The sequence below is a fragment of the Nonomuraea sp. NPDC050783 genome (genome assembly GCF_040802095.1).
In the GTDB taxonomy this organism is placed as follows: domain Bacteria; phylum Actinomycetota; class Actinomycetes; order Streptosporangiales; family Streptosporangiaceae; genus Nonomuraea.
Map to the genome: position 1 here is coordinate 227,520 of NZ_JBFAHK010000011.1, position 55,502 is coordinate 283,021.

52 protein-coding genes and 1 pseudogene (2 of these 53 cut by a window edge) are annotated in these 55,502 nt (G+C 74.1%); 15 read left to right on the plus strand and 38 right to left on the minus strand.

The window, feature by feature from the left end; all coding sequences use genetic code 11:
• From AB0H75_RS28215 to AB0H75_RS28250, 8 genes are all read right to left on the minus strand, one after another.
• A protein-coding gene (locus tag AB0H75_RS28215) for an MFS transporter (RefSeq protein WP_367801204.1) crosses the window boundary here: on the minus strand, positions 1–1,214 show its 5' portion. Its footprint begins 19 nt before the window's first position; only the first 1,214 of its 1,233 coding nucleotides appear in the window; its start codon is at positions 1,212–1,214; its stop codon lies beyond the left edge, outside the window.
• Positions 1,211–2,479, minus strand: a complete 1,269-nt coding sequence (locus AB0H75_RS28220) for an ATP-grasp domain-containing protein (protein WP_367801206.1) — start codon at positions 2,477–2,479, stop codon at positions 1,211–1,213. The genes AB0H75_RS28215 and AB0H75_RS28220 overlap by 4 nt, the downstream gene beginning before the upstream one ends.
• A gap of 11 nt (positions 2,480–2,490) precedes the next feature.
• The gene (locus tag AB0H75_RS28225; RefSeq protein ID WP_367801208.1) at positions 2,491–4,011 is read right to left on the minus strand and encodes an amino acid adenylation domain-containing protein; all 1,521 of its coding nucleotides are present in this window, start codon (positions 4,009–4,011) and stop codon (positions 2,491–2,493) included.
• Positions 4,012–4,013: 2 nt separating this feature from the next.
• Positions 4,014–4,214 carry an MbtH family protein gene (locus AB0H75_RS28230; RefSeq protein ID WP_367801210.1) on the minus strand — a complete coding sequence of 67 codons (201 nt, stop codon included), beginning with the start codon at positions 4,212–4,214 and terminating at the stop codon, positions 4,014–4,016.
• Entirely contained in the window at positions 4,204–8,178 is a 3,975-nt protein-coding gene (locus AB0H75_RS28235) for an amino acid adenylation domain-containing protein (RefSeq protein ID WP_367801212.1), read from the minus strand. Before AB0H75_RS28235 ends, AB0H75_RS28230 begins: the two co-directional genes overlap by 11 nt.
• Positions 8,179–8,184: 6 nt before the next feature.
• Entirely contained in the window at positions 8,185–8,460 is a 276-nt protein-coding gene (locus tag AB0H75_RS28240) for a phosphopantetheine-binding protein (RefSeq protein ID WP_367801214.1), read from the minus strand.
• A 2-nt stretch (positions 8,461–8,462) separates the two neighbouring features.
• Entirely contained in the window at positions 8,463–9,968 is a 1,506-nt protein-coding gene (locus AB0H75_RS28245; protein WP_367801216.1) for an NAD(P)/FAD-dependent oxidoreductase, read from the minus strand.
• 520 nt (positions 9,969–10,488) lie between these two features.
• Positions 10,489–12,153 (minus strand): DUF885 domain-containing protein, encoded by a 1,665-nt coding sequence (locus tag AB0H75_RS28250; protein WP_367801218.1) that lies wholly within the window; start codon positions 12,151–12,153, stop codon positions 10,489–10,491.
• A 289-nt stretch (positions 12,154–12,442) separates the two neighbouring features.
• On the opposite strand from AB0H75_RS28250, the gene AB0H75_RS28255 reads away from it, so the two are divergent.
• From AB0H75_RS28255 to AB0H75_RS28265, 3 genes are read left to right on the plus strand one after another with little or no spacing between them, the layout of a single operon-like run.
• Positions 12,443–12,943, plus strand: coding sequence for a hypothetical protein (locus AB0H75_RS28255; RefSeq protein ID WP_367801220.1), 501 nt, complete (start codon positions 12,443–12,445; stop codon positions 12,941–12,943).
• Positions 12,940–13,422 carry an SLATT domain-containing protein gene (locus AB0H75_RS28260; protein WP_367801222.1) on the plus strand — a complete coding sequence of 161 codons (483 nt, stop codon included), beginning with the start codon at positions 12,940–12,942 and terminating at the stop codon, positions 13,420–13,422. Before AB0H75_RS28255 ends, AB0H75_RS28260 begins: the two co-directional genes overlap by 4 nt.
• On the plus strand, positions 13,419–13,982 hold the full coding sequence (locus AB0H75_RS28265; protein ID WP_367801224.1) for a hypothetical protein: 564 nt from the start codon (positions 13,419–13,421) through the stop codon (positions 13,980–13,982). Before AB0H75_RS28260 ends, AB0H75_RS28265 begins: the two co-directional genes overlap by 4 nt.
• A 67-nt stretch (positions 13,983–14,049) precedes the next feature.
• Here AB0H75_RS28265 and AB0H75_RS28270 read toward each other — a convergent pair whose 3' ends face one another.
• Both AB0H75_RS28270 and AB0H75_RS28275 read right to left on the minus strand, forming a co-directional pair.
• Positions 14,050–14,460 (minus strand): hypothetical protein, encoded by a 411-nt coding sequence (locus tag AB0H75_RS28270; RefSeq protein WP_367801226.1) that lies wholly within the window; start codon positions 14,458–14,460, stop codon positions 14,050–14,052.
• Complete coding sequence (locus tag AB0H75_RS28275) at positions 14,457–14,807, minus strand: DUF1330 domain-containing protein (protein WP_367801228.1); 351 nt, start codon at positions 14,805–14,807, stop codon at positions 14,457–14,459. Before AB0H75_RS28275 ends, AB0H75_RS28270 begins: the two co-directional genes overlap by 4 nt.
• A gap of 134 nt (positions 14,808–14,941) precedes the next feature.
• On the opposite strand from AB0H75_RS28275, the gene AB0H75_RS28280 reads away from it, so the two are divergent.
• Positions 14,942–15,829 carry a LysR substrate-binding domain-containing protein gene (locus AB0H75_RS28280; protein ID WP_367801230.1) on the plus strand — a complete coding sequence of 296 codons (888 nt, stop codon included), beginning with the start codon at positions 14,942–14,944 and terminating at the stop codon, positions 15,827–15,829.
• 7 nt (positions 15,830–15,836) lie between these two features.
• On the opposite strand, the gene AB0H75_RS28285 is transcribed toward AB0H75_RS28280, so the two are convergent.
• Entirely contained in the window at positions 15,837–16,238 is a 402-nt protein-coding gene (locus tag AB0H75_RS28285; protein ID WP_367801232.1) for a heme-binding protein, read from the minus strand.
• A gap of 153 nt (positions 16,239–16,391) precedes the next feature.
• Here AB0H75_RS28285 and AB0H75_RS28290 point away from each other — a divergent pair, with 153 nt between their 5' ends.
• Entirely contained in the window at positions 16,392–17,255 is an 864-nt protein-coding gene (locus tag AB0H75_RS28290) for a helix-turn-helix transcriptional regulator (RefSeq protein ID WP_367801234.1), read from the plus strand.
• Positions 17,256–17,270: 15 nt separating this feature from the next.
• Here AB0H75_RS28290 and AB0H75_RS28295 read toward each other — a convergent pair whose 3' ends face one another.
• Positions 17,271–17,990, minus strand: coding sequence for a TetR/AcrR family transcriptional regulator C-terminal domain-containing protein (locus AB0H75_RS28295; RefSeq protein ID WP_367801236.1), 720 nt, complete (start codon positions 17,988–17,990; stop codon positions 17,271–17,273).
• A 69-nt stretch (positions 17,991–18,059) separates the two neighbouring features.
• Between AB0H75_RS28295 and AB0H75_RS28300 the strand changes: the two genes are divergently transcribed.
• Complete coding sequence (locus tag AB0H75_RS28300) at positions 18,060–19,019, plus strand: hypothetical protein (RefSeq protein WP_367801237.1); 960 nt, start codon at positions 18,060–18,062, stop codon at positions 19,017–19,019.
• A 14-nt stretch (positions 19,020–19,033) separates the two neighbouring features.
• Positions 19,034–20,218, plus strand: coding sequence for an FAD-dependent monooxygenase (locus AB0H75_RS28305; protein WP_367801239.1), 1,185 nt, complete (start codon positions 19,034–19,036; stop codon positions 20,216–20,218).
• Positions 20,219–20,224: 6 nt separating this feature from the next.
• Here the strand turns inward: AB0H75_RS28305 and AB0H75_RS28310 are convergent, their stop codons facing one another.
• The 11 genes from AB0H75_RS28310 to AB0H75_RS28360 form a co-directional block, all read right to left on the minus strand.
• A complete protein-coding gene (locus AB0H75_RS28310; RefSeq protein WP_367801241.1) occupies positions 20,225–21,481 on the minus strand; it encodes a phenylacetate--CoA ligase family protein in 1,257 nt (418 codons plus the stop codon).
• Between the two features lie 98 nt (positions 21,482–21,579).
• Entirely contained in the window at positions 21,580–21,981 is a 402-nt protein-coding gene (gene paaI / locus AB0H75_RS28315) for a hydroxyphenylacetyl-CoA thioesterase PaaI (RefSeq protein ID WP_367801370.1), read from the minus strand.
• A gap of 5 nt (positions 21,982–21,986) precedes the next feature.
• Positions 21,987–22,835 (minus strand): SDR family NAD(P)-dependent oxidoreductase, encoded by an 849-nt coding sequence (locus AB0H75_RS28320; RefSeq protein WP_367801243.1) that lies wholly within the window; start codon positions 22,833–22,835, stop codon positions 21,987–21,989.
• Complete coding sequence (locus AB0H75_RS28325; protein ID WP_367801245.1) at positions 22,832–24,085, minus strand: MFS transporter; 1,254 nt, start codon at positions 24,083–24,085, stop codon at positions 22,832–22,834. The genes AB0H75_RS28320 and AB0H75_RS28325 overlap by 4 nt, the downstream gene beginning before the upstream one ends.
• A complete protein-coding gene (locus AB0H75_RS28330; protein ID WP_367801247.1) occupies positions 24,082–25,311 on the minus strand; it encodes an AMP-binding protein in 1,230 nt (409 codons plus the stop codon). Before AB0H75_RS28330 ends, AB0H75_RS28325 begins: the two co-directional genes overlap by 4 nt.
• Positions 25,308–26,300: a RimK family alpha-L-glutamate ligase gene (locus AB0H75_RS28335; RefSeq protein WP_367801249.1), complete on the minus strand. Its 993-nt coding sequence runs from the start codon at positions 26,298–26,300 to the stop codon at positions 25,308–25,310. The genes AB0H75_RS28330 and AB0H75_RS28335 overlap by 4 nt, the downstream gene beginning before the upstream one ends.
• Positions 26,297–27,658, minus strand: a complete 1,362-nt coding sequence (locus AB0H75_RS28340; RefSeq protein WP_367801251.1) for a KamA family radical SAM protein — start codon at positions 27,656–27,658, stop codon at positions 26,297–26,299. Before AB0H75_RS28340 ends, AB0H75_RS28335 begins: the two co-directional genes overlap by 4 nt.
• An 8-nt stretch (positions 27,659–27,666) precedes the next feature.
• The gene (locus tag AB0H75_RS28345; RefSeq protein ID WP_367801253.1) at positions 27,667–29,370 is read right to left on the minus strand and encodes a class I adenylate-forming enzyme family protein; all 1,704 of its coding nucleotides are present in this window, start codon (positions 29,368–29,370) and stop codon (positions 27,667–27,669) included.
• Positions 29,363–30,703, minus strand: coding sequence for a flavin monoamine oxidase family protein (locus AB0H75_RS28350; RefSeq protein ID WP_367801254.1), 1,341 nt, complete (start codon positions 30,701–30,703; stop codon positions 29,363–29,365). The genes AB0H75_RS28345 and AB0H75_RS28350 overlap by 8 nt, the downstream gene beginning before the upstream one ends.
• On the minus strand, positions 30,700–30,972 hold the full coding sequence (locus tag AB0H75_RS28355; protein WP_367801256.1) for a phosphopantetheine-binding protein: 273 nt from the start codon (positions 30,970–30,972) through the stop codon (positions 30,700–30,702). Before AB0H75_RS28355 ends, AB0H75_RS28350 begins: the two co-directional genes overlap by 4 nt.
• Before the next feature lie 13 nt (positions 30,973–30,985).
• Positions 30,986–32,440: an amino acid adenylation domain-containing protein gene (locus tag AB0H75_RS28360; RefSeq protein ID WP_367801258.1), complete on the minus strand. Its 1,455-nt coding sequence runs from the start codon at positions 32,438–32,440 to the stop codon at positions 30,986–30,988.
• Between the two features lie 288 nt (positions 32,441–32,728).
• Here AB0H75_RS28360 and AB0H75_RS28365 point away from each other — a divergent pair, with 288 nt between their 5' ends.
• Entirely contained in the window at positions 32,729–34,684 is a 1,956-nt protein-coding gene (locus AB0H75_RS28365; protein ID WP_367801260.1) for a BTAD domain-containing putative transcriptional regulator, read from the plus strand.
• A gap of 39 nt (positions 34,685–34,723) precedes the next feature.
• Here AB0H75_RS28365 and AB0H75_RS28370 read toward each other — a convergent pair whose 3' ends face one another.
• Positions 34,724–34,990, minus strand: a complete 267-nt coding sequence (locus tag AB0H75_RS28370) for a hypothetical protein (protein WP_367801262.1) — start codon at positions 34,988–34,990, stop codon at positions 34,724–34,726.
• 13 nt (positions 34,991–35,003) lie between these two features.
• Entirely contained in the window at positions 35,004–35,246 is a 243-nt protein-coding gene (locus tag AB0H75_RS28375; protein WP_367801264.1) for a hypothetical protein, read from the minus strand.
• A gap of 244 nt (positions 35,247–35,490) precedes the next feature.
• Here AB0H75_RS28375 and AB0H75_RS28380 point away from each other — a divergent pair, with 244 nt between their 5' ends.
• Both AB0H75_RS28380 and AB0H75_RS28385 read left to right on the plus strand, forming a co-directional pair.
• Positions 35,491–35,802, plus strand: coding sequence for a DUF6355 family natural product biosynthesis protein (locus tag AB0H75_RS28380; protein ID WP_367801266.1), 312 nt, complete (start codon positions 35,491–35,493; stop codon positions 35,800–35,802).
• A gap of 88 nt (positions 35,803–35,890) precedes the next feature.
• Positions 35,891–36,304, plus strand: a complete 414-nt coding sequence (locus AB0H75_RS28385; RefSeq protein WP_367801268.1) for a VOC family protein — start codon at positions 35,891–35,893, stop codon at positions 36,302–36,304.
• A 38-nt stretch (positions 36,305–36,342) separates the two neighbouring features.
• On the opposite strand, the gene AB0H75_RS28390 is transcribed toward AB0H75_RS28385, so the two are convergent.
• Positions 36,343–36,594, minus strand: a complete 252-nt coding sequence (locus tag AB0H75_RS28390; RefSeq protein WP_367801270.1) for a hypothetical protein — start codon at positions 36,592–36,594, stop codon at positions 36,343–36,345.
• A gap of 157 nt (positions 36,595–36,751) precedes the next feature.
• Here AB0H75_RS28390 and AB0H75_RS28395 point away from each other — a divergent pair, with 157 nt between their 5' ends.
• Positions 36,752–37,081: a hypothetical protein gene (locus AB0H75_RS28395; RefSeq protein WP_367801272.1), complete on the plus strand. Its 330-nt coding sequence runs from the start codon at positions 36,752–36,754 to the stop codon at positions 37,079–37,081.
• Positions 37,082–37,126: 45 nt separating this feature from the next.
• On the plus strand, positions 37,127–37,438 hold the full coding sequence (locus AB0H75_RS28400; protein ID WP_367801274.1) for a hypothetical protein: 312 nt from the start codon (positions 37,127–37,129) through the stop codon (positions 37,436–37,438).
• Between the two features lie 31 nt (positions 37,439–37,469).
• Here the strand turns inward: AB0H75_RS28400 and AB0H75_RS28405 are convergent, their stop codons facing one another.
• Entirely contained in the window at positions 37,470–37,904 is a 435-nt protein-coding gene (locus AB0H75_RS28405; RefSeq protein ID WP_367801276.1) for a DUF6463 family protein, read from the minus strand.
• Between the two features lie 235 nt (positions 37,905–38,139).
• On the opposite strand from AB0H75_RS28405, the gene AB0H75_RS28410 reads away from it, so the two are divergent.
• Positions 38,140–38,739 (plus strand): TetR/AcrR family transcriptional regulator, encoded by a 600-nt coding sequence (locus AB0H75_RS28410; protein WP_367801278.1) that lies wholly within the window; start codon positions 38,140–38,142, stop codon positions 38,737–38,739.
• Between the two features lie 6 nt (positions 38,740–38,745).
• Here AB0H75_RS28410 and AB0H75_RS28415 read toward each other — a convergent pair.
• From AB0H75_RS28415 to AB0H75_RS28465, 11 genes and pseudogenes are all read right to left on the minus strand, one after another.
• Positions 38,746–39,123 (minus strand): annotated as a pseudogene (locus tag AB0H75_RS28415) (DUF6461 domain-containing protein); the annotation flags it as partial.
• Between the two features lie 371 nt (positions 39,124–39,494).
• Positions 39,495–42,200, minus strand: a complete 2,706-nt coding sequence (locus AB0H75_RS28420) for a fumarate reductase/succinate dehydrogenase flavoprotein subunit (RefSeq protein WP_367801280.1) — start codon at positions 42,198–42,200, stop codon at positions 39,495–39,497.
• Positions 42,201–42,947 carry an ABC transporter ATP-binding protein gene (locus tag AB0H75_RS28425; protein WP_367801282.1) on the minus strand — a complete coding sequence of 249 codons (747 nt, stop codon included), beginning with the start codon at positions 42,945–42,947 and terminating at the stop codon, positions 42,201–42,203.
• On the minus strand, positions 42,944–43,720 hold the full coding sequence (locus AB0H75_RS28430; RefSeq protein ID WP_367801284.1) for an ABC transporter permease: 777 nt from the start codon (positions 43,718–43,720) through the stop codon (positions 42,944–42,946). Before AB0H75_RS28430 ends, AB0H75_RS28425 begins: the two co-directional genes overlap by 4 nt.
• Positions 43,717–45,102, minus strand: coding sequence for an ABC transporter substrate-binding protein (locus AB0H75_RS28435; RefSeq protein WP_367801286.1), 1,386 nt, complete (start codon positions 45,100–45,102; stop codon positions 43,717–43,719). Before AB0H75_RS28435 ends, AB0H75_RS28430 begins: the two co-directional genes overlap by 4 nt.
• A gap of 11 nt (positions 45,103–45,113) precedes the next feature.
• Positions 45,114–45,341 carry a ferredoxin family protein gene (locus tag AB0H75_RS28440; RefSeq protein WP_367801288.1) on the minus strand — a complete coding sequence of 76 codons (228 nt, stop codon included), beginning with the start codon at positions 45,339–45,341 and terminating at the stop codon, positions 45,114–45,116.
• Complete coding sequence (locus AB0H75_RS28445; protein ID WP_367801289.1) at positions 45,332–46,087, minus strand: GntR family transcriptional regulator; 756 nt, start codon at positions 46,085–46,087, stop codon at positions 45,332–45,334. Before AB0H75_RS28445 ends, AB0H75_RS28440 begins: the two co-directional genes overlap by 10 nt.
• A 226-nt stretch (positions 46,088–46,313) precedes the next feature.
• A complete protein-coding gene (locus AB0H75_RS28450; protein WP_367801291.1) occupies positions 46,314–48,425 on the minus strand; it encodes an FtsX-like permease family protein in 2,112 nt (703 codons plus the stop codon).
• On the minus strand, positions 48,422–51,547 hold the full coding sequence (locus AB0H75_RS28455) for an FtsX-like permease family protein (protein ID WP_367801293.1): 3,126 nt from the start codon (positions 51,545–51,547) through the stop codon (positions 48,422–48,424). Before AB0H75_RS28455 ends, AB0H75_RS28450 begins: the two co-directional genes overlap by 4 nt.
• Positions 51,548–51,598: 51 nt before the next feature.
• Positions 51,599–52,333 carry an ABC transporter ATP-binding protein gene (locus AB0H75_RS28460; protein WP_367801295.1) on the minus strand — a complete coding sequence of 245 codons (735 nt, stop codon included), beginning with the start codon at positions 52,331–52,333 and terminating at the stop codon, positions 51,599–51,601.
• A complete protein-coding gene (locus AB0H75_RS28465; protein WP_367801296.1) occupies positions 52,330–53,265 on the minus strand; it encodes an ABC transporter ATP-binding protein in 936 nt (311 codons plus the stop codon). Before AB0H75_RS28465 ends, AB0H75_RS28460 begins: the two co-directional genes overlap by 4 nt.
• Before the next feature lie 512 nt (positions 53,266–53,777).
• Here AB0H75_RS28465 and AB0H75_RS28470 point away from each other — a divergent pair.
• Positions 53,778–54,098: an SDR family oxidoreductase gene (locus AB0H75_RS28470; protein ID WP_367801298.1), complete on the plus strand. Its 321-nt coding sequence runs from the start codon at positions 53,778–53,780 to the stop codon at positions 54,096–54,098.
• Between the two features lie 579 nt (positions 54,099–54,677).
• Positions 54,678–55,502 carry the 5' portion of a rifampin monooxygenase gene (gene rox / locus AB0H75_RS28475; RefSeq protein ID WP_367801372.1) on the plus strand. It continues 603 nt past the right edge of the window, so only the first 825 of its 1,428 coding nucleotides appear in the window; the start codon lies at positions 54,678–54,680; its stop codon lies beyond the right edge, outside the window.

Here is a 55,502-nt window from a genome sequence, read left to right on the forward strand (position 1 = left end):
ACCTTCGCCTTCCTGGCCGGCAGGCAGAGCCACCCGGACACGACGCCGCCGACGGCGCACACGCCCCACAGCGCCCACTCGTTGAGCGCGTACACCGCGCCGCCGATGATCGGGCCGACGCCGGTGCCCGCCGTGATGGCGGCCCCGTACAGGCCCTGGTAGCGGCCGCCCATGTCCGGCGGGGCCAGGCCGCCCAGGTAGGCGCTGGCCATGGAGGCGTACAACATCTCCCCCAGCGTCCACAGGACCACGGTGGCCGCCAGCCAGCCCATGTCGGCGAACAGGCCGGTCATGGCCAGCCCGACGCCGGTCAGGACGTTGCCGAGGCCGAGCACGGGCCCGGGTGGCCGGTTGGAGACCAGGCCGGTGATCGGGAGTTCGAGCGCCAGGACCAGCACGCCGTTGAGCCCCATGAGCAGGCCGAAGTCGGCCGGGGACATCCCGTGCGCGTCGGTGTGCAGCGGCAGGCCGACCGTGGACTGGATGTAGACGAACTCGGCGATCAGCGTCATGACCAGGAACCGCCGCAGGCGGCGGTCGGCGAGCGCCTGGCGGTAGCTCGGCTGCGGCACCGCGGCGTCCTCCGTGCCTTCTCCCGTGTCCTCCCCCGCCCTGGCGGGGGCCACGTCCCGCACCATGACGGCCGCGATCAGCGCGAGCAGCAGGCAGGCGATCGCGTTGCCGAGGAACAGCGCCATGTACGAGACCGTGGCGAGGAACCCGCCGAGCACGCCGCCGGCCGCGGCGCCGATGTTCATCGCGAACCGGTGCACCGCGAACGCGGCCAGCCGCTGCCGGTCGGTCGAGGTGGCGTCCACCAGCAGCGCCGCGGCGGCGGGACGGTAGATCTGGGAGGCCGCGCCGGCCAGGAACGCCAGCGCGACGAGCACGGCCAGCTCGTCGAACAGCGGGATGAGCGCCGTCGGCACCGCCGTCGTGACCATCGACACCACGATGGTCCAGCGCCGCCCGATCCGGTCGGCCAGGTAGCCGCCGACCGCGTTGCCGAGCACGTTGCCCAGCCCCGCCGCGCCGAGCACCAGGCCGGCGGCGACCGGGGCGATGCCCCGGTCGGTCAGGTAGAGGACCATGAAGACCGGCAGGAAGTTGCCGACCCGCACCACCAGGATGCCGAAGCTGACGATCCACACCATCGGCGGCAGCCGCCGCACGGTGTCCCGGAAGCGCGGCTCGTTCCCCTGGGCCACGCTCACGAAGCCGCCTCGGTGTGGATGCGGACCGCCGCCGCCAGCCGTTCGGCGTTGGCGGCGGCCTCCTCGGCCGTGTCGCCGCGCGCCAGGACGTGCGCCACGCGCTCCTCGCTCCAGGTGAGCGGCGGCACCTCGTCGCCGGGCTCGACGGAGATGTCCAGCTCGACCAGCGCGGGGTCGTCCCTGATCTCGTCGGCGCCGGTGATCCGCACGACCCTGCCCGGCGGCGGGGTGAGGAACCGGATCGCGGCGCCGGCCCGCGGCCGCGGCGACTCGCGCAGCGGCTCCAGCAGGCCGAACCGCGAGCCCAGCGCGTACCGGTCCATGTCCACGCCGTAGGCGATCTCGGTGAGCTCGTTGATGCGGTCGCCCCCGATGCGGGCGTGGGACTCGACGACCCGCGGGCCGCGGCTGGTGAGCTTGACCTCGGTGTGGCCGGGGCCGTGCCGCAGGCCGACCGCGTCGAGCACGCGCCCGACCAGCTCCCCGACCTCGCACAGCACCGCCTCGGGGAGCCGACTCGGCGAGGAGTGCGCGACCTCCACGAACCCGGGGCCGCCCAGCACCTTGTCGGTGACGCCGACGACGACGTGGTGGCCGTCGAAGCTCAGCGTCTCGACGCTGATCTCGGGCCCGTCCAGGAACTCCTCCATGAGGAACTGGTCGAGGGGGCCGGCCAGGTCCTCCTTGGGGAAGGTGGCCGCGAGCTCGCGGAAGCGGCGCGGGACGCCGGCCAGGTCGGCCTCGTCGCGGACGGCGAACACGCCGATGCTGCCGGCCTCGCGGATCGGCTTCACGAAGACCGGCAGGCCGTGGGCCTCGGCGAACGCGCGCAGGTCCCGCTCGTTCTCGCCGATCGCGGAGGCGACCGGGCTGACGCCCAGCGCGTTGAGGCGCCGGCGCATCTCCCACTTGTCCAGCAGCAGGTCCACCGTCTCCAGGGAGTAGCAGTTCAGCCCCAGCAGCTCGTCCACCTGCGCGGCGGGCCGGACACCGAGCTCGTACAGCGACAACACGCCGTCGAGCGGCTGGGCCTGGTGGACGGCCCACATCAGCGGCAGCAGCCGATCGGTGTCGGTGTAGTCCATGAGCAGCGCCTGGTCCACGTAGGGCCAGTGGCCCCGGTCGTACTGGTTGGGCTGCTGGACGTAGACGACGCTCATGCCGAGCTCGTGGGCCTTGCGCAGGAGCTTGGGCTTGCCACCGATCACGGCTATCCGCGGGCGTCCCGTACGCTGCGACGGGGCATGCGTGACCTCACGTGACATGATCGCTCTCCTCAGGTGGCCGGTGCGTTCACGAACGGGACCTTCGCGAGCGCCCGGCGATCGATTTTTCCTGGACGATTCAGGGGAAGGCGCTCCAACCACACATAGAAACGCGGGACCATGTGGTTGGGCAAGCGATCTCTGAGCCGCTCGGCGACCTCCTCGCCGTCGTGCCCGTCGCCCACCAGGAACGCCACGAGGGCCGCGCCGCCCGGTGCGTCCTCGCGCAGCAGCGCCGCCGCGTCGAGCACCCCGGGGAGCTCCTTGAGCGCGTGCTCCACCTCGCCGATCTCGACGCGGTAGCCGTTGAGCTTGACCTGGTCGTCGATGCGGCCGACGAAGACGTAGGTGCCGTCGGGGGCGCGGCGCACCCGGTCGCCGGTGGCGTACATGCGCTCGCCTGGGGTGCCGGCGAACGGGTCGGGCAGGAACACCGACGCCGTACGGCCGGGCAGCCCGAGGTACCCCCTGGCCACCCCGGCGCCGCCCACGTAGAGCTGGCCCTCCGCGCCGTCGGGGACGGGAGCGAGTTTCTCGTCGAGGACGTACACCCGCACGCCCCGGTGCGGCCGGCCGATCGGCACCCAGGGCGGCGTGTCGCGGTCGCACCGGTGCCACAGCGGCGCGACCGTGGTCTCGGTGGGCCCGTAGCCGTTGAACACGACGACGCGGTCCATCATCTCGCCGAGCCCGGGGGCGTCGAGCTGGGAGCCGCCGGTGATCACCGCCCGCACCCCGGCCTCGGCCAGCCGCGGCAGCAGGACCCGGTGGTACGGCCCGAGCACGGCGGACGGGATCTCCAGCACGGTCGCGCCCAGCGTCCGCACGGCGCGCACCATCCGGTTCGCGGGCAGCTCGCCGCCGTCGGGGACGGCGACGGTGCCGCCGACGCACAGCGGCATCAGCACGTCGTGCATCGTGCTGTCCACGGTGGGGGCCAGCGACCACAACATCACGTCGTCCGGCCTGATCAGGTCCAGCTCCTCGATCGAGGCCGCCATCAGGTTGAGGAGCGCCCGGTGCGGCACGCCCACGGCCTTGGGCCGGCCGGTCGAGCCGGAGGTGGTGATCGCGTACGCCAGGTCGAGCGGATGCGGCACCGGCAGCGGCCCGACCGGCTCGTCGTCCAGCGTGGGGTCGCCGACGAGCTGGGCGTCCGGCAGCCAGTCCGCGGGAGCGGCGGCGAGCACCTGCTCGCAGCCGGCGTCGCCGAGGATCTCCCGGATGCGCTGCGGCGGGTCGGCGGGGTCCACCGGCAGGACCGCCGCGCCGGCGCGCATGACGGCGAGGAAGCCGATGAGCGCCTGCGGGCCGCGCGGGGCGACCACCCCGACGACGGCCCCCGGCCGCACGCCGCGCCGCCCGAGCCGGGCGGCCAGCCGGGCGGTGGCCTGGCCGAGCTCGGCGTAGGTCCACGACCGGTCGGCGGTCCTGATCGCGGTGGCCTCGGGCCGGGTCAGCGTCTGCCGGACGAACAGGTCGCACACCGTGCGGGCGGCGGGATCGACGCGCTGGACGGGAGGGGGTGCCACCGTCACCTCTCCTCGTGGACGTGCCGCCGCAGGCTCAGCGGCCGCAGGTCGGTCCAGGTCGCGTCGATGGAGGCCAGGCAGCGCTCCTTCGGCCCCGCGGGGCCCACGGCGCGCCAGCCCGCCGGCACGTCCAGGCCGACCGGCCAGATCGCGTACTGCTCCTCGTGGTTGATCACGACGTGGAACTCGCCGTCATCCGACATCGCTCGTCCTGTCCTTTCTCAACGCCCATGAGAGGGCTTCGGGAAGCACCGCCTCCCAGGCGGCGTAGGTGTGACCGCCGTCCCCGTACGCGCACCGCACCGCGTGACCGCGGGCGGCCAGCTCCTCCCCGGTGCGCTTCACCGCCTCGACCAGGTTGAGGCCGTCGTCGAGCACGATGTCGGCCTCCTCGCGGCTGGCGTACAGGAACAGCCGGGACGGGGCGGCGCCGTCCGGGCCGAGCCGGTGCTCGCTCAGCGGTCCCGACAGGGCGACCGCGCCGGCGAAGCGGTCCGGGCGGGACAGCGCGGCGCGGACGGCCGCCACCGCGCCGAGGCTCGACCCGACCACCGTGGCCCTGCCCGGCCGCGACCGCGGCCCCAGCCAGTCCCACAGGTACGGGACCAGCTCGTCGGCGAGCAGGTCCGGGTACGTGTCCGCCAGCAGCTCCGCCCGCCGGGCCGACCAGCCGGCCGGGCTGAGGAGGACCGCGGCGGTGGGGCCGATCCCGCCCTCGTGGACGAGCCGGTCCACGACGGCCGGGAGCCGCATGATGTCGGCGAACTCCGAGCCGTCCAGGACCACCAGCACGTTCCCGACCGCGCCCGGCTCCGTCGCGCCCGCCCCGTCCGCGCCCGCCCCCTCCGACAGGTACAGGTCCACCCGCCGCTCGCCGCCCAGGGTGCGGCTGTGCCAGCTCCGCCGCTCCAGGCGGGAGCCGGCGGCGAGGGCGGGCAGGCTCTCGGCCAGCAGGGCGGCGGCGTACCCGGCGGGGGTGCGGTGCCGCGTCATGAGGCGGAGCGGGACCTCGCGGCCGAGCAGGTGCCGGACCGCCGCGGTCGCCCTGGGCACCAGCAGGGAGTGGCCGCCGTGGTCGAAGAAGTCCGCCGTGACCGGCAGCTCGGCGCCCAGCACCGCCGACCAGGTCTCCGCGATCCGGGCCTCCAGGCCGGTCGCGGGCAGCGCCCCGGACGGCTCGGCCCGCGGCGCCGCGGTGACCGGCGGCAGGGCGGCCCGGTCCACCTTGTTGTTGGCCGTCAGCGGGAAGCTCTCGACCACGACGAGGTGGCCGGGCACCATGTACGCGGGCAGCGCCGCGTGCAGGGCCGCGTGCAGGGCGGCCCGCAGCTCCGCCTCGTCCACCGGCCCGCCCGCCGTGACGTACGCGGCCAGGGCCGGCCCGGTCGGCAGCTCGACGCGGAGCACGACCGCCCCGGTGACGGCCGGTTGGCGGAGCAGGACGTGCTCGATCTCGCTGGTCTCGATGCGGTAGCCGCGGATCTTCACCTGGCGGTCGGCGCGGCCCAGGAAGTCGATCACGCCGCCGGGCAGGAGGCGGCCGACGTCGCCGGTGCGGTACATGCGCGTGCCCGGCGGCCCGTAGGGGTCGGGCAGGAACGCCTGCGCGGTCAGCCCGGGGCGCCCGTGGTAGCCGCGGGCCAGCCCGTCCCCGGCCAGGTAGATCTCGCCGCGCATGCCGGGCGGGGCGGGGTTGAGGTCGCGGTCCAGGAGATAGGCGCGGGTGTACGGGATGGCCGCGCCGATGGGCACCCGGCCCTCGCCCGGCACGCCGTCGAAGACGGTGGCCAGCACGGTGGACTCGGTGGGCCCGTACGAGGCCGTGACCCGGCAGCCCGGCAGCCGCTCGCGGGCGGTCCTGAAGCTCCTGGGGTTGACCACGTCGCCGCCCACGATGAGCCGGCGCAGCCCGGCCAGCGCGCCGAGGTCCCGCTCGACGAGCAGGTCGAGCTGCGGCGAGACCAGCTTGAGCGTGGTCACGCCGTGCTCGCGGACGACGGCGCCCAGGTCCTCCAGGAGCGCGCCGGTGCCGGTCACCACCACCCGTCCGCCGTGGCACAGCGGCGCCCACTCCAGCACCGACACGTCGAAGGTCAGCGGCCCCGCCTGCATGAACGTGGTGCCCGGCCCCACGTCCATGTACGCGGGCGCGCCGGCGACGAGCCTGCTCAGCGCCCGGTGCGGGACGGCGACGGCCTTCGGCGTCCCGGTGGAGCCGGACGTCGAGATCAGGTAGGCCAGGTCGTCCGGCCGCGCCGCCAGGGGCGGGTCGCCGCATTCCTGCGGGCCCGGCTCGCCGGGCGGGTGCGGGCTGCCGGACGGGTGCGGGCTGCCGGACGGGTGCGGGGTGCCGGACGGGTGCGGGCTGCCGGGCGGGTCGGGCTCGCCGGGCACCAGCAGCGGTGTCGCGTCCCGCGGCAGGCGGTCGCGCAGGGCCGGGTCGGCGATCGTGAGGGCCGCGCCGGCGTCCGCGAGCATGAAACGTAACCTGTCAGGCGGAAAATCTGGATCAATCGGAAAATAGGCGGCACCACACTTGGCGACTGCCAGGAGGACCACGAACCGCTCGACCGTGGTCTCCAGGCAGACGGCCACCACGCTCTCCCGGCCCACCCCGCGGGCGGCCAGGCGGCGCGCGAGCCGGTTCGCCCGCTCGTTCAGCTCGCCGTACGAGAGCGCGCCCCCGGCCCCGACCACGGCCTCCGCCCCGGGACGGAGCGCGGCCTGCGCCTGGACCAGCTCCACCACCGTGGCCTCCGGCGCCGGATCGGCGGCCCGCGCCGGAACCGCGGCCTCCCCGGCCAGGTCCAGCTCGCGCAGCGGCCTGCCCGGGTCCGCGGCCCCCTGGCCGAGCAGCCTGACGTACCGCTCGGCCAGCGCGGCCACCGTCCGCTCGTCGAACAACGCGGGCCGGTACACGAACGTGGCCCGCAGCCGCCCGTCGATCACCTGGGTGGTGAGCGACAGGTCGAACCGGGCGGTGACCGGCAGCTCCGGGTACCACCACTCCGGCGCCCCCTCGGCCTCCGCCAGCGCGGTACGGTCCCCCGCGTGGTTGACGACGACGTCGAAGATCGGGTTCCGCCCGTCCTCGGTTCCCGCCCGCACCGCCCCCACGATCTGCTCGAACGGCACGTCCTGGTGGGCGTCGGCCGCCATCCACGCGTCGCGGGTGCGTACCACCACGTCGCGGAAGGTCAGCCCGTCGCCGGACAGGTCGGCCCTGAGCACCACGGTGTTGATGAAGAACCCGATCAGGTCCTGGAGCTCGAGCCGCGGCCGGTCGGAGACGACGGCGCCCATGACGACGTCGTCCTGCCCGCTGAACGCGCTCAGCGTGGCCGCCAGCGCGGCGGTCACCACCACGCCCTGGCTCGCCCTGGCCCGCCAGCCGACGGCGGTCATCGCGGCGGTGTCCCGCTCCGACAGCTCCACGACGACGCTCGCGCCCGCGCCGTCGCCGCCGCCGTCGCTCGTGCTCGTGCTCGTGCTCGTGCGCGGCCTGTCGGTGGGCAGCTCCAGGCGCTCGTGGCCGGCCAGCGCGCCTTTCCAGTACTCCAGTTGCGGCCGGAGCCGGCCGGAGTCCAGCAGGGCGCGCTGCCAGCGGGCGAAGTCGCCGTACTGGACCGCCAGCTCGGGCAGGTCCGGCGCCCGGCCCGCCGTCGCGGCGCCGTACAGCTCGAACAGGTCGCGGGCGAACACGTCCATCGACCACCGGTCGGTGACGATGTGGTGCATCGCGACGAAGAGCGCCGGCCCGTCCTCCAGCTCGGCCACGACCGCCCGCAGCAGGGGCGGCCGCGACAGGTCGAACGGCTCGGACGCGGCCCGCTCGACGGCCGCCCGCCACGCGCGGCCCGCCCACAGGACGGGCACCTCCACCTCGTCCACGACCTCCTGCGCGGTGGTCCCGTCCGGTAACAGGACGAAACCGGTGCGCAGGACGTGGTGGCGCCGCGTCAGCCCGGCCAGGGCGGTGGCCAGCGCCGAGGGTTCGAGCCCCGGGGGAAACCGCCAGCCTCCGGTGATGTGGTACTGGTCGTGCGACGAATCGAGCTGGCGCAACCACCACAGCCGCTCCTGCCCCGCCGACAGCGGGAAGACGCGGGCCGCGGGGTCGTGCCGCAGTGGGAACGGATTCGTCGGTCGTGGCTCGAACCTCGGCATCTGCCCTTACGCCTTCGTCCCGGACCCGGCCTGCGCGGCGTCGATGGCCGCGGTGATCGTGCTGACCGAGCGGAAGGTGGCCTCCTGCAGCGCCTCCTCCGGCAGCTCGATCTGGAAGGTGTCCTCGATGGCGAGCATGAGGCCCATGCACGACAGCGAGGTCATGCCCAGCGACCACAGGTCGTCGTCGGGGCCGAAGTCGAAGCCGTGGGCGGACAGGTTGAGCTGCTTGTCCACCAGGCGCCGTACCGTCTCCACCACGGAGTCCTGAGAGATGGTCATGATCACGCCTCCTTCGCGCCCGCGCCCACCGGCTGCGAGCCGTTCCGCGAGGTCAGACTGTTGAAGTAGCGGGCGACCCGGCGCGCGCCGAGCAGGCTGCCCTGCGCGTACCAGAGGATGTCGGGGCCGAGGCCGTAGTCGAGGCCCAGCGTCTCGTAGAACTTCACGGCCATGTTGCGGTAGTAGTCGGCGATCTGGGCCGTGGTCATCTGCGGCGCCGCCTCCGCGCCCGGCTCGAACCAGGCGGCGAGGTTGTGCTCGACGTACTCGTTGATCGACCACTCGACCGTCCTGGTCGCGATCGGCGCCCGGGTCGGCTTGAACATCGGGTCGATCGTGCCCTCCTTGCCCTGCAACTCGTTGGCGACGTGCTCGGCCAGCAGCGGCGCGCAGTGGAAGCCGTCCCGGTAGGTGCCGGTCATCAGGTAGAGGCCGGACACCGGCAGCCAGCCGATCAGCGGGAAGCCGTCGAGCGTGACCGGGCGGTTGCCGGCCAGCCACCTGACGACCTCGTGCGAGGCGACCCGCTCGTCGAGCTGCTGCATCGAGTACTGGGCCAGGAAGCGCACGTCGGCCATCCACGTCACGCTGGAGACCTTGTCCACCAAGCGGTTGGTGGCGCCGTAGTACTCCAGGTCACCGGGCCCGGGGACGACGTGCAGGCCGCAGGCGAAGCCCCGGTTGGGCGTGCGCACCACGCTGCGGAACTTCTCCCCGCCGGTCCGCCTGGCCAGCATCGCGAAGCCGAGGCCGGGGAACATCGGCACCATGTCGAGGTCGGCGATCGCCGTCTTCACCAGCGCCTCGCTGCGGGCGCCTGCCGCGACGACCACGGAGCCCGCCTCGATGAAGTGGCCGTTGTCCAGCTCGACGCCGGTCACCTCGCCGTTGTTCCTGACCAGCGTGCGCACCGTCTGGTCCACCAGGACGGTGTCGGTGGCGCGCAGCCGGTTCTCCAGCGCGCCCAGCACGCCGCGCGCGTCCACGGCGCCCTCCGCCGGCAGGTGGACGGCACGCAGGGCGCGGGTGTCCGGGCGGGGCCGGAAGGCGGGGATGTCGTGGGGGTCGATCTCCGCCCACGGCTTGCCGTACTCGTCCAGCGCCTTGATCATGGCGTGGAAGTTGACCGTGTCCAGCTCGGCGCCGATGGAGTTGAGCACCACGTGGCTCTCGGGGGTCACGAGCAGCGGCGAGCCGGTCGTCGAGTACGGCTCCAGCCGCTCGATCACGCCCGGCCAGCGGTCGTGGGCGGTGACGCCCAGCTCGAACCGCTTGCGCGAGGCCTCGGTCCGCAGGGACTCCGAGGTGGTCTCGCCGAAGCAGCCGAGCATGGCCCCGGCGGCCTGGCTCGCGCCGGCCTCGCGGTCGCGCGGGCCCACCACGACGACGGACCCGGCGCCGCGCTCGGCCAGCTCATCGGCGAGGAAGAGGCCGAGGGCCCCGTTGCCGACGATGACGATGTCGGCCCGGGCGGGCAGTGCTACACCATTCGCGTGCTCGTTCGCCATTTAAGGAACCCTTTCAGGGAATAGGCATGACGGAACTACGGATTCACCGGGATTTTTTTGGACGGCACAGATCCCTGGCGCGGCACGAGGATTTCCGCGCTTTCAGGGCAGCCTGAAGAGGCCACGGAGAACTCGCCGCGGACCGGCCAACTCAGGGCAGCGTCAGAAAACCGCGCGACCGATGGACGGCGCAGTGCGAGAGCTCGTGGTATCTACGTTCGTCCGATCTCCATTCCCCCCAGATCGGCCACCCGCCCGCGCATCACCCCGGCGAAACAGCGAATGGCCTTAGATGGACTTTGTAGGAACAGGTCACACTCTAAGCACGCGCCGTCGGAACACGCAAGCTTCTATTTCGGCCGCCACCTAACAGCCGCCATTCCGGGGTGGTGAATAGAAATCGAATAAACTCATGACCAAAACTTAAAAGCGCAGCCCGGAACGTCTGTCAAGCCCGGAGCGGGGCCACGCCGCGGGCGGTCCCGGGGCGGTCCCGGGGCGGTCCCGGGGGCGCGAGGCGTCAGAGACCGGAGCCGGCCATCAGGTCCCGCATGGTGTCGAGCCCCGCGGGCCCGCTGCGGAGCGCGCGGGTGTGGAAGTCCTTCAGGTCGAACGCCGCCCCCTGCCGCGCCCTGGCCTCCTCGCGCAGCTCCAGCCAGAGTTTCTCGCCGACCTTGTACGAGGCCGCCTGCCCCGGCCAGCCGAGATACCGGTTCACCTCGTCGGCCGCCCGTGCCGGGTCCGTCAGCGTCCTGGTGCTCAGGAACTCGATCCCCAGCTCGGGCGTCCACCGCTCCCCCTCGTGGAACCCGGAGCCGTCCGGAATCCCCAACCTGAGATGCAGGCCGATGTCAAGGACCACTCTGGCCGCCCGGAAAAGACTCTTGTTCAGCATCCCCAGCGAAGTGGCGTCGTCGAGATAACCGAACTCGCGCATCAGCCGCTCGGCGTAGAGCGCCCATCCCTCGCCGTGGCCGTCCACGAAGCACGCCAGCCGCTGGAACCGGTTGAGCCCGGGCGTCGCCACCGCCGTGCCGATCTGCAGGTGATGGCCGGGCACGCCCTCGTGGTAGACGGTGCTGGCCTCCCGCCAGGTCGAGAACTCCTCCTTTCCCTCCGGCAGCGACCACCACATCGTCCCCGGCCTGCTGAAGTCCTCGGCGGGATTGGTGTAGTAGGCCCCCGACCCGCCGCCGGGCGGCGCGATCCGGCAGTCCAGCCGCATCAGCTCGTCGGGGATGTCGAAGTGCCGGCCGCGCAGGTCGGCCAGCGCCCGCCCGGACAGCTCGCGCATCCACGCCTGGAAGCCGTCCTGCCCGCGGACGAGATGGCGCGGGTCGGCGTCCAGTGCCGCCGCGGCCTCGGCGGGGCCGGCTCCTGGCCGGATTCGGCCCGAAATTTCGGTCATCTCCTCCTCGACGCGCCGGAACTCCTCCCAGCCCCACGCGTACACCTCGCGCAGGTCCAGCCTGGCGCCGAGGAACGTGCGCGACCACAGCGCGTACAGCTCCTCGCCGACCGCGTCCCCGGCCGCCGCCCGGGGCGCCAGCTCGTCCCGCAGGAACGCCCCCAGCTCGGCGTAGGCGCCGGCCGCCGCCCGGGCCGCCGCTTCGAGCTCGGCCCGCAGCGCCTCGTCCACCCGGGCGGACCCGGGCAGGGCGGCGAAGAACCCGCCGGGCGCCGACCACGCCTCGCACTGGGCGACGACCTCGCGCACCTGCCGTACGGCGGCCACGCGCCCCCGCCCGGCCGCGGCCCGCAACGCCTGCCGGTACCCGCCGAGCGCGGCCGGCACCGCGCGCAGCCGCCTGGCGATGCGCGCCCAGTCCTCGGCGGTCTCCGTGGCCATGAGGTCGAACACCCACCGGATGCTCTGCACCGGGCTGGCGATCACGTTGAGCTCCGCCTCCGGCAGCCCGGCCTCGTGCAGCTCCACCTGCAGCCCGACCCGCTCGGCGAACACCGCCCGCGCGACCCGCTCGCTCTCGTCGGCCGCCCGCGCGGCGGAGATGTCGGCCAGCGCCCTCCTGGCCAGCTCGGCCCGCGCGCGGTGCCCGTCGGGCGACAGGTCGGGAAGCGCGTCGTCGTGACCGCCGATGCCCTGTTCGGAGGCCGCGATGGGATTGAGCCTCGCGTAGTCGTCAACATATGCGTCGCAAATGGCGTGCACTCCTGGACGGCTCATGCCCCGCACCCTACTCAAGAGATCGTTCTCACATCCGCCCTCCGTTCCGGGCGAGGGGCGATAATCCGGTACGAGGGATTTTCGAATTTCCCCACCCGGCGAACGGCGTGGACCAGGCACTGGTAATGCCGGGCGCCGAATCCCCGCACCGCTTGTTACGCCTGTCGCGCTCCTTCCGATAGGGAGGTGTGCGGTGGCGAACGGCGATCGGCCTTCCTCCCGCCTCAGGGAGGGCTTTTCGCCGGCCGGGCTCCGGGAAAACACCTGTCGAACCGGAAGGTTTCCGACCATGAGAATGCCCCTGCTGGCCAGGTTTCCCACGCTCCGCGCGCCGGCGACGTCACAGCCGATCATCCCGCCCGCCGACCGGGCCAACTATCCCGCCCTCGCCGGGGATTTCGAGATGATCGATCGGGAGCTCGTCCCGGTCTTCACCGACTACGACCTCACGGCCCTGCGCGACCAGAACCGCTACCGGCGGCAGCAGTTGGTGATCCTGCTCGGGTCCACGCTCCTGACCGGGCTCGGCGGGCTCCAGGCGGTCTTCCCCGACCAGCGCTGGCCCACGGCCCTGCTGACGGTGATCGGGCTGGCCCTGGCCGCCGGCGCGCGCTACACGAGCGAGAGCGAATCCCTCCAGAGCTACCTGACGGCGCGGGTGAAGGCCGAGCGGTTGCGCGCGCTGTGCTTCCGGTTCCTGGCCAGGAGCGAGCCGTCCGGCCCGGCCGACCGGCTCCTGTACCTGCGCCGTGCCGTCCTGGCCGTCCAGCACGACCGGGAGCCGGAATGACGGGGCGCGAGAGCGAGTTCCGCGAGCTGTACTCCCGCCTGCGCATCGCGGACCAGCGCGGATACTACGAGGAGCGGAGCCGGGAGTACGGCGCCGCCCACCATCAGGTGATCGTGCTGCGCAACCTCCTGCTCTTCGCCGCCGCGCTGGCCGGTCTCGCCGGCCAGTTCACCACGGCCGGCGGGCGGGCGGCCTGCGGCGTGGTGGCGGCCTTCCTGGCCGCGCTGGCGGCGGCGGTCACCGCCTTCGAATCGCTCATCGGCTTCGCCAAGCTGCAGAAGCTCTACGCGGACGCCGCGATGGGCCTGGCGGCCGCGGCGATCGCCTGGGACTCCGCCCCTCCCCACGCGGACATGTCCGCGGAGGTCGAGCGGGTCGAGCAGATCTTCCGCGTGGAGAACGGCCAATGGGGCCAGCTGATGGCGGAGGAGGACCGTCCACCCCGCTCGGCGGCGCCCTCGACGATGATGGACGAGTGACACGCGTACTTCTGGTCAGCGGGCACCTTGTCGACCGTCCCGGCCGGCCCTCCCCCCGCTTCCCGCAGGCCGCCGTCGGGAGGGTGACCGGCGAGATGAGCGCCGTGTTCGACGAATGGGCGATCGGCCCGCACTCCACGCTCATCTGTGGCGGGGCGCGGGGCGCGGACATCATCGGCGCCGAGCTGGGGTTGCGGCGGCGCGCCACCGTGAAGCTCCGCCTGGCGCTCCCCCCTGAGGAGTTCGCCCGGGAGTCCGTCCACCTGCCCGGCACCTCGTGGCTGGACCGGTTCACCTCCCTGCTCCCCCGGGTGGAGGTCGAGGTCCTTCCCGCGGGCGAGCCCGCCGCGGGCGCGTCGGTGTTCGCCCTCGCCAACGCCTGGATGATCGAAACCGCGAGACGCATCGACGGATCCCCCCGGGCCGTCGTCGTGTGGGACGGCCGGCCGGGCGACGCCCCCGGCGGCACGGCCGACTTCGTCGAGCGGCTCGGCTACTCCCCGGGCGACCCTCGGCTCCGGCTGATCGACCCGACGACCGTCCGGCCGAGGGCATCATGAACGGGGCGACCGCGGTGCGCAAGGGCGCCGAGGAAGGGCCGCCTCCCGGACCCGGGTGCTCGCGCGGTCATCCGATCGCGGGCACCGCCGCGCCGACCGTCACCCCGCCGCCGAGTACCGTGCTCACCGACAGCTCGCCGCCCAGTTCCGCGAACCGGCCGCGGGCGGCGCGCAGGCGTTCGACGAGCCGCTTCGGCGGTATCCCGACGCCGTCGCCGCTGACGGTCAGGCGCAGGCCGCGGGCGCCCGCGGTGAGCGCGAAGCCCACGTGCCGCACCGTGCCGTCCGCCGCGAAGCCGTCCAGGACGTCGAGCACCGTGGCCCGGACCAGCTCCGCGAGCGGGGCGGCCAGGGGGTCGCGGGGCAGCGCCCACACCTCCACGGCGATCCCGCTCACGTGGGACCAGCGTTCCAGGTGGTCGCGCAGCTCTCGCGCCGGCGCCAGCCGCTCGTCCGGGCGGAGGCCGTCCAATGTCATGGTCTTCCTTCGGTGGCGCGCAGTGCGGCGGCCATCTCGGTCGAGTCGTGGCCGGGGTCGACACCGTCCACGATGATCAGGTCGCCTTCGAGGTGGGCGGTGCGCAGCGGCTTGATCTCCTGGTAGGCGGCCGAGTCGTAGAAGTCGCGCGCGTGCCGCATCGACGGGAACTCCACGAGCACGACGTCCCCGGGCCACTGCCCCTCCCGGACCTCCAGCGCCCCTCCGTGCACGAGGAACCGGCCCGAGAAGGGGTCCAGCGCCGGCTGGATCCTCTCCAGGTACTCCAGCACCTCGGGGTGCACCTCGGCGGACCTGCGCAGGTGCGCGAGCATGTAAGCGGTCATCATTCCTCCATCGGAACTCGCCGGCCTATCTCTTCCGTGATCGCTCTCAGCCTGGCCGTCCGGCGCCCGGCGAACAACGACAAGTCCGGTACCATGCCATAACCCACCGCTAATCAATCCAAGGGGTGCCGGAGGTGGAGCTTCGCGACATCGAGATCTTCCTGGCACTGGCCGAGGAGCTGCACTTCGGCCGGACGGCCCAGCGGCTGCACGTGACCCAGGCCCGCGTCAGCCAGGCGATCAAGAAGCAGGAACGCCGCATCGGTGCCGCCCTGTTCGACCGCGACAACCGCAACGTGGCCCTGACGCCGATCGGCCGGCAACTCTTCGAGGACCTCCAGCCCATGTACCGGGGCCTGCGCGAGGGCATCGAGCGAGCCGTCCGCACCGCCCAGGGCATGGCCGGGACCCTGCGGCTGGGCATGGTCGGGCACAACCCCCAGGATCTCCGGCCCCTGTTCGACGCCTTCAAGGCCCGCCGTCCCGCATGCGACCTGCAGATCCGCAGCGTGGACTTCGGCGACCCGTTCGGCACCCTGCGCAGGGGGGAGATCGACGTCGCGCTCATCTGGCTCCCCGTCGACGAACCCGACCTCACGGTCGGCCCGGTCGTCTACACCGAGCCCGTCGTGCTCGCGCTCTCGCCCGCGCACCCCCTGGCCGGCAGGGAGTCGGTGTCCTTGGAGGACCTCGCCGACCACACCGTCATGGGCGGCGCCCGCCCCGCCTACTGGCGCGAGGCGCTGGTTCCCACCCACACCCCGAGCGGCCGGCCGATCCCCGTCGGGCCGCACGTCTCCCACTTCATGGAGATGATCCCGGTCATCGCCGGCGGCGAGGCCATGTCACCGGTCCACCTGCACGCCGCCCGCTACATGACGCGCTCCGACATCGCCTACGTCCCGATCCACGACGCCCCGCTCTCCCGCTGGGCCCTCGTCTGGCGCACCGCCGTCGAGACCGACCTCATCCGCGCCCTCGCGCGGACCGCCGAGGACGTCGCCCCCGGCCTGCGGCGCTGAGGGCGGGTCAGTCCGCGGCCAGGCACGCCTCGGCGACCTGGGTGTCCTGCTGGACGTCGCCGCCGGACACCCCGACCGCGCCGACGGTGCGGCCGTGCTCGTCGGTGATCGGCACTCCGCCGCCGAAAGAGACCAGCCCGTCGTTGGTGACCTCGATGCCGTAGCAGGGGCCGCCCGGCTGGGAGAGCTGCCCGATCACCGCGGTCGGCATCCGGAACAGCACCGCGGTCCTGGCCTTCTTCAGCGCGATGTCGATCGAGCCGAGCCATGCCCGGTCCATCCGCACGAAGTGCAGCAGGTGCCCGCCGGCGTCCACGAGCGCGATGTTCACCTCCACTCCCAGCTCGGCGGCCCTGGACATCCCGGCCTCCGCGCGGCGAACGGCGTCCTTGAGCGTCAGCACGGTCATCGCATGCTCCTTGATTCCTCGGGGTCCGTCACGAACGCCACCACTGTGACCCGCCCCCGCCGGCCTCCGGCAGGACCGCTTCCGCCCGGGCCGGACGTTCCAGGGATCACCACACCCAGGCAGAACGGGCCTCACCTGCCCATACTGGTGACCATGAGCGAACTGGGAGACTTCCTCAAGGCCAAACGTGCCGCCCTCACTCCCCAAGACGTCGGGTTATCCGCCGGCCACCGGCTGCGCCGCGTCGCCGGACTGCGCCGCGAGGAGGTGGCGATGCTGGCCGACGTCGGCGTCGACCACTACACCCGGCTTGAGCAAGGCCGCACCACGGGCGTCTCGGAGGCCGTGCTCGCCGGAATCGGCCGGGCCCTGCGCCTGACCGACGACGAGCAGGTCTACCTGAGGACGCTCGCCAGACCCCCCGCCCGGCCCCGCTCCCGGACCGACGCCCAGGACGGCGGCATGCCCGGGATCAGCGCCCCCACCGCGGCCCTGCTCGACAGCCTGGCCGCCGCCGCCGCCCCCGCCCTGGTGCTGGGCCGCCGCATGGACATCCTGGCCTGGAACCCGCCGGCCGCCGCCCTGTTCCTGGACTTCGCCCAACTGCCGGCCGGCCACCGCAACCTGGTGCGCCTGGTGTTCCTGGAGCCCCGCGTCCGCGGCCTGTACGCCCACTGGGAGAGCGTCGCCCGCGACGCCGTCGCCCGCCTGCGCATGGCCGCCGCCGCCCACCCCCACGACGAACGCCTGACCGCGCTGATCGGCGAGTTGTCCGTCCGCGACGAGGACTTCCGCCGCTGGTGGAGCAGCCACACCGTCAAGGCCGCCGACCAGGGCCGCAAGACCTTCCACCACCCCGTGACCGGCCCTGTCGAGCTGGACTGGCAGGCCCTGCGGATCAACGCCCGCCACGACCAGACCCTGGTCGTCTACACCGCCCCGCCCCACTCGCCGGCCGGCCAGGCCCTGCGTTTCCTCCACTCCTGGACGGCCGAGCCCCGGCCCAGCGCCACCTGACCGGTCGCCGGGATCTCACCTCCGGTCCGGCGAGGACCGCCCGTCCCCGCGTGCGGCCTCCTGCCCGTCCCCGCGTGCGGCCTCCTGCCCGCCGCCGGAGCCCGGCAGCCGGGCCGACAGGCCGTCGAGGACGATGCCGAGCTGCCGCTCGAAGCGCCGGTCGCCGTCGTCGCGGAGGTGCCCGGCGGCCTTGACCAGCTCGGCGCCCTCGCCCAGCCAGGCGTCGCGCCCGGCGAGGGAGTAGCGGGCCGGGTCGGCGCCGGCGGACTGGCCGCGCTCCTGCTCCTCGATGACGAAGCCGACCACGAACGCGGTGACCAGATCGACGGCGTCGTCGGCCTCGGCCAGCGAGAACCCGGCGCCGGTCAGGCGCGCGAGCCAGGGCTCCTTCGCCTTGACCACCGCGGGGTCGGACAGGCGCGTGCCGCTGAAGATGCGCGCGCCGTCCCGGTGGAGCAGGTATTCGGAGCGCAGGACGCGGGCGTAGGCGGCCAGGCCGTCACGCCAGCCGGAGCCGGGGGCGATCGCCGCGAGGGCGTCGGTGACGCGGCGCATGACGAACGTGCTCATCTCGTCGAGCAGCTCTTGCTTGTTGCGGACGTGCCAGTAGAGCGCCGGGGCCCCCACGCCGAGCCGGGAGGCCAGCGCGCGGACGGTGAGGGCGTCCATGCCCTGCTCGTTGAGCAGGTCGAGCGCCGCCGCCACGATCCGCTCCCGCGTGATGCCCTTCGCCACGGTTGACAGCTTAACAAAGTTCAGGCACGGTTGATCTCGGCAGAATTGAACTAAGTTCAGGAGCGTGTCATGCGTGCCGCGGTCGTTCACACCCCGGAATCCGTCCCCGTCTGCGCCGACTTCCCCGACCCCGAGCGGCAACCGGGCCGGGAACCACTGAGGCTCGTGGGCGCGGGCCTGCACCACGTCGTCCGCGGGCTGGCCTCCGGCCGCCACTACGGCAGCGGCCAGGTCTACCCGCTCGTGCCCGGCATCGACGCCGTGGCCAGGACCGGCGACGGGCGGCTGGTCTACACCGGCCTGTCCCGGCCGCCGTGGGGCACGATGGCCGAATGGCTGGTCACCCCGTTCGAGGTGGAGGTGCCCGCCGGGGCCGATCCGCTCGCGGTGGCCGCCGGCATGAACCCCGCCGTGGCGGGCTGGATGCCGCTGGTCGGCCACCGCGAGGAGGTGGGCGGGCTGGGCACCGTGCTGGTGCTCGGGGCGACCGGCATGTCGGGCGGCCTGGCCGTGCGGGCGGCGCTGTCCCTCGGCGCGAAGCAGGTCGTCGCGGCCGGGCGTGACCACGAGGCGCTGGAGCGGCTGCGCGGCCTCGGCGCGGTCACCGTCCCGCTCGCGGGCGCGGCACCCGGCGCCGGGGCGGCCGCCCTCGCCGCCGCCGTCGCCGAGACGCGGCCCACGCTCGTGCTCGACTTCGTGTGGGGTCCCGTCGCCGAGGCCGCGTTCGCCGCCCTGGGGAAGGCCGGCGCGGGCGACAAGGGCACGGCGGTCGACTACGTGCAGATCGGCTCGCTCGCCGGGAGCGAGGCGGCGCTGCCCTCGGCGCTGCTGCGCAGCCGGCGGATCCGGATCAGCGGCAGCGGCGCGGGCTCGGTCTCCAAGGCCGAGATGATCGGCGCGTTCCCCGAGCTCATCACCCGGTTCGCTGACGGCACCTTCGACGTGCCGTACACCACCTTCCCGCTCGGCCGCGTCGGCGAGGCATGGGCGCACCAGGGGCGCACCCGCGCCGTCGTCGTCCCGGAATGAAGGGAAGCGTCACCATGCGGAAGCGCGCACTGGTCGTCGGGCTCGGGATCGCCGGGATGGCCGCGGCGATCGGGCTGCGGCAGGCCGGCTGGCAGCCGGTCATCGTCGAGCGCGCCCCCGAGCGCCGGAGGGGCGGCTACTTCGTCGGCCTCATGCCGGACGGCCGGCAGGCCGCCGCCGACCTCGGCATCGCCGGCCACCTGCACACCCGCAACCCGCCCGACGGCGGGAAGGCGTGGTCGCTGACCCGGCGCGGGCGCCTCCAGCCCGGCCTGGGGTTCCTGCACCAGCCGGGCGCTCCCGCGGCGGTGGTCCGCGGGGACATCGAGGACGCGCTCTGGCGGGGCACCCGCGGCGACGGGACGGGCGGGGCCGTCCCCGTGCGGTTCGCGACGCGGCCCGTCGAGATCAGCGACACCGGCGCCGACCTGCGGGTGCTGCTGGAGGACGCCGGCACCGGCGAGCGGTACCCCGAGCGCTTCGACCTGCTCGTCGGCGCCGACGGAATGCGGTCGAGCGTGCGCCGCACGGTCTTCGGCCCGCACGAGGACTACATGACGAGCTGGAACGCGATCATCTGCGCGTTCCAGCTCCAGGAGCAGGTGCCGTCCTTCGAGGAGGCCGACAGCCTCATCAGCGCCCGCGCGGGCCGGGGGGCGTGGGTGTTCGGGTTCGCCGACCGGCCCCCGACCGCCCTGCTGACCTACCGCACCCAGGACGTCGCGGCGGAGTTCGCCGGATCCAGGATCGAGCGGCTGCGCGCCGCGTTCTCCGACATGGACGACCCCGTGGTGCGGCACGCCCTGAGCTCCCTGGAACAGGCGCCGGAGTTCCTGTTCGACTCGGTGCACCAGGTGAGGATGCCCCGGTGGAGCAAAGGGAAGGTCGTGCTCGTGGGCGACGCGGCGTGGTGCCTGAACCTCTACTCGGGCATGGGCGCCACCTTCGCGCTCCAGGGCGGCGCCGGGCTCGGCCGGGCGCTGCGCGAGAGCCCCGGCGACCTCGGCGCCGCGCTGGCCGCCTGGGAGTCGCGGCTGCGCCCGTCCGTCACCAGGCACCAGCACCTCGCCCGGATCAAGAAGCAGCTCTTCGTGCCGTCGAACCGGCCGGCCGAGGCCCTCCGCTCGGTGGTCGTGCGCCTCGCGTGCGCGGCGCGGGAGCGCAGGCTGGCGAGGGCCCGCGCCGCGGCACCGGCGTGAGCCGGGTCAGGAGCGGGGGCGTTCGTCCACGACCTGCAACACCTTCCCGGTACGGGGGTGCAGCACCAGCTCCGAAGGGCGTACCCATTCGATGGTCAGCGGATGGACGCCCCCTTCCGCCACCGTCTGGGGGTACAGCGGCCTGGCCGCGTACACGGCGTCGATGAGCCGCCGCGTCAGCTCGGGCGGCGGCTCCTCCGTGCAGGCCAGCCGCAGCGTCAGCCCGTCCTTGCCGTCCCAGCGGCGCTGGACCATCTGCATCCCCGTCATGGCCCGGTCCGGGTCGGCCGCGGCGAGGACCGCGCGGACGGCCTCCGTGGACATCGACACCGTCTCCACCCTGGCGCCCTCGGCGGACCTGCCGAGCAGCCGGAACCCGCGGCGGTCCGGGCCGGTCCACTCCGCCAGGTCCCCGGCCGGGTAGCGGATGATCGGCATCAGCGTCCTGAACAGGTTGGTGACGATCACCCGGCCGGGCACCCCGGGCTCGGTGATCGGCTCGCCGGTCGTGTCGTCCACCAGCTCCACCAGGGTGCGGTCGGCGAAGGCCTCGTGGACGCGTACGTCGTCGCCCGGCACCGGGGCGCCGACCAGCCCGGCGTCCACCGAGGCGTAGCCGAGCGAGGCGATCGCGGCCCCGGGGAACGCCTTGGCGAGCTGGGGGCGCAGGTCGTCGAAGAGGAAGTCGCCGGCGAACAGCAGCAGCTCCACCGTGTCGGCCACCTGCCCGCGGGCGGTCACCGCGCCGGCCACGGCCGCGAGCTTCATCGGCGGGCCCGCCAGCACGTCCACGCCGAAGTACGCGATCAGGTCGGCGATGGAGTCGTCGGGCGCGTGGCAGGCGATGGGCAGCCGGACGTTCTCCACGGGGGCGTTGTGCAGGGCGTGCTCGATGTAGAGGAAACCCCCGTACATCTCGCCGGCCGAGAACAGGTTCGCCACCCGGTGCCCCGGCTTCAGCCCGGCCCGGACCAGGCCCGCGCCGAACGCGGTCACCGAGTCGGCGTGCTCCGCCCGGGTCCACGGGGAGAACTTCGGCGCGCCGGTGGTGCCGCCCGAGGTGTAGACGCCGGCGTCGGTGAGCGGCCCGGTCAGCAGCCGGTTGTCCGGGTAGACGTTCGCGGCCCAGAAGGCCGTCTGGTCGATGATCGGCAACTGGGCGAGGTCGTCGGCGCCGTCGGGCACGTCGCGGTAGGCCCGCGCGTAGAAGGGCGAGTGGCGCCGGGCGAAGTCGACCAGGTCGCGCAGGGATTTGGCGGGCATGGGTCTCTCCTGGGTCCTCGTGGTGGATCCGGTCCTGGTGGTGGATCCGGTCCTCGTGGTGGATCCGGTCCTGGTGGTCGATCCGGTCCTGGTGGTGGTCACGGGTGCTTGCCGTCGTCGCCCGGCGCCCTGCCGGCGACCGTCACGCTCTGGCCGCGGAACTCCGCGACGACCTCGCCGGCCGGACGGCGCACGGTGACGTCGTAGACGCCGTTCCTGCCGTACCTGACGCGCTCCGTGGCCTCGGCCACCAGCTCGTCGCCGGGCGCGGCCGGGCGCAGGAACGTCACCTGCGCGCTGTGCGCCAGCGTGACGCGGCCGTGGCTGTTGCAGGCGTACGCGAACGCGGCGTCGGCGAGCAGGAACAGGTAGCCGCCGTGGGCGATGCCGTGGCCGTTCACCATCTCGGCGGTGATCCGCATCCGCAGCCGCGCCCGGCCGGCGGCCACCTCCTCCAGCACGATGCCGAGCGAGCGGCAGGCCGGGTCCTCGGCGTTCATGCCGCTCACGCCGGAACCCCGATCCAGGTCCTGGCCAGGCGCTGCACGGCCGACCCGTCGGGGTCGGCGAGCTTGCGCGCCAGGTACGCCGACACCCAGTCGCTGGTGGGGATCCGGAACGGCGGATCGTCCTCGCCCAGCGCGCGCACCACCACCTCGGCCACCTCCCACTTGGACTGGCCGGCCGCCTCCCAGCCCGCGCCGCGCACCCAGTCGAGGTAGGCGTCGAAGGTCGGCGCGTACGGCCCGGAGGCGTCGCGGATGGTCCCCCGGTTGATGTCCGGAAAAATCCCGAACTCGGTGTCCGGGACGAAGCCCGGCACGACCACGCCGACCCGCACCCCGTGCGCGGCCGCCACCGGCGCCAGGCTCTCCATGAACCCCTCGACGGCGCACTTCGCCGCCGCGTACGCCTCGTTGAACGGCTGCCCGACGACGCCGTGCACGCTGCCGATCGTCAGCAGGCGGCCACGGGCGGCGCGCAGCAGCGGCATCGCGACCCGGCTCACGGCGATGACGCCGAAGAAGTTCACCTCCAGGTTGGCCCGCAGGGCCTCCATCGTGGACATCTCCATCGTCGGGTCGAAGTTGGAGACGCCGGCGTTGTTGACCACCGCGTCCAGTCGCCCGTACTCCTCGCGCACGCCCTGGAGGCACGAGGCGATGGACGCGGCGTCGGTGACGTCGAGCCGGCGCACGTCAAGCGCCACCCCGGCCCGGCCGGCCTCCTCGCGCAGCGCGCCGGCCCTGGCCGGGTCGCGCATCGTCGCCACCACGGTGAGCCCGGCCCTGGCGGCGGTGACCGCGGTCGCCAGGCCGATGCCGGACGACGTACCGGTGATCAGCACGATCATGCCGGGCTCCTCTCCAGTGCTCTGGCCCGGTCCAGCAGCGGCTGGATCCCCACGGCGGGCAGGAACGAGAACGCGGCCAGCAGCGTGCCGCCGGCCATGACCACCTTGGCCGCGCCGAGCACGCCCAGCCCGCCGGTCAGCAGGGTGACCGCCGTGCCCCCGGCGAGCGCGGCCAGCGGGATCACCCCCCACGTCACGCTGCGGAACGCCGCGTGCATCACGCCCTGGTTCTCGGCCGCCATCCGCGACTGGCGGATCGGCGCGCTGCAGACGTTGATGCACGACATGAAGAAGCCGTAACAGCCGAACGTCACGCCGATGACGGGCGCGGCGGGCAGTGCGGGCGCGGCGAGGATGCCCAGGCCGACCAGGCAGTGCAGCAGCAGCCCCCAGGCCATCGTCCGGCCGAGGCCCAGCCGGTCGCTGATCCTGGGCGCGACGAGCGCGCCGATCACCGCGCCGCCCGCCCCGGCCGACATCGCCGCCCCGAACACGCCCACCGGGATGCCCAGGCCCTGGTAGGCCAGCACCGGCAGGACCGTGACGAAGACCGGGCCGCCCGAGTTCAGGGTCACGGCCGCCACGACCACCCGGCGCAGCACCGGATCGGCCCAGTTCAGCCGGAACCCCAGCACCAGCCGCGACCACACCGAGCCCTGCTGGACGGTCCTGACCCCCCAGGGCCGCATCGCGCGGAAGCACGCCGCGGAGACCAGGTAGCTGGCCGCGTCCACGAGCAGCGCGGCCACCCCGAGCACGTGGTACAGGCCCGCCGCGATCGACGGCCCGGCCACCTCGGACACCGTGCTGCTGCCCTCCAGGCGCGAGTACGCCCGCACCAGCTTGTCCTCCGGCACCGTGGTGGGCACGGCGACGAGGTAGCCGACGTTGAAGAAGATCGTCGCGCCGCTGATCACCGCCACGCAGACGAACAGCAGCGGGGTGGACAACACCCCGGCCCAGTACGCCACGGGGATCGCCGCCACCGCCACCAGCCGCACGACGTCGCACATCAGCATGGTCAGGCGCTTGTCCCACCGGTCCACCAGCACCCCGGCGACCGGCCCCAGCAGGGGGATGCCGAGGTACTGGGCCATGGCCACGACGCCCACCTCGAACGCGGAGGCGTGCAACACGAAGATCATCAGCGTCGGGATCACGAACACCGTGATCCGGTCGCCGACGAGGCTCACCGTCTGGCCGCCCCAGTACAGGTTGAACTGCCTGCCCAGGGAGCGCGGTGGCCTCACGGCTCCTCCCGCACGACGAAGCCGGCGGTCTTGCCGGTGCGCTCGTTGCTGATCAGCGCGTCCACGGCCCTGACCCGGAAGGCGTGCGGGTCGTGCTGGAACGCCGTGCTGATCGTGAACGTCGCGGACATGAGCTCCCGGCGCAGCCGTTCGGGCAGGTCCGGCGGCGCGTCCCGGCCGGTCAGCAGCAGCACGTCCACCGTGGAGACCCGGCCGCGCTGCTCGGTGATGAGGACCTGCGCCCTGGAGACGCCCGGCTCGCGCTCGGCCCGGGCGACGATGTCGTCCACGTGCAGCCCCAGGCCGCGGACCTGCACCACCGAGTCGCGGCGGCCCAGCAGCCGCAGCGCCCGGCCCTCCCGGCCGCACCCGCACGTCACGAAGCGGCCGGCGTCGCCGGTGCGGTAGCGCAGCACCGGGTTGAGCACGTCCGGGTCGAGCGTGGTGAAGTCCAGCAGCTCGTCGGCGTCGGCGTGGACGAGCTGCGCGGGCAGCGGATGGAAGACGTCCGGCGGGCACTGCGGGGTGTTGGTGCCGACGACCCAGGTCTCCGTGCTGCCGAACATGCCCCAGCGGCGCGCGTCCGGCGCCACCACGGCCAGGTCCTCGTCGAGCTGCGGGTGCCACGCCTCGCCGAGCCAGAGCACCTTGCGCAGCGCGGGCAGGCGCACGCCGGTGGCCCGCGCGTGCGCGAACCACAGCCGCAGCACGCTGGGGGTGCCGCCGAACGCGGTCACGCCCTGGGCGGCGAAGAACTCCAGCCAGTCGCCGTACTCCTCCCTCGCCACCGAGCCCAGCGCGATCACCCGGCAGCCGGACAGGTCGGCGAAGGCGGCGGCCAGGAAGTGGGCGCCCCACATGCGGCCGGCGCCCCAGCCGTTGACGAAGACGTCGTCCGGCTCCAGCGGGCGCCACTGCTCGTACACGCCGGCCATGTAGAACCCGGTGGGGGCGTAGCCGACCTTGGGCGCGCCGGTGCTGCCGCCGCTCTGGAAGAGCCAGGTGGCGCCCCGCCCGGCCTTGGGCGCCAGGTGGGCCAGCGCCACGTTCAGGTCGTCCTTCACCAGCGGGGGAAGCGCGGTGACGTCCTCCAGCGTGAGCACCTTGCCGCAGCCGGCGTAGCGCGGCGCGAGCGCGGGCACGCCCTTGAGCCGTTCCAGGGTCCGCCTCGGGACGTGCAGGCGCGGCTCGGCCGCCTCGGGCGGCAACGAGAACGATCCGGTCATTTCTTCACCTGACTTTCGGTCAGCCAGCGGGTGTGGGCGTCGCGGTAGGCCGTCCAGCGGGCCCGGGTGATGTCGCGCTGGAGCGTGCGGTGGGGGTCGCCGAAGTCGGGCGCGATCACCCCGTCGGGTTCGAGCTCGGAGAGCCAGTACCGCTCGCCGTCGAACAGGAAGTCGACGCAGAAGAAGGGGAGGGGCAGCTTCTCGTAGAAGTACGCCGTCGCCTCGGCCAGCTCGGGCGGGACGGGCGGGAACTCCATCGCGCCGCCCCGGCTGGCGTTGGCGACCGGCGAGCCGGGCTCGGGGATGCGCTTCATCACGGCGTACGGCTCGCCGTCGATGACGTAGACCCGGTAGTCCACCGTGCCGTCGCCCAGGTAGGGCTGGATCACGAGCGTGGTGTCGCCGCCCTGCGCCAGGCTGGCCAGGCCGCGGATCTCCTCGGCGTCGCGGGCCAGGTTCACCCCGCCGCCGCCGCACCACCCGGCCGGCTTGACGATGGCCGGGTAGGTCAGGCTCTCCAGCGCCACCTCGTACAGGTGCTTGCTGGTGTCGCGCCCCGTCCCGATGCGGAGCGTGGGCACCGGCGGCACGGGCGAGTCGCGCAGGAGGAGGATCGTGGCCAGCTTGTCGTTGGCGACGGGCGACAGGCCCGGCGGGAACGGCAGGTAGAAGCCGGCCTGCTCCAGCACGGCGTACAGCGCGTACTGGTTGAAGACGTCCATCGACTGGTAGGGCAGGGAGTACAGCGCGGTGATGAAGAGCGTGTCCTCGGGGGTGACGGGCTCGTCGTCCACGTAGACGCGCGGCTTGCCGGGCTCCAGGCCGTCCACCGTCACCGCGTCCGGCGCGTGCCTGCTCCACCTCAGGCCCAGCTCGGCGGCCACGTCGGCGTAGAGGTCCCAGAAGAAGGGATGCCACATCGCGGTGGCCCGGGTGGACTCGCGATCGGGGAAGATCCAGCACATGCGGCGCAGCGTGCTCGGGGTCATGGTCGTCCCTCTCCGCCGGCCCACCAGCGGCGGCCCGGCTCGGGCAAGGTGTCGATCGGGTCGTAGTAGGGGAAGCGGCGGTCCGGCTCGACCGGCCGGAGCCCGGTCCCGTGGTTCTGGGTCCAGTACGAGATGCCGCGCTCCCGGTCGTACTCCGCCACCTGGTGGACCCAGCGCTTGCCGACGTAGGGCACGTCGCACACGAGCCGCGGCGTGGCGTAGCCCGGCAGGTAGCCCATGATGGCCTCCTGCAGCCGCTGCGCCCGGTGGAGCGGGATCCGCCAGTGCTCCGCGTTGGGGATCAGGTCGCAGAGGTAGAAGTAGTAGGGCAGGATCCCGGCCTCGCCCTGGAGGGCGAAGCAGAGGTCCAGCAGGTCGCCCGGGGTCGTGTTGACGCCCCGCAGGAGCACCCCCTGGTTGCGCACGTCCCGTACGCCCGCCGCGAGCAGGGCCCGGGCCGCCTCGGCGACCAGCGGCGTCACCGAGCGCGCGTGGTTGGCGTGGGTGTGCACGGCCAGGTTCACCCCGCGGGCGCGGGCGGTGGCGGCCACCCGGCCCATCCCCTCGACCACGCGGGGCTGGAGCCAGTGTTGCGGCAGGCCGACCAGCGCCTTGGTGGCCAGGCGGATGTCCCGTACGGACTCCAGCTCCAGCAGCCGCAGCAGGAACGCCTCCAGCCGCGGCCAGGGCAGGTTGGCCAGGTCGCCGCCGGAGACCACCACGTCCCGCACGGCGGGCGTGCGCTTGAGGTAGTCCAGCATCAGCTCCTGCCGGTCCACGGGCCTGAGCGCGAGCCGGGCCTTGACCACCTGCGGGGTCGAGGTGCCGACCAGGTCCATCCGGGTGCAGTGGCCGCAGTACTGCGGGCAGGTGGACAGCAGCTCGGCCAGCACCTTGGTCGGATAGCGGTGGGTCAGCCCCTCCACCACCCACATCTCGGCCTCGTGCAGCGAGTCGCGGCACGCGCGCGGGTGGCTGGGCCAGACCGGATGCCGGTCGGAGGCGACGGGCAGCAGGTAGCGGCGGACCGGGTCCGCCAGGAACGCCCGCGTGAAGGCGGCCGGATCGCCCGGGGCGTCCGGCGCCATCACGTTGAGCAGCTGGGGCGTGATCAGCGTGGACATGGTCGCGAACCGCGCGCGGTCGGCCGCCAGGTCGGCGTAGAAGGACTCCTGGAGCAGGTCACCGACCACCGCGCGCAGTTGCCCGGCGTGCTGCACGCAGTGGGCGCGCTGCCACTGGGCATCGCGCCACTGCGCGTCGGTGACGCCGCGCCAGCCTGGCAGCCGCCGCCAGTCCGGCTCGACGAGCGGGCGGCGCGCGTAGGTGTACGGACCGGGGGCGGCGTCGGCGCTCATCTGATGGCTCATCCGGCGAGCAGCATCGCGTGGCGGGTCCGCAGCTCCCGCTTGAGCACCTTGCCCGTGGGGCCGAGCGGGTAGTCCTCGTCGGTCCGCGCGATGATCACGGCGGCGAGCGTGGCCAGACCGGCGTCGGACAGGGCCTTGTTCGCCTTCTCCATGACCTCCTCGGCGGTGGCGCCGGCGGCGCCGGCCTGCAACCGCACCACGGTGATCGGGCGCTGCCCCTCCCCCGCCCCGCCGGGCACGCCGACGACCGAGCAGTCCTGGACGAGGTCCGCGCAGTCGGCGATGAGGACCTCCTCGATGGGCAGGCTGTAGACCGGCCCCGCCAGGGTGTCGATGACGTCCACGGTGCGGTCGAGGTGGTAGAAGTTGCCCTCGCCGTCCCTGCGCGCCACGTCCCCGGTCAGCCAGTAGCCGTTGAGCTCGAAGCTGCTGGTCAGCTTCGGGTCGTTCCAGTAGCCGGGCGTGCGCGAGGGGGTGATCACGGCCAGCAGGCCGACGGTGCCGTCGGGCACCTCCTCGCCGTTCTCGTCCAGCACCGCGGCCCTGATCACCGCGTCCTGCGCCTTGCCCACGCACCGGTCGTCGCGCGGGGTCTCCGGCGTGGTCACCTGGCCGAAGAGCGCCATCCCCATCTCCGAGGAGCCGAGCCCGTCGATGAACTGGGAGCCGGGCAGCGGCTCGCCGGCGGCGGCGCCCCGCGGCAGCAGCCACGACTTGATCAGGCCGGCGGGCCGCTCGCCGAGCTGGACCAGCCGCGCGATGTGCCCGTAGTGGGCGCTGTCGCCGGTGTTGAACCAGGAGTGGACCCTCGCCGCGGCCCTGACCGGCAGCTCGCCGGTGGCCAGCTCCACGAACGTCCTCGGGAAGGAGGCCACCATGGTCGGCTGGAACGCCTCCATCACCGGCTCCACGGTCGCGCGCCGCCAGTCCGCCATGACCACGGTCGGCAGCCCGAGCAGCACCGCCGTGAGGAAGTAACTGAGCCCGCCGGCGTGGGTGTGCGGCATGAGCGACATCAGCCTGTCGTACGGCTCGGCGGGGAAGCGCACCATCCGCGGCTGCTTGCCGTCCCAGAAGCTGCGGTGCCCGAGCATCGTCGACTTCGGGGTGCCGGTGGTGCCGGAGGAGTGGATCAGCGCCACGATGTCGTCCGGGGCGTGCCGGTAGGGGTACTCCTCCGGTAACCGGCCGGAGCCGGCGTCGTGGGCCCGCACCTCGGCGGCCAGGGCGATGAACCTGGGCCGGCTCCGTGGAGCGTTCCGGTAGGCCAGGAGCAGCCTGGTCGTGTCGTCGGCGACGATGCCGACGACGCCCACGTGGTCGAGGTAGCGGACCATGACGTCGGGGCGCATCGCGTCGTTGACCATCGTCGGGATGGCGCCGAGCGCCGTGAGCGCCAGGAAGTGCAGCAGGGGTTCGAGCCCTTCGGCCACCACGACGCCCACCGGCTCGCCGGGCCGTACGCCGTTGGCCCAGTACCACGTGGCGTACCGGTCGCGCAGCGCCGCCAGGTCGATGAGGCTGTGGCCGCGCAGCACCACCTCGCCCCGGTGGTCGGTGTGGTGGCTGTGGACGAACGGCACCGCCCGGTTCGGGTTGGCCGCCAGCGCGTGGTCGAGGAAGTTGCCCGCGCCCAGTCCCGGCTCGGTCATGAATCCCTCCCGGACGGCCAGGGGGGCGATGGACGTGCTGTCAGTCATGGAGATCCCTCCGTCGGTACGTCGCGTCGATCTCGGCGGCCACCCGGTGTCCCGACCGGATGGCGCCTTCCATCAGTCCGAAGAACTCCGTGCTGGTCTCGGTGCCGGCCCAGTGCACCCGCCGGTGGGGGGTCGCCAGCCGGGGGCCGAGCCGCGTCCAGTCCCCCGGCCCGAACAGCGCCGCGTAACAACCGCGGCTGTAGCGCTCGTGCACCCAGTCGGTGACGTGGCAGCCGATCGGCTCGGGCAGCCCGGGGAACAGCCGCGCGGCCTGGGCCAGCGCCCGCTCGCGCTGCTCGGCCGCGGGCAGCGCCGCGTACCCGAGCGCTTCCCTGCCGGTCACGAACCCGGTCAGCACGCCCACCCCGCCGGCCGCGGGCGAGTCGTCCACGGTGGACAACAAGGGGCCCCGCGCGTTGACCGACCAGCCGGACAGCCCCTGCTCCCGCCAGGCCGGCGCCGGGTAGACCAGGTGGACCTTCACCGCGCAGCCGGGCGCCGTACGGGTGCCGGAGCGGGGGGCCGGCAGCCCGGGCCGGTACTCGATCGCGTCGGCGAGCACCGGCGGCACCGCGACCACCGCGGCGCGGGCCCGGACCGACGCGGTGGCCGTGACGACGGTCACGCCGTCGCCGTCCTGGTGGATCGCGCGCACCGGCTCGCCGAGCCGCACCCGCTCGCCCAGCCCGGCCGCCAGCCGCCGGCACACCTGGTGCGCGCCGCCGTCGATCCGGTGCTCCTGCGCGCCGCCCGCGAAGGCGTTGAGGTAGCGGACCCCGCCGCCCGAGCGGAGGTAGAAGGCCATGTGCAGGACGGACACGTCCGCCGGGTCGGCGGCCATCATCTCGCCGAGGAACAGCGGGAAGAACAGCCGCGCGTCCGGATGGCGCAGGTGCTCGCGGGCCCACTCGGCCGCGGTGAGCGCGTCCAGCCGGGCGGCGTGCGCGGACAGCCAGGGCGCGTCCGCGCGCACGCCGCGGTCCAGCTCCTCCAGCGCGTCGAACAGCTCGCCGAGCGCGACCGCCGACAGCGGCGGGAACCGGCCGGCCCTGGTGCGGTCCGCGCCGCCGAGCGCGAACCGGCTGGCGCCGTCCATCGTGGTCGGGGTGGTCTTGAGGTCCAGCTCGGCCAGCAGGGCGGCCAGCGCGGTGTGCCGGTCCCCCAGGTACGCGGCGCCCGCGTCCACCCAGGCGCCCGGGGCGACCTCGATGCCGTGCGTGCGGCCGCCGACCCGCTCGCGGGCCTCCAGGACGGTGACCTCGACGCCGCGGGCCGCGAGGTCGGTGGCGGCGGTGAGCCCGGCCAGGCCGGCTCCCACGACGACGACGCTCATGCCGGGCTCTCGACCTTCCCGGCGTCCTGGATGTTCCTGGTATCTGGGATCTTCCCGGCGTCCTGGATCTTCCTGGCCAGGGCGGCCGGGGTCGGCGCGTCGAGAAAGTCGTCGAATGCGAGCTCGACGCCGCTCGCGCGGGCGACGGCGCTCAGGACGCGGGTCGCGAGCAGCGAATCCCCGCCCGTCAGGAAGAAGTCCGAGTCGGCGTCGATACGCGGGTTCTCCAGGACGCGCCGGAACACGTCCGCTACGGCATGGACATTCACGGAATGGTCTCCCTCAAACGGTGGTGGAGGCGTATCTCCGGTGCGAGCCGGCCCGGTCGACCTTTCCGCTCGCCGTGTAGACGAGCTCGGGGACGACGGTGATCCGGCTGGGGACGAGATGGCGGGGCACGAGGCCGCTCAGGTAGTCGCGGACGTCGGAGGCCAGCGCGGCGTCGGACGCCGGCGTGGCGTCGCCGCCGGCGGGCGGGGCCGGGACGATGTAGGCCGCGAGCGTCGTGTGGTCGGCGACGGTGACGCCCGCCACCGCCACGGCGCCCACCCGCGGATGGCCGGAGATCCGCGCCTCGACCTCGCCCGGATCGACCCGGATGCCGCGGATCTTGAGCTCGTGGTCGAGCCGGCCCTGGTGGACGAGCGTGCCGTCGGCGGCCAGGGCGACCCGGTCGCCGGTGCGGAAGTACCGCTCGGGGCCCAGCTCGACGAAGCGCTCCGCGGTCGCCTCCGGCAGGCCCCGGTAGCCCAGCGCCAGCGACGGGCCGCCGACCAGCAGCTCGCCGTCCTCGCCGAGGCGCTGCCTGACGTGCGGCAGGGGGCGCCCGATCGGCACCCGCTCCCCCGCCGCCCCGGCCGCCGCCGCCGGGCCGTGCAGGTCCACGGCGTGGGTGATGAGCGTGGTCTCCGTACATCCGTAGGTGTTGAGCAGGCGGATCCCGCCGGTGGCGAGCGCGCGCCAGTCGGCCAGCCGCGCCGGGCTCACGGCCTCCCCGCCGATGACGACCAGCCGGACGCACGGGGGCAGCGTGGCCCGCTCGTCCACCAGGTGGCGCACCAGCTCGTGCCAGAACGCCGACGGGAGGTCCAGCACGGTGATCCGCTCGGCGGCGATCATGCGGAGCATGCGGTGGAACGATCCCGAGTGGGCGTGCTCGTGGAAGACCAGCGTCGCGCCCGCGGTGAGGGTGGGCAGGATCTCCTCCAGGCAGGTGTCCCAGCTCAGCGAGGCGAACTGGAGGACGCGGTCGCCGGGGGTGAGGCCGAACAGCTCGCGCAGCGCGCGGGTCGCGGTGGTGATGGCCCGCCTCGGGACCACCACGGGCTTGGGGGCGCCGGTGGAGCCGGAGGTGAACAGGATGTACGCCGGTTCGTCCCCCGCCACGCGCACCACGTCCGGTCCGGCCGCCGGGGCGGCTTCGGCGGGCGCCGCCGGGTCGGTGGTGATCACCGTCGCGCAGCCGCTCGCCGCCAGCAGCGCCCGCCGCCTCGGCTCCGGGTACGCCGGATCGACGGGCACGTACGTCCCGCCCGCCGCCAGCGTCCCGAGCAGGGCGGCCACGGTCGCCGGCGACCGCGACGTCAGCACCCCGACCGCTCCGGGACGCGGGCCGAGCCGCCGGGCGGTCGCGCGTACCCACGCGTGCAGCTCGGTGTAGGTGAGGGTCCGGCCGTCGTACGCGATCGCCGGGCGTTCGGGATGGCGGCTGACCGCGCCGGCGAAGTCCCGCGACACGTCGTCGTCGTGCGAAGGGAAGCGCGGGTGGAAGTGCGAAGAGAAGTGCGAAGGGAGGTGCGAAGGGAGGTGCGGAGGGAACAAGGTTGCCTCTTTCCGCGCCGGCCCGGCGGGAACCGGCGTATTTTCATCCCACGTTCATTCGACTTCGAATGAAGCCCCGAGAACGCGTTCAGAGTGCCGCAAGGCGTAGTACGGGGGCTGGAGTCCGTCAGGATTTCCACTGGACTGCGTCTCGTGTCTTCCGTGTGGCGGCCTGTAGCCACGACGTGTCAGACGGGGAGCGATATGCCAGGCGAATTAGAACTTTCGGGCCTCGACCACGTACTGAAGATCGGACTGCTGGGAGCGGTGCAGGCGTGGCGCGGCCGCCAGGAGATCCCGCTCGGACCGCCGCGGCAGCGGGCGGTGCTGGCGTTGCTGGCGCTGGAGGCGGGCCGGGTCGTGTCGGTGGCGCGGCTGATCGAGGGGCTGTGGGGGGAGCACGCCCCGGCCGGCGCGAAGGGCCTGGTGCAGGGGTACGTCTCGCGGCTGCGGCCGGCCCTGGCCGGGGGCGGCGTCACGATCGTGTACCACCCGCAGGGTTACCTGCTCGAACTCGCCGCCGAGCAGGTGGACGTGCACGAGTTCAGGAGCGCGGTCGCCAGGGCGCGGGCCCTGGAGACCGACGACGCGCAGGCCGCCGGCCTGAGGCGCGCGCTGGCGCTGTGGCGGGGAGAGCCGCTGGCGGGCGTCTCCGGCGGCGGGCTGCTGGACCGGCTGCGCGACGCCCTCGGCGAGGAGCGGCTGGCGGTCACCGAGGAGTGCCTGAACATCGAGACGCGGGCGGGCCGGCACCCGGGGCTGGTGCCCGAGCTGGTCTCGCTCGTCGCGGAGCACCCCTTCAGGGAGGGCCTGGTCGGATTGCTCATGCTGGCGCTGTGCCGGGCGGGCCGCCGGGTGGACGCCCTGGAACGGTACGAACGCACCCGCCGCCGCCTCATCGACGAGCTGGGCCTGGACCCCGGCCCAGAGCTGCGGCAGCTACGCCAGCGGATCCTGCGAGGGAACGTTCCCGCGGCCTGGTCGCCCGCCCTCTCCGTCCCGGCCGAGGCGGAGGTCCCGGCGCAGTTGCCGCCGGAGCCGGGCCAGTTCACCGGGCGGGAGGCCGAGCTCGGCCTCCTGGACGCGGTCGCGGCGGGCGGTGACACGGCGGCCATCTCCATGATCACGGGCGGGGGCGGGGTCGGGAAGACGGCGCTCGCCGTCCGCTGGGGGCACCGCAATCACTCCCGGTTCCCGGACGGCCAGCTCTACGTCAACCTGCACGGCCACTCGCCGGCGCGGCCGCTGCGGCCGATCGAGGCGCTCGGGCAACTGCTGCGGGGGCTCGGTGTGCCCGCGGAGCGCGTACCTGGCTCGGAGGAGGAGGCCAGCGCCGCCTACCGCAGCCTGCTCGCCGACCGGCGGGTCCTGGTGATCCTGGACGACGCCGGCAGCGAGGAGCAGGTCCGCCCGCTGCTGCCCGGTGGCCGGCGCTGCGCCACGGTGATCACCAGCAGGGACCGCCTGGACGGCCTCGTCGCCCGGGACGGCGCGGTCCCCGTCCCGCTCGGCATGCTGGCCCCTGACGAGGCGGGCACGCTGTTCGGCAGGCTGCTCGGCGGCGAGCGCCTGGCGGCCGAGCGGGACGCCGCCCGGGAGCTGGCCAGGGCCTGCGGCTACCTGCCGCTGGCGCTGCGCATCGCGGCGGCCGGCATCCTCGTCCGGCCCGGCGGAGGCATCGCCGGCCAGCTGCGCCGGCTCACCGGCACCCGGTTGTCCTCGCTGGCGGTCAACGGGGATCCGCACACGGCGGTGCGCAACGCGTTCGACCTGTCCTATCGCCGTCTGGACCCGCCGGCGCGGCGGTTGTTCCGGCTGCTCGGCCTCGTCCCCGCGCCCACGTTCACCGCCGGCGCGGCCGCCGCGCTCTGCGGCGCGCCGCCGGCGGAGGCCGACCACCTGCTGGGCCGGCTGGCCGCCGCGCACCTCGTCGAGGAGAGCGAGCCGGGCCGCTACGCCCTCCACGACCTGATGGGCGAGTACGCCCGCGAGCGCGCCCGGGCCGAGGAGAGCGAGCCCGCCCGCGCCCGCGCGCTGGCCGCGCTGAGGGCCTGGCAGCGGCGGGACGCGCGGAAGCCCGGTCCCGAGCCCGAATCCGAGCCCAAGCCCGAACCCGAACCCGAACCCGAGCCCGAACCCGAGCCCGAGCCCGTGATCTGACCCGATGCCGGGCGGGGCCTCCTCCGGCACCGGGCCAGGTCAGTCCAGGACGCGCAGCGCCCAGGGCCAGTGCGGCGCCTGCGCGGGGATGCACGTCCACGCGATGACCTGGCCGGTCGCGACGAGCGTCTTGCCCATGCGGTCGCACTCGGTTTCGAGCAGGTAATAGTCGTAGGTGTACCAGACGGCGAACGACCGCTCCTCGACGGAGGTCGACGCGGCGCCGGCCGTGCCCGCCGTCCCGAGAGCGAGCCCGAGCCCCGGCCCGAGGGCCACCAGAACGGCCGCGAACAGTTTCCTCATCATCTCCGCCTCACCGTCAGTCCAGGACCCGCAGGTCCCACGGGGTGATCTGCTGGCCCGAATCCACGCAGGCCCACGCCCGGTACGCTCCCGTCGCGACGAGGTACTTGCCGGCGCGCGTACATTCGTCGAGAGAGCCGTAGAAGTTGTAGTGGTGCCATACCGCGGCTTCCGCGGAGGCGGATGCGGCGGCTCCCCCGGCCGATCCGCAGGCGAGGCCGATCGCCACCAGGCCGGTGGCCAGTAATGCTCTGCCCATGCTGCACTCCGATGTCCAGATGCGGGAGACTCCAGCGATTATGAGCAGGGCCGACATGCCATCAGAAGGCCATTGACCGGGCATTACCCGGACATTCCGCGCGAACCGTCCACCGCCGCCCCTCACTCGTACAAGACGATTGGCAGCAATCGTTCGGCTTTTGGCAGGACCTGAAGTGGATCGAGGGGACGTCCGTCTCAATAGTTTGAGGTGATCCCGGCACCATTCGAAGGGGCGAGAGCACATGTTGGGTACACGGATCCTCAAAGCGATCGGCGGGACGCTGGCCGCCCTGGCCTTGACCACCGCGCCGGCGTACGCCGGCACCGCCGCGAGCACCGGCAGCCCGCCCGAGGTCGGGGTGGCCGCCTGCGGCTGGGACCCCGACGCCTTCGGCGCCTACTACAACCACTGCAACTCCAGCGTCTGGGTCTGGATCCGCGTCGAACGGCACCTCGGGCTGCCCGGCTTCGACAGGTGCGTCCCTCCGGGGCGCACCTACCTCGGCTCCACCTCGGACGTCCGCTACGCCTGGTACAAGGGCTCCACCTGCTGACCTGGCCACCGCCGGACGGGCGTGGCGGGCCTTGCCGGATCCCCGGCCCTCATGAGAGGGAGGAGGAAACCGGCGACAGGAGCCTTCCATGACGACACCGGGCCTTCCCCGCGACACGACCGAGGCCGCCACCTCCGGGTACGGCCTCGGTCTGCACCACGTGCAGCTGGCCATTCCTCCCGGCAGCGAGGACGAGTGCCGCCGCTTCTACGTGGAGGTGCTGGGCATGACCGAGCTGCGGAAGCCGCCGGCCCTCGCCGCACGCGGCGGGCTGTGGGTGCGCGCCGACCGGCTGGAGATCCACCTGGGGGTCGAGCAGGACTTCCGGCCGGCCCGCAAGGCGCACCCCGGCATCCTGGTCGGGGATCTGACCGCCCTGGCCAGGCGGCTGGAGGCGCACGGCGTGGAGATCACCTGGGACGACAGCTTCCCGGGGCACCGGCGCTTCTACGCCTTCGACAACCTGGGCAACAGGCTGGAGTTCCTGAGCCCGCGACCCTGATCCGCCACGGACGAACGGACCCCGTCACGGGGTGCGCGCTATGTGGTGAGGGAGTCGAGACGCTCGCGTCCCTTGTCCGTCAGCGACGCCAGGTGTACCCCCACGCCGAAGCTGGTGAGGCCCGCCCTGGCCGCCTTCGTGAACTCCGCGACCACCACGTCCGACGGGAACTCCTTGACCAGGACGTCGTAGGCCGCGAATCCGTAGTCCCGCACGGCGACGAGGATCATGTCCGTGTTCAGCTCGGATTGTTCCACGATCTCCTCCAGCGGGTCGCCCGGCCCCTTCACAGTCCCATCATCCGCCGGGACCCGCCACCCTCGGCGCCTTTTCCGGCTTCCGATCACGATGTGAGTAAGGGGGTACTCAGGCTCGGGCGCCACGGGCGGCGCATTCTGGCGGGGAAAGGGAGGGCGACCGGCCCCTCTTCCCCACAGGAGGCTCACCATGACGCTGCTGAAGGACGTCAGGGGACCGTGGCGGATCATCCAGCAGGGCGGGACCGTGCTGGACGTCAACGTGTTCAACCAGGACAAGGAAGGCTTCATCGACGGCACCATCAAGCACGGGAACAACACCGTGACCATCGAGGACGCGCGGGTGTCCCAGACCCAGATCACCTTCAGGGCGCCGTGGTCGTCCCACAGCAAGGGGCGCTACACCGGGAATTTCGACCTCCAGGGTCACATCCAGGGCATCACCTTCGACGAGCTGAACACCGGGGTTCAGGCGACCTGGGCCACCCCGGACAAGCTGTTCGGGGACGTCGACTTCTAGCGACCCGTCCTGAGCTGCGGGAGGCACCGGCGGAGGGGACCGGACATGAGGAAACGAACGGCCGTGGCGCTGGCAGTCGCCGGCTCCACGAGTGCCTGCGATCCGGCGCCGGGACCGTCCGGGCCGTCGTCGGGGTACTACGAGGCGCAGGAGACGGCGGTGGGGATCCACTACCTGAACCACCGCCTGGGACAGCACTGCCCCACGCAGCAGGCGAACACCGGGCTCCGCGACCTGGCACGAGCGCACAGCAAGGACCTGGCGGAGCACCACGCCACGCTGATCGACCAGTACGGCGAGAACGACAACCGGCGCGGCCACGGCTGGACCTACCTCACCCACGACTTCGGCGGATGAGTCGTGGCCCGAGCGCGGCGGGCGAGGGGCGTCACGCCGGGCCCGGACGTTCCGGATGGCCCTGCCCCCGCGCCGCCACCACGACGAGCAGCCCCGCGACGGTCCCGGCGAAGTACGGGGACGGCACCAGCAGGACGCCTCCCACCCCGCACCACGCCGCCAGGCCCCAGCCGATCCCGGCAGGCACGGCCACCCCTCGGCCCGCGAGGCGCCAGACCAGGCACCCCAGCAGGGCCAGAGGGACGGCGAAGCTCCCGGGGCCGGCCCAGAAGGTGACCGCGTTCCGCAGGGAGGCGACGGCCGTGAGGGAGAAGTCGAGCGGGACGGCCGCCCACAGGCCCCGGCCCGCCCAGCCGGCGACGTCCTCCCAGGCGATCACCACCGCCAAGGACAGGTGCCCGGCTCCCAGCACCACCATGATCCCGCTCGCCCACCGCAGCAGCCGCTTCCTGGTCCTGGCGTTCATGCGCTCTCCTGTCCGTGGTGGTGACTGTTCGCCGGCTCGCGCGCGGCACGATCACACGTCCGATACTTCTATGCTGACCAACATAGGCTATATCGACGAACATACGCCCTGTTATCCGGCATAGCCGTTGGCCGGCGAGCTCCGCCCGCGCCCGGCGACACGGCGAACCCGCTCGGAAAGCCCTGCTCTTATGTCGCTCAACATAGGATGAGATCCCCGGCACAGAGGAGGTGGCGTGACGACGCGACGGGAGCAGACCAGCAACGAGAGCCGCGAGCTGATCCTCAACGCCGCCGCCGAGCTGTTCGCCGAGAAGGGTTACCGGCAGACGACGTTCCACGACGTGGCCCACCGCTCGGGCATCAGCCGCGGCTCCATCCCGTGGCACTTCGGCAGCAAGGAGGGCCTGCTGCTGGCCGTACTCGAACGTTCGGTGGCCGGGCTCCGCGACGGCCTGGCCGCCGTACCCGCACCCGGAGCCGGGTCGGGCGAGCCGGGCTTCGAGCCGTTCGAACGCGGGGTCGGCGCGATGTTCGCCCTCCCGACCACCAAGCTCTTCGTCACCCTGCTGGTCGAGGCGCTGGAGCCGGGCTCGCCCATCCGCGACCGCTACATCGAGATCCACGACACGCTGCGCGAGCACTGCAGGCGCTGGCTCGAACGCCTGCCGCTGCCGCCGGGCCTGTCGGCGGAGCCCCTGGCCGTCGCGCTCATCGGCGCCGGCATCGGCATCCACCAGCAGTGGCTGCTCGCCCCCGACCGCGTCAACGCCCCCGAGGCCCTGGCCACCCTGCGCACCCTGGTCGCCGGCCTCCTGCCCCCGGCACACGACTGACCGGAGTCAGGCGAAGCGCCAGGCGGCATCGCTCTCGTAAAGGTGCGCCAGCGATACCGCGTGGGGCCCGACGCCCATGTGGCTCCGGTCGAACCGCACCCCGGTCACAGCGGTGGCCACCGCGTCCTCGTCGAACACGTACTCGTACGCCGGCAGCAGGCCGACCGCCGTCAGGTGATCATTGAGCGCGTCGGGGGACCGGCCCAGGCGCTCACCGGGGAGATGGACATCTAACACGGTGACCGTCTCGCCATCCACCGCATAGGCGAGCTGGGCGTTCACCAGGAAGTCCCGCAGCACCACGACAACCCTTGTGCCACGCGAAAGGCGGCGGATCACGTCATGCATCATGCCGCCGTACCCTCCGCTCTCGAACATGATCGACCCGGCGCCACCGGCGTGTACGCAGGGCGTCCTCTACCCAGTCAGGCGACATCTCCGAGATGAAGGTGACGCAGAACCCGGTCGTCCAGTGGGGGAACTCGTCGGACATCAGCCACGCATAGCCGGCGGGATCCGGGACGGGCATCTTCCTGCCTTCCAGCTCGACCAAGGCTGAGAGATCAAGTATCGCTCCCAGCGAGCTCCCTGGGACTCTGCGATGGTCGCCGCCACGGGACCAGTGTCCGGCGCGAGAAAGGGCAGGCTGTGGCCGGCACGATGAAGTCGCACGAGCACGACCGGTGCCACCGCATGAGGTGCGGGGCCGGTACGCGAGCACCCACCGGGGCGCGGGGCCCCGGCGGCGAGCGTCGTCACGCCAGGGCGCCGTCCTCCTCCGTGGCCCGGGGCCGGCTCTCACCGGCGAGGGCGCCGCGGGCGTGGGCGCGGACGTCGGCGTCCGAGTCGGACAGGGCGGCACGCAGCGCGGCGGCCACCTCCGGCCGGTCCGCCCAGCGCGACAGGGCGAGCACGGCCGCCTTGCGCACGTCGAGGTTGGCGTCCGAGAGCGCTCCGACGAGCGGCCCCGCCGCCACGTCCGCGTCCGCGGCGGCCAGGCAGCGGGCCGCTCCGACGCGTACCTGCCAGTCGGGGTCGTGGACGGCCCGCGCCGCCTCGATCTCCAGCGGGGCCCCCGCCGCCCCGGACGCCTCCAGCGCGGCGGCGCGGACGAGCGGGTCGGCGTCGGCGGCGAGGGCGGCCAGCGCGGCGGACGGCTTGCCGATGAGGCCCAGCCCTCTGGCCGTCCACACCCGGACCTCCCGCGACGGGTCCGTGGCGGCGGCGGCCACGAGATCGGCCTCGTCCAGCGACACCAGCCCGCGGATCGCCTCGATGCGTACCCGGTGGTCGGCGTCGGCCAGCCCGGCGGCGAAGGTCCGGCGGTCGCCGAGCCGGAGGGCGCGCAGGACGTCGAGCGCGCACGCCCGGACCACGGCGTCCTCGCCGTCGAGCCGGCCGGCGAGGGCGGCGCCGAGCTCCGCCGTCGCGGGCAGGACCTCGACCAGCTCCTTCAGGGCGGTGGCCGCGGCCCGCCGCACCGTGCCGTGGGCGTCGCCGAGCGCGGCCACCAGCGCCGCGTCCGCGCCGTCGGGGACGATCTCGGTGAGCGTGGCGATGGCGGCCCGCCTGACCCTGGGGTCGGGGTCGGACAGGTAGGGCGCCAGCCGCGCCGCGGTGGGTTGCTCCTCGGCGAGCCGGTGCAGCTCCAGGATGCGCGGCGAGCGGCCGACGACGGTCCGGCCGGCGCGGGTGGTGGCGGCCCGCCGCACGGTGGTGGCGGTGTGCGCGCCCAGCGACACCGGCTCGGCGGCGGCCGGCGGGGCGAACTCGGGGACGGGCACCAGGTAGGGCTCCACGGGGCGCTTGACGAACTCCATGGCGCCGTCGCCGCGCCTGCGCAGGTTCAGGTGGAAGAGCCAGGCGGCGTCGTCGCGGGCGGGAAGGTCGGCCCGGTCGTGGTACAGGCCCCATCGGCTCTCGGTGCGGGTCAGCGAGGCGCGGGCCGCCATCTCGGCGCAGTCCCTGATGAAGTCGACCTCCACGCAGCGCATGAGCTCGTGCGGGGTGCGCGCGCCCATCCCGGCGATCTCCTCGCGCATCCGCTCGAAGGACTCCAGGGCGAGCTCCAGCTTGGCGGCCGTCTTGGGCGGCGTCACGTAGTCGTTGACGAAGCGGCGCAGCTTGTACTCGACCTGCTGCTGGGGTGGCCCGTCCGGATGGCGCAGCGGCCGGTAGACCAGGGCGTGGGCGTCGGCGATCTGGTCCTCCGGCAGCGTGTCCGGCGGCGCGACGGCGTGGGCGACGGCGTGGGCGCCGGCCAGGTCGCCGAAGACGAACGCGCCGATCATGTAGTTGTGCGGCACGCAGGCCAGGTCGCCAGCCGCGTACAGGCCCGGGACGGTCGTCGCCCCGTTCTCGTCCACCCACACCCCGGAGGCCGAGTGGCCGCCGCACAGGCCGATCTCCGAGATGTGCATCTCCACGTCGTGGGTGCGGTAGTCGTGGCCGCGCCCGGCGTGGAACGTGCCGCGCGTGGGCCGCTCGGTGGTGTGCAGGATGTTCTCCAGCGCCGCGACCGACTCCTCCGGCAGGTGGGTCAGCTTGAGGTAGATCGGGCCGCGGGCCGAGGCGATCTCCGCGGCGACCTCGGCCATCATCTGGCCCGACCAGTAGTCGGAGTCGACGAACCGCTCGCCCTTGTTGTTGACCTGGTAGCCGCCGAAGGGGTTGGCCACGTACGCGCAGGCCGGGCCGTTGTAGTCCTTGATCAGCGGGTTGATCTGGAAGCACTCGATGCCGCTGAGCTCCGCCCCCGCGTGGTAGGCCATGGCGTAGCCGTCACCCGCGTTCGCCGGGTTCTCGTAGGTCCCGTACAGGTAGCCGCTGGCGGGCAGGCCGAGCCGGCCGCACGCGCCGGTGGCGAGGATGACCGCGCCGGCGCTCACCGTGACGAAACGCCCGGACCTGGTGTCGAACCCCGCCACGCCGACCGCCCGGCCACCGGAGATGAGCACCCTGACCGGCATCACCCGGTTCTCGATGCGGACCCTCTCCCGGATGTCCCGCCGGCGCAGCACCCGGTACAGGACCTTCTTGACGTCCTTGCCCTCCGGCATGGGCAGCACGTAGCTGCCCGAGCGGTGGACGCGGCGCACGGCGTACTCGCCGTACTCGTCCTTCTCGAACTTGACGCCGTAGCGCTCCAGCCGCCGGACCATGTCGTGGCCCCTGGTGGCGGTCTGGTAGATCGTCTTCTGGTTGACGACCCCGTCGTTGGCCCTGGTGATCTCCGCCACGTAGTCCTCGGGGGTGGCCTTGCCCGGGATGACCGCGTTGTTGACGCCGTCCATGCCCATGGCCAGGGCGCCGCTGTGGCGGACATGCGCCTTCTCCAGCAGCAGCACGCGCGCGCCCCGCTCGGCCGCGGTGATGGCGGCCATCGTGCCGGCGGTCCCGCCACCGACGACGAGGACGTCGCACTCCAGGTGCAGGCGGTCCTCGATCGCAGGGATCTCCATCTACAGCTCCTTCACGATCCTGTCGCGCAGCCCGGCGTGCTGGTGCTCGCCGGTCCCGCGTACGTCGAACACCGCGCGGACGCCGTGGCCGCCGAGCACCGCGACCCGGTCGGCGAGCAGCAGCGCCTCGTCCACGTCGTGGGTCACGAAGACGACCGTCGCCTGGGTGTCGCGCAGCACGTCGAGCAGCAGGTGCTGCATCTGGGCCCGGGTCTGGGCGTCGAGCGCGCCGAACGGCTCGTCCATCAGCACCGCGCGCGGCGCGGCCACGAGGGCGCGGGCGAGCTGCACGCGCTGGCGCATGCCGCCGGACAGCTCGCGCGGCAGCTTGTCCTCGGCACCGGACAGGCCCACGCGCTCGACCCACTCCCGCGCCGCGGCGGCGCGCTCCCGCCGGCCCACCCCGCGGATGCGCAGGGGCAGCTCGATGTTGCGCAGGACGCTCCGCCACGGCAGCAGCCCGTCGTCCTGGAAGACCATGGCGCGCTCGGCCGAGGTGCCGGTGACCTCGGCGCCGTCGGCCCGGACGACCCCGCCGGCCGGCGGCAGCAGCCCCGCCAGCGCCCGCAGCAGCGTGGACTTGCCGGAGCCCGACGCCCCCACCACGACCAGCACCTCGCCCGGCACGATCCGCAGATCGACCTCGCGCACGACCAGGTCACGGCCGTAGCCCAGGGACAGCCCCTCTAGGGCGAAGCCGAGCCCGGCCGGGGGTGCCGTGCGGACCCCGGGCACCACGGCGGTCATGACGCGCCGTCCTGGGCCCTCGGCAGCCAGCGGGTGACCCGCCGCCCGGCCAGCTCCACGACGGCCGAGGTCAGCCAGCCGAGCAGGCCGATGGTGAGCATCCCGACGATCACCCCGGGATAGTCCACCAGCGTGTACGCCTGCCACGTCCGGTACCCGACGCCGAACTCGCCGGAGATCATCTCCGCGGAGATCACGCAGATCCACGACACCCCCATGCCGACCGACAGCCCGCCGAACACGCCGGGCAGGATCCCCGGCAGGACGACGTGCCCGAGCACGTGCAGCCGCCGGCCGCCGAGCGTCCTGACCGCGTCCTCCCAGAGCGTGGGCAGCGCCCGGACGGCGTGCCGGGTGCTGACCAGGATCGGGAAGAAGGCGGCCACGAAGGTGATGAAGACGATGCCCTGCTCGTCGGTGGGGAACAGCAGGATCGCCACCGGGACGAGCGCGATCGCCGGGATCGGGCGGACCGCCTCCAGCAGCGGCAGCAGCACGTCCCTGGTGCGCGCCGACCGCCCGAGCGCGATGCCGGCCGCGATGCCCGCGACCGTGGCCAGGCCGAACCCGGTGAGGATGCGGATCAGGCTCTGCAGCAGGTCCAGCGCGAAGACCGGGGTGGCGAGCTGCCGGACGGCCTCGCCGGCGATCTCGTCGAGGGTGGGCAGCCGGTCGAACCTGAGCCACAGCCGGGCGTCCGTGGCGGTGAGCGCCTGCCACAGCCCGGCCGCCGCCAGCACGGAGCCCGCCCTGACGACCCATCTCCCGGTCATGCGCCGGCCTCCTTGAGCGCGGCCTCCTTGAGTGCGGCCTCGTACGTGACCGGCTTCGCCTTCGGATGGCCGGCCCGGTAGGCGGCGGCGCCGTCCCGCGTGGTGAAGGGCAGGAAGTCGGCTCCTTCCTTCAGCCACACCGCGTGGTCGGCGAACCAGCGGGTGCCGGTGACCGTGTCGGGGACGTACGCGGCACGGACCGCGGACCCGGCGGCGGCGACCTGGCGCAGCAGGCAGGTGGGGGTGGCGGCGGGCTGCGTCGTGGCGGCGCCGTCGAGCCACAGCTCCGACGCGGTTGCCGGGTCCTCGACCGCGCGGCCGCACACGGGGTCGGTGCCGGTGATCCTGGCGGGGTTCGCCGTGGAGGCCACGTCCTTGTCGTAGGCCGGGCCGTAGGCCCTGCGCAGGTAGGAGTCGTTGACGAAGGCGGGGACGTCGACGCCGCCGAAGCCGTCGCCGATGCGCTTCAGGAACGGCACGTCGTGCTCGTGCGCCGCCTGGAGCTGGGGCTTGAGGGTGACGTCGAAGGTGGAGATGCCGCCGGGCCCGTTGTAGAGGTAGACGACCTCGGGGGGCAGGCCGGTGACCTCGGCCACGGACCGGGCCGCCGCCAGCGGGTGCTCGTGCAGGTAGCGGGTGGCGTCGATCTGCGCCTTGAGGAAGGCGTCCACCACGTCGGGGTGCTCCTTGGCGTACGCCTGGCGCACCACCACGCCGTGGAAGGTCGGCACGTCCAGCGCGGAGCCGTCGTAGAGCAGGCGGCCCTTGCCCTGGAAGACCAGCAGGCCGGGCCAGGCCACGAACTGCGCGTACGCCTGCACGCCGCCCGACTCGAGCTGCGAGGCGCCGACGGCGGGCTGGTGGTTGACCACCTCGACCCCGGTGACCCCGGCCTTCTCCAGCGCCTGCACCAGGGTGCCGTGCCCGGCGGAGCCGACGCTGGCCGAGACCTTGGTGCCCTTCAGGTCGGCCAGGGTCTGCGCCGTGGAGCCGGGCGGCACCACGACCATGTTGAGGCCGCCGCGCAGGTTGTAGCCGGTGGTGGAGATGAGCTCGGTCCGCGCGGCGGGGATGTCCCAGGTGCGGGAGGCGTTGATCAGCAGCGGGTAGTCGCCCATCGAGCCGATGTCGATCTTGCCGGCGACCATCTTCGCGGTGATGGGGGCGCCGGTGTCGTAGTCCTGCCACTCGACGGCGTACTTGTCGCCGAGCCGCTTCTCCAGGTAGCCGAGCGAGCGCAGCAGCGTGCCCGCCGTGACCGTGTTGATGGTCTTCGACTGGTAACCGATGACCAGCTTCGTCTTGCCCGTGCTGCCCGCCGCCCCGGCCACCGAGCAGCCGGCGGCGGCGACGAGGGCGAGGGCCGCCAGAACGGTACGCATGGTCGCTTTCCTCATCGCAGCAGGTAGGGGATGTTGATGGTGACCGCGTCCACGGGGCACCTGGCCGCGCAGGGGCCGCAGTACCAGCACTCGTCCACGTACATGTAGGCCTTGCCGCTCTCCTCGCTGATCGCCAGCGAGTCGAGCGGGCACGCCTCGACGCAGAGCGTGCAGCCGTCGATGCACAGTGCCTCGTCGATGGTCACGGGCACCTCGACCCGCTGGTTGATCAGGGCCATCGCTCCTCCTCTTCGGTGGCGCGGTCGAGATGCCCGCGCATGGTCAGGCGGTCGCCCCTGAAGCGGATGAACTCCAGGTCGACCGGGCGGCCGTCGGCCAGGTGGGTGAGCCGCTCGACCATGAGCAGCGCGGCGCCGCGCGGCGCCTCCAGCACGGTGGCCGTGTGCGGGTCGGCGTTGACCGCCTCCAGCGTGAGCTCCGCCGTGCCGAGCGGCTGGCCGGCGATCGCCTCCAGCAGCACGAAGATGTCGTTGTGCTCCAGGTCCGCGTCGAACAGCGGCTCGCCGACGTCGCGGACCAGGTAGGTCAGGTCCAGCGAGAGGGGCAGGCCGTTGAGGCGGCGGAGCCGTTCGAGGTAGACGACCGGCTCGCCCGGGGGCAGGCCGAGCCGGGTGCTCACGGCGAGCGGCGGCTCGATCAGCGTCATGGTCCTGACCTGGTTGGTCACCTGGCCGTGCTCGTGCAGCGTCTCGGCGAGGCCGAGCAACCTGTGCAGGCCGTGCGGGTACTTCTCGCCCGCGACCGTGGTGCCCACTCCCGGGCAGCGCTCGACCAGGCCTTCCTCCCGCAGCAGGCGCAGGGCGTCGCGCACCGTGTTGCGCGAGGCGCCGAACTCGCGCGCCAGCGCCGCCTCCGGCGGCAGCCTGCCGTGGGGGAAGATCCCCTGCACGATCTGACGCCTGAGTAGGTCGGCCACCTGCCTGGCCCGGTCGGCCCGGCGCCGCGCGGCCGTCATCTGTCCCATGCCCACCTCCCTGCGCGCACCCAGGTAAACCTAGCAAGCAGGTAGGTAAATGGGGGTAACGGTACGATTGCGCCATCTCGCAGCCCGTACACACCGGCCGCGACCAGCGGCTCACCCCCGGACGGCGCGAGATCCGCCACCCGCCCGGCGGGCCTCGACGGCGGTCACCGCCCGCGCCGGTACCGACCGCGGGATCGAACGCCGCGGGCAGGGCCCGCCGGCGTGCTCAGCCGTCGCCCGCCCGGAGCGTCTCGCCCAGCCGCCGCCGGCGGCGCAACGCCGACTCGACGGGCACCACGACGGCGACCGCCGCCAGGAACACGGCCGCCACCAGGCCGAGCCCCCACCACGGCAGCACCACGGCCGGATCGGCGCCGGTGAGCAGGCGCAGGGCGAGCGAGTCGAACGTCAGGCGGGCGAGCAGCGCCCCGAGCAGCGGGCCGCCCAGGACGGCGAGCACCACCGGCGGCAGCAGCTCTCCCGCGGCGACCCAGCGAGCCTCCCGGGGCCGCAGCCCGAGGGTACGCAGCCGGGTCAGGGTCCGCCACCGCTCCGGCGCGCCGGCCGCCGCGCCGAGGGCGAGCCCCAGCAGGCCCAGGACCGGCAGGGCCACGGCCGCGACCCACACCAGTCGCAGCAGCCCCGAGGCCAGCGGCCCGTCCGCGGTCCCGCTGCCGACCGCGGCGCCGAGGGTGAGCGCGTACGAGGCCAGGGCCACGGAGGTCACCAGCACCAGCAGCGGCAGCACCCGGGCCGAGGCCGCCGCCGCCCTCGCGGCCCCGAACACCGCCAGCGGCCGGCGCGACCGCAGCAGCCGCCCGAGCAGGAGGCGCGTCCCGAGGGGCAGCGCCCGCGCCAGCACGAGCGCGCCCGCGAGCGCGCAGAGGGCGGGCGCGCTCGCGGGCAGCACCCCGCCGCCGATTCCCCGCTGGTACAGAGCGACGACGGCGCCGGACGCGGCCACCAGCACCCCGGCCTCCAGGGCGGCCCGCCGCAGCCGCGCGGTGTCCCGCGTCCACCGCCGCGCGCTCCGGTCGGCCGGGACGCGGCGGTCCCGGGTGGCGCGGGCGGCGGCGAGCGTGCCGAACGCCGGCCCCGCGGCGACGGCGGCGACCAGCACGGGAGCCGCCCCTTCCCAGGAGACCCCCGGCCCGGCGGCCCGGGCCAGGCCGAGCCCGGCCGCCGCGGCCAGCAGCGCCGTCACGGCGGATTCGAGCAGTAGCTCGCCGCCGAGCACCGGCAGCGACATCCCTCTCTGCCGGGCGGCGGCCAGGGCGGGGGCGCGGCGGCGCGCCAGCAGGTCGGCGGCGAGCAGCAGCACCAGGACCGCGACGGCGAGCAGGGTGACGAGCAGGAGGGACGCCTGCGCGGACGCGGCGTCCACCTGGGCGCTCACGTCCCGCAACACCCCGTCGAGCCGGGTCTCCCACTTCAGCGAGCCGTCCCGGGCGCCGGAGGAGCCGGAGGCCGCCTTGAGCGCGACCACCTTCGCGGTGACCGGCGGGACCACGGCCCAGGTGAGCCGGGCCGGGTCGGGCGTGAACCAGACGGTACGCCGCAACTCGTCCTGGCCGAAGGCGAGCCGGGCGTCGGGCAGCGAGTCACGTGACAGCAGCCCGGCGAGCCGGGTGATCCCCGTGCCGTCCGCGCCGGTGACGGGGCTCAGCAGCGAGGGAAGGGATCGCCAGGCGGGATCGGCGCCGTCCCGGGGCCGGAAGACGCCGCTGACCCGGACCTCCTTGGCGTTCCCCCGGTCGTCGATCAGCGGGATGCGGGCGCCGGGACGCAGCCGCAGAGCGGCGGCGTCCGCCTCCGACAGGCCCACCTGCACCGGCCAGGGCGGCGCGCCGAAGGGCACCTCCGCCGTCGCGGCGGCGGTGGGCCGGGGCGGGCCGCCCGCGACCCAGGTCACCTCGGGCCCGCCGTCGCGGGCCACGTAGGCGAGCTGGAACGTCCGCAACACGCTGCCGTCGGTGATCTTGAGGGTGGGGCTGACGACGGTGGCGACGGGCGGGCGCAGGACGGCACGCAGGCCGGGGCCGAGCTCGTCGGCCGCCCTGGCCCGGAAGTCGTCCACGTCCTCGGCGAGGCGGGGGTGCCGGACCCGGCTGCCGTCCGGCCCGTCGTCGGCCTCCATGCGGGCGTGGACCCGCAGGTCGCCGTCGGTCCGGCGGACCGCGTCCCGTACGGCGGCGTCGGCGGTGGCCGACAACACCGGCGGCATCGCGCCGGCGAGCAGCGTGACGACCGCCACCACGACGGCGGCCAGGAGCAACGGCCCGGCGTCCGCGCGGGCGCGGCCGGCGACGCTGGGCCAGTGCGGTGCCGGGATCCTCACGACGTCACCCGCAGGTACGCGGCATCGGCCCGCCGGGCCTGGACGGCGACCACCGCGCTCACCGCCAGCGCGCACCCGGCCGGCAGCCCGGCGAGCAGGGCGGCCTCGGCGGCCCACGGCCAGACGGGCAGCACCTCGGGAACGGGCGCGGCGCCGGTGTCGGAGCGGACGAGCAGCGGCGCGACGACGCGGGTGGCCAGCGCGCCGACGGCCGCGCCCGCCGCGAGCAGCGGCAGCAGGATGCCGACGTGCTGGCCGAGCAGCACGGTACGGATCTCGCGCCGGGTCATCCCCAGACCCCGCAGGCGCGCCACCTCGACCGCGCGGGCCCGCAGGTCGAACGTCACGTGCAGGACGATCCCGGCGATCATCAGCAGCACCGCGGCCGGTACGAGCAGCCGCAGCACGGCCGGCAGCCCGGCCCGCAGCGGTCCGCCGGCGAGCCGGGCGGCCTCGGACGCGCGCGTGGTGACGCCCCCGAGGCGGAGATCGGCCACGCCGCCTCCGGCGGGACGGCCGACCCACCACGCGTCCACGGGCACGTCGAAGTCGCCGCTGACGGCGAGGGCGCGGGAGAGGGCGTCGAAGTCGGCCAGGATGGCCGCGGCGCCCGGGGCGGACGGCACGGCCGGCAGCACCTCGGCCACGCTGACCCGTACGGGGGTGAGGCCGACGGTGAGGTCGAGCCGGGAGCCGCGCCGGACGCCCACCTCGTCGGCGAAGCGGGCGGAGACGGCGACGGGCACCGGCCCCGGAGCCGGGAAAGCGGTGGCGACCAGGTTCCTGGCGGCTTCCGGCGGGCCCCTCAGCGCGACGGTCGTGGTCATCCTCAGCTCGGTGCCCGCGGAGGTGCCGGTCAGGGTGACGGCCGGATCGCCGAGCTGCCCGGGGGCGGGCCCGGCCGAGGTGGCGGTCCAGGGCGAGGCCCCGGAGCCCGCTCCCGCCACGGTGAGCGTCACGGCGACGCGGCTGTCCCCCGCCGGGGGTTCCACCAGGGCGTCGGAGTAACCGGTGCCCGCGTCCCCCGTCGTGATCGGAAGGGACACCGCGACCAGCCGGAGCCCTCCGGCCGCCGCGCAGTCCGGCAGCGGATGCGCCTCGCCGTCGAGCGGGACGGGCTCGCCGGTGCAGGCGGTACGCAGCCCCGTCGCGTCCTGGAGCAGCAGCCGGGGCGTCACGGCGAGCGGCACCGTGCCGGTCGCCCTCCCGGCCAGGGAGAGCGCGGCTCCGGCCGGGACGGGAACGCCGGCGACGCGCGCCCGCGGCGCCAGGGCGGCGCCCACGTCGCTCCAGGTGCGGCCGTCGTCCAGCCGCCCGCGCAGCAGCGCCTCGGCGCGGGTGGTGTCCACGGCGATCAGCCGCGGCGGGTCACCGGCGCCGCCGAGCCACTGCCCGACCGCGATGCCGCGGTCGGTGACCGGGCTCACCTCTCCCCCGCCGGCCGCGCCGACCACCGGGCCCTGCCCGGCGGCGGGCGGGGCGGTGAGGGCGAGCGCGAGATCGGTGCCGACGGACAGATCGGCCTGGTCCTGCTGGGAGCGTCGCCACGTGGCGTCGAGCCCGATCCCGTACGTGGCCGCCGCGCAGCCCAGCCCGACCAGCAGCCCCGCCGCGACCGCCTGCGGCCGGCGGGCGGCTTCGAACGCGGCCAGCGGGACCATCAGCCCGCGGGCCCGGCCGGCCAGCCGCTCCACGGCGCGCAGCGCGGGCCACACCAGGCGCAACGCCACCGCGGATCCGGCGATGAGCAGCAGCGCGGGAGCGAGCACCCGTACGGCGTCGAGGGGAGACCCCGAACCGGCCGGCTGGTCGCGCAACTGCCACCAGCCGGCGGCGGCGAGCGCCACGAGCAGCAGGTCGGCGCCGGACCGGGCGAGCAGCTCCCGCCGCCCGCGCACCCCTCGGGAGGAGGGCCGCCGCAGCGAGGGCACGACGAGCACCGCCGCCAGCGCGAGCGCGCCGCCGGCGACGGACAGCACCTGTGCGGCGTTCACCCCGGGCGGCGCCGCGAGCCCGGCCCCGGCCATGAGCGGCAGCCGGGTCAGCCCGGCGTGCAGGGCGGACGAGGCCGGGACCGCGACCGCGGTGGCGAGCACGGCGAGCGCGCCGGCCTCGGCGAGCGCGGCGGCGGCGAGTTGGCCGCGGCCGACGCCCAGCGCGGACAGCAGCGCGGTCTCGTCCTCGCGCACGCCCGCGCTGAGCCGGCCGGCGAGGGCGAGCGCGGTCGCGGTCAGGAGGAGGCCGATGGCGGCGACGGCGAGCACGGCGGCCGTGGTGACCCGCTGCTGGTCGTGGGCGGCCAGCAGGGTCGCGGGCAGCAGGGAGGCGACGCGCTGGATCCGTACCCGGTCGCCGAGCGTGCGCCCCAGCCGGCGGTCGGCGCCGAGCACGGCCCGGGTGACGGTGTCGAGGTCGCGGGCAGCGGGGGCGGACAGGTCGGGGTGGGCGCTGACCTCCAGCCGGTCGAGGGTGGAGCCGCCGCCGAGCAGGTCGTCGAGATCGACGATGAACGGCCCGTACGCGTGGACCGGCTGCGCGGATCGGCCGTCGCGGTAGGCCGGGTCGTACCCGGTGGCGGCGAGGGGGTCGCGGTCCCAGCCGGTGCCGGGCAGCGGGCGGACGATCCCGACCACGCTCACCTCGGTCCCCTGGTCGGGATCGTCGGCCAGCTCCGTGCCGAGGCGGACCCGGCTGCCGGGGGCCAGGCGGAGCCGCCGCGCGGTGCTCTCCAGGACGACGGCCTCGGCCGGCGCGGCACCCGCCCGCGGCAGGCGTCCGGCGGCCAGCCGGGTACGGGCCGGCAGGTCCTCGATCCCCGACAGGTACGCCACGGCCGGGGCGCCGGCGCCGGGGAGCGGCCGCATCACGGACGACGCGCGCGCGGCCGTCGTCGCCGCGAACGGGGCGAGGGCCGAGGTCAGCACGTCGCGGGTGTCGTCGGCGACGGATCGCGCGTGCTCGCCGCGGACGGTGACGGTGTAGGCGGTGACGTCGATCCGGTCGGGGGCGGCGCGGGAGGCGGCGGTCTCCAGCGCCTGCTCGGCGGTACGGGTGAGCAGGAGGGCGCAGGCACCCAGCAGCGTGGGGCCGACGACGGCGACGGCCAGGAGCGCTGCCAGCAACGGCCACTGCGCACGGGCTCGCCGGGCGACCAGCCTCAGCACGGACAGCCCTCACCGGTCACGAGTCGCCCGGCCGTTCGAGCGCCCGTCGGGCCGCGTGCCGGGAGGCTCGTCGAGCTGCCCGTCGTTGATGCGGATCACCCGGTCCGCCAGCGCGAGCATCGTCGGGTCGTGCGTGGACACCAGCGCCGTCACCCCTTCGGACTCCACCACCCCGCGCAGCAGCGCCATCACCGACAGGCCGGTCTCGGCGTCCAGCTGCCCGGTCGGCTCGTCCGCGATCAGCAGCCGGGGCGAGGCGGCCAGCGCCCGGGCGATCGCCACCCGCTGCTGCTGCCCGCCGGACAGCTCGCCGGGAAGCTGCTCGGCGTGGGCGGCCAGCCCGACCAGCTCCAGCAGCAGCGCGACCCGCCGCTCGCGCTCGGCCGGCGGTACGCGGGCCAGCCGCAGCGGGGCGCCCACGTTCTCCGCGGCCGACAGCACCGGGATCAGGCCGAAGGTCTGGAAGACGTAGGAGACCTTCTCCCGCCGCAGCAGGGACAGGCTGTCCTCGTCGAGGGCGGTGACGTCCGTCCCGTCGACGAGGACGGTGCCGGAGTCCGGGCGGTCCAGGCCGCCGATGATGTTGAGCAGCGTGGTCTTGCCGGAGCCGGACCGCCCGACGAGGGCGGTCATGGTGCCCGCCGCCAGCTCGAACGTCACGTCCCGCAGCGCGTGCACGGCGGTCGCCCCGCTGCCGTAGCGGCGGTGAACGCCACGCACGCTGACCAGGGGCTCGCCGTTCATCCGGCCCCGCCGCCGCCGTCGGGACGGATCGCGACGTGATCGGCCTCCAGCACCAGCCGGACCCGCCGCGTCAGCGCCAGCGCCTCCCGGTAGTCGCGCGGGACCTGGACCCGCCCCGCCCGGTCCATCACCGCGTACTCCTCGGCGATCACCTGCGGGGCGCCGTCGTCCCCGGTCGCGGTGCGCCGCACCACCTCGCTGCTCGTACGCCCGTCGCGGATCGCCACCGTCCGCTCCACCTGCCCGCTGACCGCGGGATCGTGGGTCACGACGACGACCGTGACGCCCAGCCGCCGGTTGACCTCCCGTAACAGCCCGAACACCACGGCCGAGGTGCTGCTGTCCAGCTCCCCGGTCGGCTCGTCGGCCAGCAGCACCCTGGGCTCGTTGGCCAGGGCCACCGCGATGGCCACCCGCATCTGCTGCCCGCCGGACAGCTGCGCGGGCCGCCGCTCGGCGCAATCGGCGACGCCGAGCAGGCCCAGCAGCTCGGCGGCGCGCCTGCGGCGTACCCGGCCGGGAGTGCGGGCCGCCGTCATCGGCAGGTCGACCATCTGCCGCGCGGTCAGGTAGGGGATGAGGTTGGCGGCCGTCTGCTGGCGTACGAACCCCACGGTGTGCCGCCGGTACCGGACCCGGTCGGCCCGCGACATGTCCAGCAGGTTCCACCGGTCGACCCGCACTCGCCCGGCGGTGGGAGCGTCCACCCCGGCCAGGATGGACAACAACGTGGACTTCCCCGACCCGGACGCGCCGACGACGGCCACCATCTCGCCGCTGTCCACGACCAGGTCCAGCCCCTGCAACGCCTGCACCTCGACCGATCCGGACTGGTAGATGCGCACCAGGCTCTCGCACACGATCAGCGCGTCCCGCCCGAACTCCGGTGCCTTCGGGGGAGGCTGCGGCAGGGACAAGGGCGTGCTGGACATCCCCCTCCTCGGCCCCGGCACCACTCCGGTTCAGCGCCAGACTCTATCGTCCTCGCGAACCGTCCCCCAAGCCCCGTCCCACACCGTGAGAGGGCATGGACGACGGCCGCGAAGCCCATGGGAATTGCCTACGGGAGCCGCTGGTGTTTCGTCTTTGCCGCCCTTTCTTTTCCCCGGCGTACCGTGATCCGGGCGAACGAGCGGACAAGAGAAAGGAATGGCGACAGGACCACGGCCGAAAGCGCGGCCGAGCCGCGAGAGCTCGAAGGAAAGCAGGCGTTGGTCACCGGCGGCTCCCGGGGCATCGGGGCGGCCGTCGTGCGCCGGCTCCCGGACGCGGGCCGGGACGGAGGCGCCGGCCGCGGCCGTGCGGGAGACGCTCGGCGGGGTGGACATCCTGGTCCACAACGCGGGCGGTACGGCTGAACGCGCTGCTGGCGCCGGGGATGCGGGAGCGGGGTCGGGGGCGATCGTGCGCATCTCCACTCCCCACGGCCGCGCTCCTCCCGCCGGTGCCGGCGTTCGCGGACTACCAGGCGGCGAAGGCGGGGCTGGAGAGCTACAGCCGGGCCCTGGCCGCGGAGCCGGCCCCGTACGGGGTCCGGGTCAACGCCCTGGGCCCCGGCAGGACGGCCACGCCCGGCGGCGAGGAGACGCGGAGGCGGTGGGCGAGCGGCGACGCGGACCCGGGCGCGACCGCCGTGCCCCCGCTCGGGCGCGACGGCCGGCCCGACGACATCACCGACGCGGCGCTGTTCCTCGTGTCCGACCGGGCGAGCTGGCTCACCGGGACCTATTTCTCCGTGGACGGCGGCGAATATCCCAGGAATTGACGCCGGCGGAAATACGGCGGCGCGCTTCCCCGCCGGCCGGCGAAGAAATGGCGGCGTCAAGGAATACCGCGGCAAGAATGTCCATGCGGTGGCGGGGCCACCCGGCTCCGACCGGCGCCCACCGGGGCCGCCCTGGCCGTCCGGCAGCGGCACCCCGGCCTGCCTGTGCTGGTCCTGTCGCAGTACGTCGAGCGGGTCTACGCCCGCGAGCTGCTCGCCGACGGCTCCGGCGCGGTGGGCTACCTGCTCAAGGACCGGGTCAGCCGGGGCAACGCCCTCGGCTCCCTCACCAACCGCGAACGCGAGGTGCTGTCCCTGATGGCCCGCGGGCTCAGCAACGCCGAGCTCGGCCTGCCGCCCTCCGACGGCGGCCACCGCAGGGTGCTGGCCGTGCTCGCCTTCTGGACCACCAGTAACCCCGTCCGGCAGCGGCGGGGAGAGCTCCGGCGGCGGACCCGGTCAACCGGGGGACGCCTCCCCCTGCCACTTCCAAGCTATAGCGCCCCCCGGGGCTTGCGGCAAGGCCCGGGTCGTGCTCCAGACTCCTCGATCGGAAGTCGTACGACGGATGGGCGGTACATGTTCGACGTGATCATCGCCGGTGGCGGGCCCACCGGCCTGATGCTGGCGGCCGAGCTGCGGCTGCACGGCGCGCGGGTGCTCGTGCTGGAGAAGGAGACCGAGCCGGTCCCGTACGCCAAGGCCCAGGGCCTGCACGTCCGCAGCATCGAGGTGATGGACCAGCGCGGCCTGCTGGAGCGCTTCCTCGCGCACGGCCGGCGGCACCCGCTGCGCGTCTCCCTCGCCGGGGCCGACCGGCCCGCGCCCGCCGGGCTGGACACCGCGCACGGCTACCTCCTCGCCATCCCGCAGGCCGTCACCGAGCGCCTGCTGGCCGAGCACGCCGCCGGGCTGGGCGCCGAGATCCGGCGCGGCCGCGAGCTGACCGGCCTCAGCCAGGACGAGAACGGCGTGACCGCCGAACTGGACGACGGCACGCGGCTGCGCTCCCGCTACCTCGCGGGCTGCGACGGCGGCCGCAGCACGGTGCGCAAGCTGCTCGGCGTCGGCTTCCCCGGCGAGCCGAGCAGGTCGGACACGCTGCTCGGCGAGATGGAGGCGGACGAGGATCCCGGGACGATCGCCGCCGCCGTCGCGCGGATCCGCGAGAGGCAGCCGCGCTTCGGCCTGCTGCCGCTGGGCGGCGGGATGTACCGGGTGGTCGTGCCCGCCGCGAGCGTGGCCGAGGACCGCGCAGTGCCGCCGACGCTGGAGGAGTTCCGGCAGATGCTCAGGGCGGTCGCGGGCACGGACTTCGGCGTGCGGGCGCCGCGCTGGCTGTCCCGCTTCGGCGACGCCACGCGCCTGGCCGAGCGCTACCGCGACGGCCGGGTGCTGCTGGCC

What these genes read in the sequence shown, in the direction of transcription:
- AB0H75_RS28220 (WP_367801206.1), bottom strand. Translation starts at nt 2,479, where the DNA reads ATGTCACGTGAGGTCACGCATGCCCCGTCGCAGCGTACGGGACGCCCG.
- AB0H75_RS28230 (WP_367801210.1), bottom strand. Translation starts at nt 4,214, where the DNA reads ATGTCGGATGACGGCGAGTTCCACGTCGTGATCAACCACGAGGAGCAG.
- AB0H75_RS28235 (WP_367801212.1), bottom strand. Translation starts at nt 8,178, where the DNA reads ATGCCGAGGTTCGAGCCACGACCGACGAATCCGTTCCCACTGCGGCAC.
- AB0H75_RS28240 (WP_367801214.1), bottom strand. Translation starts at nt 8,460, where the DNA reads ATGACCATCTCTCAGGACTCCGTGGTGGAGACGGTACGGCGCCTGGTG.
- AB0H75_RS28245 (WP_367801216.1), bottom strand. Translation starts at nt 9,968, where the DNA reads ATGGCGAACGAGCACGCGAATGGTGTAGCACTGCCCGCCCGGGCCGAC.
- AB0H75_RS28250 (WP_367801218.1), bottom strand. Translation starts at nt 12,153, where the DNA reads ATGAGCCGTCCAGGAGTGCACGCCATTTGCGACGCATATGTTGACGAC.
- AB0H75_RS28255 (WP_367801220.1), top strand. Translation starts at nt 12,443, where the DNA reads ATGAGAATGCCCCTGCTGGCCAGGTTTCCCACGCTCCGCGCGCCGGCG.
- AB0H75_RS28260 (WP_367801222.1), top strand. Translation starts at nt 12,940, where the DNA reads ATGACGGGGCGCGAGAGCGAGTTCCGCGAGCTGTACTCCCGCCTGCGC.
- AB0H75_RS28270 (WP_367801226.1), bottom strand. Translation starts at nt 14,460, where the DNA reads ATGACATTGGACGGCCTCCGCCCGGACGAGCGGCTGGCGCCGGCGCGA.
- AB0H75_RS28275 (WP_367801228.1), bottom strand. Translation starts at nt 14,807, where the DNA reads ATGACCGCTTACATGCTCGCGCACCTGCGCAGGTCCGCCGAGGTGCAC.
- AB0H75_RS28285 (WP_367801232.1), bottom strand. Translation starts at nt 16,238, where the DNA reads ATGACCGTGCTGACGCTCAAGGACGCCGTTCGCCGCGCGGAGGCCGGG.
- AB0H75_RS28290 (WP_367801234.1), top strand. Translation starts at nt 16,392, where the DNA reads ATGAGCGAACTGGGAGACTTCCTCAAGGCCAAACGTGCCGCCCTCACT.
- AB0H75_RS28300 (WP_367801237.1), top strand. Translation starts at nt 18,060, where the DNA reads ATGCGTGCCGCGGTCGTTCACACCCCGGAATCCGTCCCCGTCTGCGCC.
- AB0H75_RS28305 (WP_367801239.1), top strand. Translation starts at nt 19,034, where the DNA reads ATGCGGAAGCGCGCACTGGTCGTCGGGCTCGGGATCGCCGGGATGGCC.
- AB0H75_RS28310 (WP_367801241.1), bottom strand. Translation starts at nt 21,481, where the DNA reads ATGCCCGCCAAATCCCTGCGCGACCTGGTCGACTTCGCCCGGCGCCAC.
- paaI (WP_367801370.1), bottom strand. Translation starts at nt 21,981, where the DNA reads ATGAACGCCGAGGACCCGGCCTGCCGCTCGCTCGGCATCGTGCTGGAG.
- AB0H75_RS28320 (WP_367801243.1), bottom strand. Translation starts at nt 22,835, where the DNA reads ATGATCGTGCTGATCACCGGTACGTCGTCCGGCATCGGCCTGGCGACC.
- AB0H75_RS28330 (WP_367801247.1), bottom strand. Translation starts at nt 25,311, where the DNA reads ATGACCGGATCGTTCTCGTTGCCGCCCGAGGCGGCCGAGCCGCGCCTG.
- AB0H75_RS28335 (WP_367801249.1), bottom strand. Translation starts at nt 26,300, where the DNA reads ATGACCCCGAGCACGCTGCGCCGCATGTGCTGGATCTTCCCCGATCGC.
- AB0H75_RS28340 (WP_367801251.1), bottom strand. Translation starts at nt 27,658, where the DNA reads ATGAGCGCCGACGCCGCCCCCGGTCCGTACACCTACGCGCGCCGCCCG.
- AB0H75_RS28345 (WP_367801253.1), bottom strand. Translation starts at nt 29,370, where the DNA reads ATGACTGACAGCACGTCCATCGCCCCCCTGGCCGTCCGGGAGGGATTC.
- AB0H75_RS28350 (WP_367801254.1), bottom strand. Translation starts at nt 30,703, where the DNA reads ATGAGCGTCGTCGTCGTGGGAGCCGGCCTGGCCGGGCTCACCGCCGCC.
- AB0H75_RS28365 (WP_367801260.1), top strand. Translation starts at nt 32,729, where the DNA reads ATGCCAGGCGAATTAGAACTTTCGGGCCTCGACCACGTACTGAAGATC.
- AB0H75_RS28370 (WP_367801262.1), bottom strand. Translation starts at nt 34,990, where the DNA reads ATGATGAGGAAACTGTTCGCGGCCGTTCTGGTGGCCCTCGGGCCGGGG.
- AB0H75_RS28375 (WP_367801264.1), bottom strand. Translation starts at nt 35,246, where the DNA reads ATGGGCAGAGCATTACTGGCCACCGGCCTGGTGGCGATCGGCCTCGCC.
- AB0H75_RS28380 (WP_367801266.1), top strand. Translation starts at nt 35,491, where the DNA reads ATGTTGGGTACACGGATCCTCAAAGCGATCGGCGGGACGCTGGCCGCC.
- AB0H75_RS28385 (WP_367801268.1), top strand. Translation starts at nt 35,891, where the DNA reads ATGACGACACCGGGCCTTCCCCGCGACACGACCGAGGCCGCCACCTCC.
- AB0H75_RS28395 (WP_367801272.1), top strand. Translation starts at nt 36,752, where the DNA reads ATGACGCTGCTGAAGGACGTCAGGGGACCGTGGCGGATCATCCAGCAG.
- AB0H75_RS28400 (WP_367801274.1), top strand. Translation starts at nt 37,127, where the DNA reads ATGAGGAAACGAACGGCCGTGGCGCTGGCAGTCGCCGGCTCCACGAGT.
- AB0H75_RS28405 (WP_367801276.1), bottom strand. Translation starts at nt 37,904, where the DNA reads ATGAACGCCAGGACCAGGAAGCGGCTGCTGCGGTGGGCGAGCGGGATC.
- AB0H75_RS28420 (WP_367801280.1), bottom strand. Translation starts at nt 42,200, where the DNA reads ATGGAGATCCCTGCGATCGAGGACCGCCTGCACCTGGAGTGCGACGTC.
- AB0H75_RS28425 (WP_367801282.1), bottom strand. Translation starts at nt 42,947, where the DNA reads ATGACCGCCGTGGTGCCCGGGGTCCGCACGGCACCCCCGGCCGGGCTC.
- AB0H75_RS28430 (WP_367801284.1), bottom strand. Translation starts at nt 43,720, where the DNA reads ATGACCGGGAGATGGGTCGTCAGGGCGGGCTCCGTGCTGGCGGCGGCC.
- AB0H75_RS28435 (WP_367801286.1), bottom strand. Translation starts at nt 45,102, where the DNA reads ATGCGTACCGTTCTGGCGGCCCTCGCCCTCGTCGCCGCCGCCGGCTGC.
- AB0H75_RS28440 (WP_367801288.1), bottom strand. Translation starts at nt 45,341, where the DNA reads ATGGCCCTGATCAACCAGCGGGTCGAGGTGCCCGTGACCATCGACGAG.
- AB0H75_RS28445 (WP_367801289.1), bottom strand. Translation starts at nt 46,087, where the DNA reads ATGGGACAGATGACGGCCGCGCGGCGCCGGGCCGACCGGGCCAGGCAG.
- AB0H75_RS28460 (WP_367801295.1), bottom strand. Translation starts at nt 52,333, where the DNA reads ATGAACGGCGAGCCCCTGGTCAGCGTGCGTGGCGTTCACCGCCGCTAC.
- AB0H75_RS28465 (WP_367801296.1), bottom strand. Translation starts at nt 53,265, where the DNA reads ATGTCCAGCACGCCCTTGTCCCTGCCGCAGCCTCCCCCGAAGGCACCG.